This window comes from Enterobacter sp. BWH52 (genome assembly GCF_001037565.1).
GTDB lineage: Bacteria > Pseudomonadota > Gammaproteobacteria > Enterobacterales > Enterobacteriaceae > Enterobacter > Enterobacter hormaechei_C.
In genome coordinates this window covers 3,584,063-3,639,737 of sequence record NZ_KQ089854.1, presented here as the reverse complement: position 1 = coordinate 3,639,737, position 55,675 = coordinate 3,584,063, and the positions used below count along the sequence as shown (strand labels likewise).

Sequence of the window (55,675 nt, the reverse complement as noted above, 5' to 3'; positions counted from 1 at the left end):
AGACGGTAGACGTACAGTACGGGCAGTAGAGTGATGACTGCGGCAAAAACAAACATCCCGTGCCAGGCGGCCAGCGGCGGGAGATAAGCCTGCATGAAGCTCAGCGCCTGCGCCAGCAGCAGGGCACCCGCAAAAAAGCTCAACTGACGATTCAGATTCCATAGCGCGCTGGCATCAGGCATATTTTCCGGTCGCATCGTCAAAAACGCGCTGCTCTGAGCCGTACTGCTGCAAAGGCTTCCCCCCGCGCCCATCAGCGCAAACGCAACGGCAGGTAGCAGCATTGCCGGGCCGACGTTAACTAAAAGCAGAATGCCCGTCGCCTGCAAAAGGCAACCGATGACCACCAGCGGCCGGGGGCCGATACGGTTGAAATAGCGTCCTGTCGCGGTGATAGCCAAAAACGAAGCCACAGACCATGGCAGCATAAGCATGCCCGTTGCGGCGGGTGTCATATTGGCCTCGCTCTGGAGGTAATACATGCCCGTTACGTTCACGCCGATAAAAATGCCGGGTACGCACACATAGATAAGCATGGATAAGCGCAACAGCGGATCCGTCAGCAAAGACAGGTTTACTGTCCTGGTGGGGGTTATCGGCGACGGTTCTGTTTTAAGCCACGCGCAGGCCAAAGCAAAGGTGACAATGACGACGGGCAGGGTGGCAAAAAATATCCAGCGCCAGCTGAATGTCTGAACCAGCATACCGCCCACAGCCGGTGAGCACGCGGGGGCAAGCAGTGCGACCAGCATCACCGCCGAGGAGAGTCTGGCCCGCTCATGAGGCTTAAACTGTTGCCAGGTCAGCGCCTGACCAACCGGGATCAGTAAACCCCCTCCGGCGCCCTGCACGACTCGCCAGGCAATCAGACTTTCCAGCGAAGATGAGAGACCCGCCGCAACGGAGGCCGCGCTAAAGAGAAGCAGTGAGAGCAGGATAACGCGCTTCGGCCCGACGCGGCGCGTCAGGATACTGCTGAAAGGGATGACTAGCGTCAGCCCGGCAATGTATCCGTTACTTACCCAGGCAAGCGCGGAAGGTGTGGTATTGAAAGCGCGAGCCATCGCCGGAAAGGCGACGCTGGCAATAAACATGTTTATCAAATCAAGGAATAAGCCGAGCAGAAAGACGACGGCGATTTTGCTGCGATACGTCATGGAAGTTCCTCCGGTGAGGTGGCGTATCGTATCGGCCCGCACGTTACGGATAAACGCGACAAAGCACGATATACTGTCAACATTATTTTGACAGTTAACCAGGCAAGCGATGCTTAATTTACAGCGTACGGCAATGTTTATCGCCGTAGCGGAAACCGGCAGTTTCACCGCCGCGGCGGAGGCGATGGGGCTGACAAAAGCGGTGGTCAGCTTTCATATTCGTCAGCTTGAAGAGGAGCTGGGCGTCACCCTGTTGCTGCGAACCACCCGACGCCTGACGCTGACCGAGGCGGGGAAGCTCTTTCATCAACGAAGCGTGATGCTGTTACGGGATGCAGAGCGATTGCAGGATGACGTTCGCGCCAACCACGCCGGGCTGACGGGAGAACTGCGGATCACCACCACGCCCGAATATGGCTCGCAGGTGGTGGTGCCTTTGCTGGCTGAATTTAGCCAGTTGCACCCGGACCTTCGCGTGCGGCATGTCTCGTCCTCTTTGCATGCCGATCTTATCGCCGAGCGCTTCGATGTCGCTATCCGGCTCGGCACGCTTGCAGATTCGCGCTACCACGCCGCGTTGATGACCTCCTTCACCATCCTGCCCGTGGCAACGCCAGGCTGGCTGGCAAACCATCCGGTTGACTCGCTGGAACAACTGGCGGAAGCGGACTGGATCATTCACGAGCGTTTAACGTCGCCGCTGCGCTGGCAGGTAAGAGGTGTTGATGGGCATCCGGTTTCCTTTGAGATCAAGAAAGCGCCGCGCCTGTATGCAGACAGCGCCCAGGCGCTGATGGCTTTTGCCCTCGCGGGATGTGGAGTGGCGCTGCTGCCGGAGTGGCTGGTGCGTAACGCACTGGATGCGGGGGAACTGGTCTCGCTGTTACCGGCGTACACGTTTGCTCAGCAGGGCATCTATGCCGTTTATCCCGATGCCCGGCATGTGCCCGCGAAAGTGCGAACATTTATTGATTTTATGCGCGTCAGGGTGACTTAACCCTGCATCATCTTTTTAATGAGCGCTGAAAATTGCTCTCGTTCCGCGCCGTTAAGGCGCCCCAGAAATGCCTCATCCACCTCATTTCCAATCGGTTTACTGCTCTCAAGCAGGGCCTCTCCTTCGGCAGTCAGAAAGACAAACCGACGGCGTTTGTCTGCCGGATCGTGCTCGCGCCTGACCAGGCCGCGTGCTTCCATGCGGCTCAGCATTTCTGCCAGCGTCGCTTTGGTGCTCACCGCGACTTCAGTCAGGGCAACCTGCTCAATACCAGGATTTTCAGCAATTGACCGCATCACCGCATATTGTGGCTTGGTCAGTTCAGGCAATGCGTGCTGCCACTGGGCGGTATGCTGTTGAAAAAGCTGACGTAGCAGGTGGAAAGCTTCTTGTCTTAACTCCATGGACACTCCGACGGAAAAATACTCCCTCTATGATAGCCGCTCTTGGGCTGAATTTTAACGCGAGAGTTTTTTAGCGATTAGTGTGATCGTATGCGAACGATCTTGTCAGCAGCAGGATCAAGGCGTAGTTTAATTAATATGTTCGTATACGAACAAATTAATTGAGGTGCTGAATGAGATTGATTGTGGGAATGACGGGCGCGACGGGTGCGCCATTAGGCGTGGCGTTGTTACAGGCGCTGCGGGAAATGCCGGAGGTGGAAACGCACCTGGTGATGTCGAAGTGGGCAAAAACCACGATTGAGCTGGAAACGCCCTTCACTGCGCATGACGTTGCTGCACTGGCGGATGTCGTCCATAGCCCGGCCGATCAGGCTGCCACCATCTCCTCCGGCTCATTTCGCACCGACGGCATGATCGTCATCCCGTGCAGCATGAAAACGCTGGCGGGTATCCGCGCGGGCTACGCCGAAGGGCTGGTAGGGCGTGCGGCAGACGTAGTGTTGAAAGAGGGGCGCAAGCTGGTGCTGATTCCCCGTGAGACGCCGCTCAGCACCATCCATCTCGAGAACATGCTTGCTCTTTCCCGTATGGGCGTGGCGATGGTGCCGCCTATGCCTGCGTACTACAACCACCCGCAAACCGCCGATGACATTACCCAGCATATCGTGACCCGTGTTCTCGACCAGTTTGGTCTGGAGCATAAAAAAGCCCGACGCTGGGAAGGTTTGCAGGCAGCGAAACATTTTTCACAGGAGAATAAAGATGGCATTTGATGATTTGAGAAGCTTCCTGCAGGCGCTCGATGAGCAAGGGCAACTGCTGAAAATTGAGGAAGAGGTTAACGCCGAGCCGGATCTGGCGGCGGCCGCCAACGCGACCGGACGCATCGGTGACGGTGCGCCTGCGCTGTGGTTCGATAATATTCGCGGCTTCACCGATGCCCGTGTGGTGATGAACACTATCGGCTCGTGGCAAAACCACGCTATTTCGATGGGGCTGCCAGCGAATACCCCGGTGAAAAAACAGATCGACGAGTTTATTCGTCGCTGGGACAAATTCCCCGTCTCGCCAGAGCGTCGTGCAAATCCGGCCTGGGCGCAGAACACGGTGGACGGGGAAGACATCAACCTGTTCGACATTCTGCCGCTGTTCCGCCTGAACGACGGTGACGGAGGCTTTTATCTCGATAAAGCGTGCGTTGTCTCCCGCGATCCGCTCGACCCCGATCACTTCGGCAAACAGAACGTCGGGATCTACCGTATGGAAGTGAAGGGCAAGCGTAAGCTCGGCCTGCAACCGGTGCCGATGCATGATATCGCGCTGCATCTGCATAAGGCAGAAGAGCGCGGCGAAGACCTGCCTATTGCCATTACGCTGGGTAACGATCCGATCATCACCCTGATGGGCGCCACGCCGCTGAAATACGATCAATCCGAGTATGAGATGGCCGGTGCGCTACGCGAAAGCCCGTATCCGATTGCGACGGCTCCACTGACCGGTTTCGATGTGCCGTGGGGGTCGGAAGTGATCCTCGAAGGGGTGATTGAAGGCCGGAAACGTGAAATTGAAGGGCCATTCGGTGAGTTTACCGGACACTACTCCGGCGGACGCAATATGACGGTTGTACGCATTGATAAAGTCTCTTACCGCACCAAACCCATTTTCGAATCCCTTTACCTCGGCATGCCGTGGACCGAGATTGATTATCTGATGGGGCCCGCCACCTGCGTACCGCTCTATCAGCAGCTAAAGTCGGAATTCCCGGAAGTGCAGGCGGTAAACGCCATGTACACCCACGGTCTGCTGGCGATTATCTCCACTAAAAAGCGTTACGGCGGTTTTGCCCGTGCGGTCGGCCTCCGCGCCATGACCACGCCACACGGTCTGGGTTACGTGAAAATGGTGATTATGGTGGATGAAGACGTCGATCCGTTTAACCTGCCGCAGGTGATGTGGGCGCTGTCATCAAAGGTCAATCCGGCAGGCGATCTGGTGCAGCTACCGAATATGTCTGTGCTCGAGCTTGACCCCGGCTCCAGCCCGGCGGGGATCACTGACAAGCTGATCATTGATGCCACCACCCCGGTTGCCCCGGACAACCGTGGTCACTACAGCCAGCCGGTACAGGATCTCCCTGAAACCAAAGCCTGGGCCGAAAAACTGACCGCGATGCTGGCGGCACGTCAATAAGGAGGAAAAAATGATTTGTCCACGTTGTGCCGATGAACATATTGAAGTGATGGCAACATCACCGGTGAAAGGTGTCTGGACGGTATATCAGTGTCAGCACTGTCTGTATACCTGGCGCGATACCGAACCGCTGCGCCGTACCAGCCGCGAGCATTACCCGGAAGCGTTCCGCATGACGCAGAAGGATATCGATGAAGCACCGCAGGTGCCGACGATCCCGCCGCTGCTGTAAAAAAAGCCCGGTGGCGCTACGCTTACCGGTCCTACGGGTTTTGTAGGCCGGGTAAGGCGAAGCCGCCACCGGGCAAAAGACCGCAGAGAACTAAACCAGACTCTTCAACCGATAAATCCACTCCAGCGCCTGACGCGGCGTCAGCGAATCCGGGTCGAGGTTCTCCAGCGCTTCTACCGCCGGAGAGGTCTCTTCCGGCACCGCCAGCAGTGACATCTGCGTACCATCTATCTGCGTCGCCGCCGCATTCGGTGACAAACTTTCCAGCTCACGCAATTTCTGACGCGCGCGCTTAATCACCTCTTTTGGCACGCCCGCCAGCGCGGCGACGGCCAGGCCATAGCTCTTGCTTGCCGCGCCGTCCTGCACCGTGTGCATAAAGGCGATGGTGTCGCCGTGCTCAAGCGCATCAAGGTGGACGTTAGCCACGCCTTCCATTTTCTCTGGCAGCTGTGTCAGTTCGAAATAGTGCGTTGCGAACAGCGTCAGCGCTTTGATTTTATTTGCCAGACTTTCCGCGCACGCCCAGGCCAGAGACAGGCCGTCATAGGTGGAGGTACCGCGTCCTACTTCGTCCATCAACACCAGACTGTTCTCTGTCGCGTTATGCAGAATGTTGGCGGTTTCGGTCATCTCGACCATAAAGGTAGAGCGACCGCTCGCCAGATCGTCCGCCGCACCCACACGGGTGAAGATACGGTCGATAGGGCCAATCTCAACCTTCTGCGCCGGAACGTAGCTGCCGATGTAGGCGAGCAGCGCGATAAGGGCTGTCTGGCGCATATAGGTGCTTTTACCGCCCATGTTGGGGCCGGTAATGATCAGCATTCTTCGCTGCGGTGACAGGTTCAACGGGTTGGCAATAAACGGCTCGTTCAGCACCTGCTCAACCACCGGGTGGCGGCCTTCGGTAATGCGAATGCCGGGTTTGTCAGTAAAGGTCGGACAGGTGTAATTCAGCGTGTCGGCGCGCTCAGCCAGGTTTACCAGGACATCCAGCTCGGCCAGCGCAGCGGCGCTCAGTTGCAGGTCAGCCAGGTGCGGCATCAGGATGTCGAACAGCTCGTCATACAGCTGTTTCTCCAGCGCCAGCGCTTTACCTTTCGACGTGAGCACTTTGTCTTCGTACTCTTTCAGCTCGGGTATAATGTAGCGCTCGGCATTTTTCAGCGTCTGGCGGCGAACGTAGTGAATCGGGGCCAGGTGGCTCTGCCCACGGCTGATCTGGATATAGTAACCGTGTACCGCGTTGTAGCCGACTTTCAGGGTGTCGAGCCCCAGACGTTCACGCTCGCGGATTTCCAGCTTATCCAGATAATCCGTCGCGCCATCGGCCAGCGCACGCCATTCGTCCAGCTCTTCGTTGTAACCCGGAGCAATAACCCCGCCATCCCGCACCAGAACAGGCGGCGCATCAATGATGGCGCGTTCCAGCAGTTCGCGAAGCTCGGTAAATTCGCCCATGGTTTCGCGCAGCTTTTGCACTGGCGCGCTGTCGATCTCTCCCAGCTGAGCGCGCAGTTCCGGCAACTGCTGGAACGCGTGCCGCATACGGGCGAGATCGCGTGGACGCGCGGTGCGCAAGGCCAGGCGCGCCAGGATACGCTCAAGATCACCCACCTGACGCAGCACCGGCTGCAATTCGGTGTAACGATCCTGCAATGCGGCAATGGTTTGCTGGCGGCCAGTCAGCGTTTCGGTATTGCGGATCGGCATATGCAGCCAGCGTTTGAGCATACGGCTGCCCATGGGGGTAACCGTGCTGTCAAGAACCGACGCCAGCGTATTTTCCATGCCGCCAGCGAGGTTCTGCGTGATCTCCAGGTTGCGGCGCGTGGCGGCATCCATGATGATGCTGTCCTGCTGACGCTCCATGGTGATGGAACGAATATGGGGCAGGGCGGTACGTTGCGTATCCTTAACGTACTGCAACAGGCAGCCTGCGGCACACAGCCCGCGCGGGGCGTTTTCCACGCCAAAGCCAATCAAATCGCGCGTGCCAAATTGCAGGTTTAACTGCTGGCGCGCGGTATCAATTTCGAACTCCCACAGTGGACGACGACGCAGGCCGCGGCGACCTTCAATCAGCGCCATCTCGGCGAAATCCTCTGCATAAAGCAGTTCTGCCGGATTAGTTCGCTGTAGTTCAGCCGCCATGGTTTCACGGTCAGCCGGTTCACTCAGGCGAAAACGACCGGAGCTGATATCCAGCGTGGCGTAGCCAAACCCTTTACCATCCTGCCAGATCGCCGCCAGCAGGTTATCCTGGCGCTCCTGAAGCAGGGCCTCATCGCTGATGGTTCCCGGCGTGACGATGCGTACGACCTTGCGCTCAACGGGGCCTTTCGATGTGGCCGGGTCACCAATTTGTTCGCAGATAGCGACAGACTCGCCCTGGTTCACCAGCTTCGCCAGATAGTTTTCAACCGCGTGATGCGGGATACCCGCCATCGGGATGGGCTCGCCTGCCGACGCGCCACGTTTCGTCAGGGAAATGTCGAGCAGCTGAGACGCACGTTTCGCATCGTCATAAAAAAGCTCATAAAAATCGCCCATACGGTAAAAGAGCAGGATTTCCGGATGCTGCGCTTTCAGCTTCAGGTACTGCTGCATCATTGGCGTGTGGGCGTCAAAATTCTCAAGTGTGCTCATAAAATCCTGGTGTCCATGTTCTTAAATTTCAATGAGTTGTATTTTTTTGTTGTCTGGTTACATATCCGCTCATTGGAACTCATGAATCCTGCGTTTCATTCATCGATGTATGGCGACCATGATAACGAAGTCTGTATGGCAGGAAAACAGCAGGAAAGGGCTCTTTCTGTAAAATGCGTACCTCATTCCATCCTTGTAGCTAATCCGGCACTCAAGGTGCTGTCGCGCTGTACAGCGTTAATCCACGCATACATCGCATTTAGCGTCCGTTACTCGTTATTACGTTCATCCCGCGGGTGAATATACTTTAAAAAGAGGCCCGACTATTAAATATTGCGATTGACTGTAAATCTGGTCCTTATCCGCGGCATTAATGTTCTGTCGGAACAGGTAAATGCGGAAGGAAAAAGTGATAACCCCCTGCTTTGACAAGGGTTGATCGCAGAGTATAATTACACTTCACCCCGGCAGTTAACTATTCTGTTTATCGTAAGCGAGCGGCATATGTTCTGGATAATTAACGATAAAATTAAATTTTGTCCAGAGAGGAATTTGCTGATTTCGTTGACCCGTCCTGACTTAAATGTAATTCTGACAACCCCTGCCAGCCGTTGTCTGAACCTTCTTTTAGAATCATTTCCAGAAGTCGTTACGCAGAAATACTTCTTTGATAAAGTCTGGGGCGAGGACGGCATGCTGGTTCCGGCAAATACGCTTTATCAGAATATCTCTATAATTCGACGCGGGCTCCGGACCACAGGAGAGACGGACGATACGCTGGTGGCGACGGTGCCGAGAAAAGGATTCCAGATAGAGAAAAATGTCAGGGTAACCCGCGTTGACACGGACTGTGTTGATGACGGAAAAAAAGCGACAGCGACGGGAGTGGAAACCTCTCCGGTTGAAACAAAGGATAAACCTGTCGAAAATATTCCCGTAATGCCGGGTGGGAGGAAAAAACAGCGTCAATTACGCCAGTATATTTTCTCGACAGCTTTAATGATAATCGCGTTTTGTGCCGGTTTCTTTGCGTTTCAATACCTTTTACATGATAACCCGGAAAAAGATTTTTTCAGGGATTATCCAATTACTCTTACACAGAACGGCTGTCATTTTTCCTCGCAAAACGATGATATTCGTGGCGTCGGCAACTTCAGGCGATTTATAAAAATCATTTTAGACACGGGGCTTGATTGTAAAAAATATCCGTGGGTCTATTTTTCCTCATCCAGCCATGCTCCGGCGCTTTCCGTTCTTGCTTGCAGAGAACCCTTTGAAATAAAAGCAAATGCCGGATGTATTTCGCTCTATTTTAGAGGACATCTCTGATGACCAAAAAGGCAACCGTTCTGTTGTTTCTGGTATTCTTCCTCGCTGGCGCACTGGCCGCATGGCTATACCGTCTACACCAGCAAAACAGTGAAAATACGGAGGCCTGTTCAGCGTCAATCGTCGTCTATCATGAGGATATTCGCGCTAACCTGACGATGGACTTCATGTACACGATGAAGAAGCAGACTGGCGTCATTGCGCTAAGCGGAGCCTATTATAAAAATGATAAACTTGCTGGCGTTATCCGCAGAGATGTCTCCTATGTATGGACAGAAAATAAAGACTCATTCCATTTTACATCGGTAAATATACATGACATTAATGGTCAGCAAACCGCACCAAATGAGATTATGAATGAAATTCTCCCTGACTTCTTTCTGTATCCGAAGAAAAACCTGAATTATTCCATTACGCAGCAGGGGCCCCGTGGGTTTATATTTTCTGTCGGAAAACGCCCTATTTTTTACTGCTCTCGCTGAACGACATGGCCGGGATGTCCATCATCCGGCTCTTTAATGAGTTCGATAATTATTTTACCCGGCCCGACCTCCACCCGAACCTGCGAATGGGTTAAAAAGCCTGCTTTTTCGAGCCAGTCCCCTTTCAGATTCAGGGCTGCGTGTACGCTGTAACGCGTTGGGATCTTGGTTTTACGATCTTCATGACGCTTTCTGAAATAACCCACTTTTAAGTGACGATACGGTTTGGTGATAGCCATTCCTTGCATAGATCCTCCGGTAACTGTTGGCAACGTGTGTTCAGACTGCCTGTATAAAATAACAGTAAAAACGCGTCAGGAAAGAGCGAAGACTGGAAGGCACCTTCAGAAAACAGATTGCAACGACTGAAATCCCTTTTTTAAAATGGTATTCTGAATGCGTGTTATTGAGGGGGGATGAAAATGGCGGGGAAACGCATTGCGCGCGAAAAAGAGACGATCGCGAAAATGATCGCCCTGTATGAAAAAAACTGTCCGCAGGCGGTAAAGGATGAGGGCCATTATCAGGCGCTGAATGCCTACGCGGATAAGCGCCTGGATAAATGCGTCTTTGGTGAGGAAAAACCCGCCTGCAAACAGTGCCCGGTGCACTGCTATCAGCCCGCCAGACGTGAGGAGATGAAGCAGGTGATGCGCTGGGCGGGGCCACGAATGCTATGGCGTCATCCGATTCTGACTCTTCGCCACCTTATTGACGATCGCCGTCCGGTTCCGGAACTGCCTGAAAAGTATCGACCTAAAAAATAGGCGCTTCAGCGCCGCAGCGGGCGGCAAATCACGCTCAGCGCGACCGCGCTGCACAGTGGAAACACCGCCAGCAGCAGCCACGGGTAAATGGCCTCCGTCGAGGGCACCAGCGCCTTGTCCAGCAGGCTGCCTAAACCTAAATTCCCCACCAGCACCGCGATGCCGCCGGCGGTTGAGAGTGCGCCATAGTGCGCTCCAAGCGTTGACTCCTCGGCAAAGCGCGGGATCAAATCTTTAGCCGACGGCACCAGCAGCATTTGTCCGAGCGTCAGCAGCGTGACAAGGCTTGCAGAGGGCAGCAGGCGCAGCCAGCCCTCCGGCGGCTCCGTCGCGGCAAAGAGCGCCACGCTTGCAAACGAGGCGGAAAGCAGCAAAAAGCCCACCGGTAAGATCCGGACCGCGCCGACGTTTCGGGCGAAACGGGCAAGGGGCAGCTGCAGAACAATAATCAGCACCGAGGCCAGCATAAACAGCGGCCCCAGATCTTTTTCGTTCCCGCCGGCGCGTTGGATCTCCACCGGCAGCGCCAGATAGAGCTGGTTATAGCTTAACAGCCATGAACTGTAGGCAATGATAAAGGCGACGAAACGCGGCTGACGGAACGTCGTCCACCAGGGCAGAATTTTCAGCGGCTTCGTGCTGTGATGTGCCGCAGGCAGGCAGAAAAATAGCACCACCAGCGCAACGATAAATATCCCTGCGCCTGCGAGCGCAACCTGACGAAAGCCCAGCCCCGTCAGCAGGGCCCCCATCACCGGGCCAAGAACGGCGCCAAGTTCACCGCACACCGCAAACAGCGCAAACCACTCCGCGCGGCTGCGTTTACCCTTTGCCTCACTTTGCGTTCCCGCTTTTGCCAGCAGGGCCTCTATCGACGGTGAGAACAGCGCGCCGCCAACGCCCGTCAGACAGGCCCCCAGAATGACGGGCCACAGGGATTGCCCAAAGGCCAGCAGTAAATAACCCACCACGCGGACGATGCAGCCGCTGAGGATCACGCTCTTCGCGCCAAACCGGTCTGAAAGCGCGCCGCCAACAATAAACATCCCCTGCTGGGAAAAGGTGCGCAGCCCAAGCACCAGCCCAATCAGCCCGCCGGAGAGCAGCATATCGTCACGTAAGAAGATCGCCAGGAAGGGGACGACCGCGTAAAAGCCGATATTAAACACAAACTGGCTGCCCAGCAGAACGGGCGGCCAGAGGGTGTTGGCAGTGCGAAGAGGCATCGTTTTAACTCACCCCTACACGATAAAATGGATGTGTTTTTTGCCGTGGTACGGCGAGATCTCGATTCTGGTTTTCACCCTGAAGACGTCCCAGAGCAGCTCCTCGGATAAGATTTCCTGCGGCGTTCCGGTCGCCACAATCTGCCCTTGCTGCATCACAATCAGCGAATCGCAGAACATGGATGCGTGGTTAAGATCGTGAATGGCGACGATGCTGGTTACCGGCAGCTCACTGATAAGCTGCATGAGCTGCATCTGATGATGAATGTCCAGGTGGTTGGTCGGTTCATCCAGCAGAATTTCGGTTGGCGCTTGCGCCAGCGCGCGGGCGATATGTACCCGCTGACGCTCGCCGCCGGATAAGCTCAGCCAGCCCTGTTCGCTGCGATCCAGCATATCCACGCGTTGCAGGGCGGCAGTGACGGTTTCGTCATCCTGCGCGCTCCAGTTTGAGAAGGGAGAATGGTGCGGAATTCGCCCCAGTTTGACGACGTCACGCACGCGCATATTGGCGTCGGTCATTCCGTGCTGTTCAACAAACGCCACGCGCCGCGCCAGCTGCTTTTTGGCAATGCGGGCAATGTCCTGTCCGTCCAGCGTCACGCACCCGGCATCCGGGCGGCGCAGACCTGCCAGTATGCGCAACAGCGAGGATTTACCGCAGCCGTTAGGGCCAAGCAGGCCCACCGTTTCGCCCCGGGAAACCGTCAGCGAAACATTATTCACAATGATCTTTTTACCTACCTTCCAGGTGATTTTCTCGGCGCAGATGCTCATTACTTATTCCTTGAGCGGTAGATAATCACGGCGAAGAACGGTACGCCCACCAGTGCGGTAACGACGCCAACCGGCAGGCTTTGCGGAGCAATCAGCATCCGCGAGGCGATGTCGGCCAGCACCATCAGGATCGCCCCCGCCAGCGCGCTGGCTATCAGCAGCGTGCGGTGCAGCGGCCCGAACAGGAAACGCATAACGTGCGGCACGACCAGCCCGACAAAACCAATAGAGCCCGCCATGCTGACGATGGTCGCGGTGATCAGGGCGGTGGTGGTAAACAAGGCCAGGCGCACCCAGGGCACGGCAATGCCCAACGAGGCGGCGGCATCATCACCGAACGTAAAGGCGTCCAGCGCACGGGAATAATAAAGACAGACGGCCAGCCCCGCCAGTACCACTACCAGCGCCAGCTGGAATTCCGGCCAGCGTACGCCGCTAAAGCTGCCCAGCAGCCAGAACATCACGTCGCGCGCCTGTTGCGCGCTGGCAGAGGTGCTGATGGTATAGGCGGTAATGGCGTTAAACAGCTGAGAGGCCGCTACGCCCGCCAGGATCGTGCGTTCATTGCCGCCGCGCGCGCCGTTGGTCAGGAAGGCGACGAAGGCAAAGGCGGCGAAGGCTCCGGCAAACGCGCCCGCAGAAAGCGATACTGCGCCGGTGCCGAGACCCAATACGACGACTGACACCGCCCCGGTTGACGCTCCCGCCGACACGCCGAGCACGTAAGGTTCCGCCAGCGCATTCTTCAAAAGGCTCTGCAATACGGCCCCGCAGATGGCCAACCCGGCTCCGCAACAGGCCGCCACCAGCGCGCGGCTGAGGCGAAAGTCCCAGATGACGCTCTCGTAGATGCGGTTGAGCGGAACGTCAGTCAGCCCCAGCTTATTGCTGATGGCGTAGAACACGTTATTGAGCGGGATAGACAACTCACCGATGCTGACGCCAAGGGCGATCACCAGAAACAACAGCACGAAGGCGAGCAGGCATGACGTGGTCAGGAGCACCCCCTGCCGCATCTGAAGTACGGCGGTGGTCATCAGTTCAGTCCCAGTTTTCTGAGCTGTTCGCCGACCTGCTCAGCACCGTAAAGCGTGCGAATCGTCGGGTTCATGGCCTGGCCGTCCATCACCACAATATGACCCTTCTTCACCGCCTCCATCTGGCTGACGGCTGGATCGCTTTTCAGGAATTTGATTTTTTCTTCGGCGTTGTCCAGCGCCCAGCGGTTACGATCCAGGCTGGAGACCACAATCACGTCCGGATTAGCGGCAATAATACTTTCCCAGCCCACGGTCGGCCATTCGGTCTCAGAGGTAATGGCGTTATGGCCGCCCAGCACGTTAGCAATAAAGCCAGAGGCGCTGTTTTTGCCGCCGACATAGGCATCAGCCGAAGGTGAGGAGCTTGAGAACCAGAAAACAAAGGAGAGGTCTTTGTTGTTTTTGCCAAACTCCTGGCGCAGGTCGGCTTCACGTTTTTTGAAGTCGGCGATAACGGCCTGACCGCGCGCTTCCACGTTGAAAATCTTGGCGAAATCCTCAATCTCTTGATAAAGGTAGGTCATGTCCCACAGCGTCTGGCGGCTGCCGTACATGTCCCCTGCGGCTTTTTTGGTGGCGCACATGCCCGGAGATAAATAGCTGTTTACCCCAACGGTGGCCAGGTCTTCGCGTTTTGCGACCTTACTTTCCGGTCCGAGCAGCAGCGGCAGCTGTGCAGGAACAAAATCAGGGTTTTGCGCAAGAATGGATTCAAGTGTCGGAATTTCGACGGTCAGGGTTTTGATTTTTGCATTCTGCTCAGCCAGCTGCGGCAATACTTTGGTCGGCCAGAACGCGCTGGCTTTCACCTTATCTTCCAGACCCAGCAGAAGCAGGATCTCGACGGTATTCTGCCCCAGGGCCACAACGCGTTCCGGCGCTTTGGTGAAGGTTTCTTTATACCCGCAGTTTTCTATCGTGAGCGGGTACGTGGTAGCCAGAGCTGTACTCATTGATGCAACCGCCAGGCCTAACGCGCAGAGAACCTTTTTCATTAAACGCTACCTTCATTAAAATTATTTTGATGCAAATGAAACGCATTATTAAGGCGGAATTTTATACAGAGGAAAATATATTGTGTCAATGTGAGACAATTACGCAGAGTGATGAAAGGCGGCGCCATATACGGCGCCGGAATGACGGGTTAATTCAGGCTCTCTTTATCGATTCCCAGACGCTTCATGCGCGAGAGCAGGGTGGTACGCTTCAGCCCCAGCCGTTGCGCCGCGCCTTTCGGCCCGGCCACCACGCCGTTGGTCTCCCTGAGCACGCGCAAAATGAGCTGATATTCATCCTCTCCATCCTTCGCAACCTCGGTTGCGGCCACGGTCGTTTCCGCAAGAGAAACCTCCGGCAGGGACAGCTGAAGCACGTTCCCGCGCGTCAACAGGACCGCGCGTTCAATGACGTTTTCCAGCTCGCGCACGTTCCCCGGCCACTCCATCGCCGAGAGTGTGCGTAGCGTTTCGGCAGGAATACTGTCGATATTTCGCCCCATCCGGCGGGCAATCTTCGCGGTAAAGGCTTTCACCAGCAGCGGAATATCTTCCGGGCGCTCGCGCAGCGGCGGCAGGCAGATCGGGAACACGTTCAGGCGATAGTAGAGATCGCTTCTGAACTCACGGTCTGCGACCATTTTTTTCAGATCGCGGTTGGTGGCGGCAATCAGACGCACGTCGGTCTGGATCAGCTTGTTGCTGCCGAGGCGCTCAAACTCCTGCTCCTGCAGCACGCGCAGCAGCTTGGGCTGGAGCTCCAGCGGCATATCGCCCACTTCGTCGAGGAACAAAGAGCTTTTATCCGCCAGCTCAAAACGGCCCAGCCGCTGGCTGCTGGCGCCGGTAAAGGCACCGCGCTCGTGGCCGAACAGGTCGCTTTCCAGTAAGCCAGCAGGCATCGCCGCGCAGTTCATCTTCACCATCCGGCGGCTGTTGCGGTTGCTCAGGTTGTGGATCGCCCGGGCAATCAGCTCTTTCCCGGTACCGGTTTCACCGAGGATCAGCACCGTGCTGTCGCTTTGCGCCACCATCTCCACCTGCTTGAGCACGCTGTACATGGCATCGCTGCGCCCGATGATTTCGCCAAACTCGCTGTCCACGTTGTTGAGCTGCTCGGTCAGCGCCAGGTTTTCGTCCACCAGCCGCTCCTTCAGGCGGTGGATCTCCTGATAGGCGAGGGCGTTATCCAGCGCGATGGAGATGCGCTCGGCGATCTGGCGCAGCAGCTTCAGGTTGGCGGTGGTAAATACGGCTTCATCACACTGCGCCAGTTTGAGCACGCCGAGCATGGTGTTGCCGGACATCAGCGGCAGCAGGCACAGGGTCTGGATCTTGTTGCCCCAGGTGTTGAAGAGCATCCGCTCGTAGGGGGCTACCGGATCCTGTTCATTGAGATTGAGCAGCAGGATCTCTTTGCTTTTAAATACCCGCTCGGACAGCGTTCCCGCTTCGTCCACTTCGCTCTGCTCGTGCGCCGGGTTAGCTTCATCAAGGTAGTGGGTGGAGTAGATGTTCAGCTTGCCTTTCCGGTTGCCGCGTAGCGCAATGCTGATGGCATCGATTTTAAAATAGTGATGGATCTCTTTTGATACTTCGCTGACCAGCTCATCCATGTCCAGGCGGGAGAGCACGGCGTTGGTGATGGCAACCAGAATGCGGAAGTTATCGCGCTCGCGGCTCAGCAGGTCGTAGTCCACGTTATTGGTGACGCGGCTTTGGATCTGCTCCGCGACAACGGCCACAATCTGGGTAAAGGTGTGCAGGCGTTCGTACTCCGCCTCGCTCCAGGGCTGGTCGGTATCGCGGATAAACTCGCAGCCGCCAAAAATTTGCCCTTCCACCGCCAGCGGCAGCATGCTGTAGTGGCCGAAAGGGTGGTAAAGGTTGCTCTCTGCCAGCTTCGGCCAGGCCTGGCGAAACTGGTCAAAATTGCAGTGCAGCGCTTCCGGGCGGGAGAGAATACGCCGCACCGGGCCGTGGGCAAGAAACGTTTCATCTTCATATTCGAAGATTTTGCCGTTATCACGCGTTGAGAAATAGCTCGCGCGGTGGGTTGCGCTATGCCAGAGCACAATGGCGGCGCTGTCCGCCAGCGCAGATTGCCTGACCAGCCGCGTCAGGGCATCGCTCAGTGCGCCGAGGTCGGGCTGTTGTAAAAGTGTGCGCGTGATGTCAAACAGGCCCTGCTGTCCAAGATCGCTCATCGGTGTATACGGCATTGTTGCTTTCCAATAGAAACTGGCAAAAAGAGACGTTCGGCGCTGACCGCTATTGATGCGGTCTAGCAAATACGGGGTAACGGTTCAGCGTGCGGCAGATCCAGCGTGCGCTTCACGCCGTAAAGCCCGGTCAGGCGCACCCCTTTGCGCTCAACCACGTCGCCGATGATGGCCGCGTCTTTCCCTAATGGATGCGCGCGCAGCTGTGCAAGTACGGCTTCCGCCGCCGTGCGTTCCACGCCGATCACCAGCTTGCCTTCGTTGGCAAAGTTAAGCGGGTCTAGCCCTAATAGCTCGCATAGCCCGCGCACGGCGCCTTTGACAGGCAGGCCGCGCTCGGTCAGCTCAATTCCGCAGCCGCTGCTTGCGGCAAATTCGTGCACCACGGCATTCACGCCGCCTCGCGTGGCGTCGCGCAGGGCTTTTACGCCCGGCATGTCGCGCAGCGTCTGGATCAGCGGCGTGAGTACCGCGCAGTCACTGCGCAGTTCCCCGTCCAGCCCCAGGCCTTCGCGCAGGTTCAGGATGGTTGCCCCGTGGCAGCCCAGCGTGCCGCTGACAATCAGCACGTCGCCTGCGCAAAGCTGTTGAGCGCCCCAGTGAATATCGGCGGGGATCGCCCCCATCCCGGCGGTGTTGATAAAAAGCTTATCCGCCGCGCCGCGCTGCACCACCTTGGTATCCCCGGTGACGATGGCGATCCCCGCCTCGCGGGCGGTGTGCGCCATGCTGTTGACCACCGCCGTGAGCGTTTCCATCGGTAACCCTTCTTCGAGGATAAACCCGCAGGAGAGGTAGCGGGGGATCGCGCCGCTGACGGCGACGTCGTTTGCCGTGCCGCAGACGGCGAGCTTGCCGATATCGCCGCCCGGGAAGAACAGCGGGTCAATCACGTAGCTGTCGGTAGAGAACGCCAGCCTGTCACCGTGTGCGGTGAGGGTTGAGAGCGCAATGCGCGCCTGATCTTCCTGCTCGGCGAGCCAGGGATTGTTAAAGGCGTCCATAAACAGCCGGTTAATCAGCTGCTGCATCGCCTGTCCACCGCTTCCGTGCGCCATTTCCACCGTGTTCATGCTTCACACTCCTGGTTGCGATAGTGATACCACGCGGCGCATGCCCCTTCTGAAGAGACCATCAGCGCGCCAAACGCGGTTTGCGGGTTACAGGCGTTGCCAAATAACGGGCAGTGATAAGGTTTGCATTTTCCGGTGAGTACGTCGCCACAGCGGGCGCGGGGATCGTCGCACACCTGCTGCGGCTGCGGTCGGAAATGCGCTTCGGCGTCGAAGGCGCGATACGCGGGCGTCAGGTGTACGCCGGATTCGGCAATCAGCCCCAGTCCGCGCCACTCGCTGTCGCCTTCGACGCTAAACACGTCGGCTATTGCCTGCTGTGCCCGTCTGTTACCTGCATCGGGCACCACGCGGCGATACTGATTTTCCACCGCACTCAGGGCCGCTATTTTCTGCTCAACCAGCATGGTCACGCCTTGCAGTAGATCAAGTGGCTCGAAACCAGCCACCACTAACGGACGATTGTACTGTTCAGCGATAAAACCGTAGGCTTCTGTGCCGATCACCATGCTGACGTGGCCCGGTGCCAGAAACGCGTCGATACCGTTATCTGGCGCTTCCAGCAGGCTGCGCAGCGTGGGAATAAGCGTGATGTGCTGGCAGAAAAAGTAAAAGTTTGTGACGTTGCGGGCTTTCGCCTGCTGGAGGGTAATGGCGGTGGCGGGCATGGTGGTTTCAAAACCCAGCCCGAAAAAGACGACCTTACGCTCAGGATTAGCCATCGCCAGCGTCAGGGCATCCATCGGTGAGTAGACGATCCGCACGTCCGCGCCGCGCGCCTTCGCCTGGAGCAGCGAGCCATTTTTTCCCGGTACACGCATGGCATCGCCAAAGGTGCAAAAAATCACACCGGGGCGGCTGGCGATGTCGAGACAGCTGTCGATGCGCCCCATCGGCAGCACGCACACCGGGCAGCCGGGGCCGTGGATAAATTCGATGTTCTCCGGCAGCAGCTGGTCGAGGCCAAATTTAAAGATGGCGTGGGTGTGTCCGCCGCACACCTCCATGATCCGCAGCGGTTTTTCTTTCGTGTAGTCCAGCAGCGACGCGCGGGACTTCAGGCGATCGATAAGCTGCAACACCTGCTCAGGCGCGCGATATTCATCAACGTAACGCATGTGTTATCGTTCCTCCCCATACAGCAGGGCGCCCACGTCCGGCTCGACGTCAAACATATTCTGTAGCGCGTCCAGCGTGTCGCGGGCTTCTTCCTCATTAATCACGCTCATGGCAAAACCTACGTGGACCAGCACCCACTGGCCGAGACGCGATGCGCCGGTCTCATCGTGGCTGCCTACCAGCGTCAGGTCGACATCGCGCAGGATGCCGCATACCTCCACTTTAGCCTGATTGCCGTCGATGGAATGAATTTTTCCGGGGACGCCTATGCACATCGTTCGTTCTCCAGCCAGTTCAGCCAGGCGTCCATCCCGTCGCCGCGCGTGGCGGAAACCAGCAGGATCTCAATGTCCGGGTTCACTTCGCGGGCGTAAGCCAGGCACTTATCCACGTCGAAATTCAGGTACGGCAGCAGGTCGACTTTGTTCAGCAGCATGAGGGAGGCGGCGGCAAACATATGCGGATACTTCAGCGGCTTGTCTTCCCCTTCGGTCACGGAGAGTACCGCCACTTTATGCCGCTCGCCGAGGTCGAAGCTTGCCGGGCAGACCAGGTTGCCGACGTTTTCAATGAACAGGATGCCGTTGTTCGCCAGCGGCAGGCGCGGGGCGGCGTCGGCAATCATCTGCGCGTCCAGATGGCACCCTTTCCCGGTGTTGACCTGAATCGCAGGCGTACCGGTTTCGCGGATGCGCGCGGCGTCGTTTACCGTTTGCTGGTCACCTTCGATAACGGCGCAGGAGACACGTTTATTCAGCCGTTTGAGGGTTTCGGTCAGCAGCGTGGTTTTACCGGAGCCGGGGCTGGAGACCAGGTTCAGCACCAGCTGTTCGCGCGCGGCAAAGCGGGCGCGATTGCGGACGGCGAGCTGGTTGTTTTTATCCAGCACGTTAATCTCCACCTCCAGCATCTGGCGCTGGCTGATGCCCGGCGCGTGGGTGCCCGCTTCGCCGCGGCCGTAATGCAGGTCACCCGCGTCGGAACGCTGCGGCGCGAAGGTGATGCCGGTCAGTGCCGCCGCGGGACGCGGGGCAGGGGAAAAGGGCGCGGAGCGAAACGCGGAGTGGGGGCGGTGTTCATCCCCTTCGATATACAGGTTGCCTTCAGCGCAACCGCAGGTACTACACATACTTTACTCCTTCTCGATTTCGAGGCGTTGGATCTGCATACCGTCATCCGCCACGATGCGCAGCCCGCTGCTCTGGCACTGTGGACAGCGCTGTACCTTCGATGACAGCAGCGTGACGTACTCCTGACACTGTTCGCACCAGCACTCCGCCTGCTGCTCCTCGATATGCAGTGCGCAACCTTCCGCCAGCGTGCCGCGGCACACCAGCTCAAAACAGAAGGTGAGGGCGCTGGTCTCGACGCAGGAAAACGCCCCGACCTTCAGCCAGACGCCGGTCACGCGCTTCGCATGGTTCTGCACAGCCTGCTGTTCGATAAGTTCCAGTGCCCGCTGGCAGAGGGTGATTTCGTGCATGACGCCTCCTTAATGAATTGCCCCTTCAATGCAATAACAGTGCCAGCTTGATTTGCGTTACGGCGTGACGATGTCAACGCTGTCGAAATGACACGTCGACACCGCGGCGGTGACAGTACGTATCTTGTTAAAAGATATTTAAATCAACATATTAAAAACTGGCACGAAAACTGCTTAACAGCCGCTAACTCCATTAACCGGATACCTTTTATGACTATTTGGGAAATTAGCGAAAAAGCGGATTACATCGCGCAACGTCATCAGCAGCTTCAGGATCAGTGGCACCTCTACTGCAACTCTCTGATTCAGGGGATCACCCTGTCAAAAGCCCGTCTGCACCATGCCATGAGCTGCGCGGCGCAGGGGGACATGCGCTTTGTGTTGTTTGGTCACTTCACGATTTTTGTCACCCTGGCGGAGAGCTTCAACAGCCACACCATTGAGTATTACGTTGAGACAAAAGAGGGTGAAAAACAGTGTATTGCGAAAGCTCAACTGATGGCCGACGGCATGGTGGACGGTCACGTCAGCAACCGCGATCGCCAGCAGGTGCTGGAGCACTATCTGGAGAAAATAGCGCCGGTTTATAACGGCCTCTACGCCGCCGTTGAGCACGATCAGCCGATCAACCTGAAACAGCTGATCGACGGAAAATCCTCCGCGAACGTGGCCTGAAAAGCGAGTGTCGAGAAGTGTCGATAAGACAGTTTTTTTTCGTCAAAAATGACCATCACCAGAGGATGACCCGGTGAACCGTTTTGTAATTGCTGACTCGACGGTCTGTATTGGCTGTCGGACCTGTGAGGCGGCGTGCTCGGAAACGCACCGCCTGCACGGGCTACAGTCCATGCCGCGCCTGCGCGTCATGCGTAATGAGAAAGAGTCTGCCCCGCAGCTCTGTCACCACTGTGAAGACGCCCCGTGCGCGGGCGTTTGTCCTGTCAATGCCATCACCCGCGTTGACGGCGCGGTACAGCTGAACGAAAGCCTGTGCGTGAGCTGCAAGCTGTGCGGCATCGCCTGTCCGTTCGGCGCCATTGAGTTTTCCGGCAGCCGTCCGCTGCATATTCCGGCGAATGCCAATACCCCGAAAGCGCCGCCTGCGCCGCCGGCTCCGGCACGCGTGAGCACGCTGCTGGACTGGGTGCCGGGCATTCGCGCCGTTGCGGTGAAGTGCGACCTGTGCAGCTTCGATGAGCAGGGTCCGGCCTGCGTGCGGACCTGCCCGACCCGGGCGCTGGTCCTGGTCAACATCCGCGACATCGCTCGCACCAGCAAACGCAAGCGCGAGCTGACCATCAATACCGACGTCGGCGATCTTTCGCTGCTGCGGGCGCTTAACGAGGGGGCGAAATGAACGCGATAGTTATGATGACCAGCGGCGTGGCCTGGTTTGCCGCCGCCGCTGTCCTGGCGCTGCTCCTCGCCTTCCATAAAACGCTGAGCGGCGTGATTGCTGGTATCGGCGGGGCGGTCGGCAGCCTGATGACGCTGGCGGCGGGCGGGGTTGTCCTGATCGACGGGCAATCCGTCGACACCCTCATCCCGCTGATTCACCACGCCGTTGAGCTTACGCCGCTGAACGCCATCTGGCTGATAACCTTTGGCCTGTGCGGGCTGTTTATCAGCCTGTTTAATATCGACTGGCACCGCCATCAGCACACCAAAGCCAACGGCCTGCTGGTTAACCTGTTGATGGCCGCCGCGGTCTGTACCGTTGTCGCCAGCAACTTCGGCGCACTGGTGGTGATGGCTGAAATCATGGCCCTGTGCGGCGTGTTCCTGACCGGATGCAGCGCCTCCGGCAAGCTGTGGTTTGCGCTCGGACGTCTCGGCACGCTGCTGCTGGCGCTGGCCTGCTGGCTGGTGTGGCAGCGTTTTGGCACGCTGGATTTCGCCGCGCTTAACGGCCAGCCGCTGGGCAACGACGTCTGGCTGTTGGGCGTAGTCGGTTTTGGCCTGCTGGCCGGGATAATCCCGCTGCACGGCTGGGTGCCGCAGGCGCATGCCAATGCCTCAGCCCCGGCCGCTGCGCTGTTCTCCACCGTGGTGATGAAGGTCGGTCTGTTCGGCATCCTGACGATAACCCTGACGGGCAATCAGCCGCCGCTGTGGTGGGGCGTGGCGTTGCTGATTGCGGGGATGATCACCGCGTTCGTCGGTGGCCTCTACGCGCTGATGGAGCACAACATCCAGCGTCTGCTGGCGTACCACACCCTGGAGAACATCGGGATTATCCTGCTCGGCATGGGCGCAGGCGTCACCGGGCTGGCGCTCAACCAGCCGGCGCTGATTGCCGCCGGGTTTATTGGCGGTCTGTATCACCTTATCAACCACAGCCTGTTTAAAAGCACCCTGTTCCTCGGCGCGGGCAGCGTCTGGTTCCGCACCGGGCACCGCGATATTGAGAAGCTCGGCGGGATTGGCAAAAAAATGCCCGTCATTTCGCTGGCGATGCTGGTCGGGCTGATGGCGATGGCTGCGCTGCCGCCGCTGAACGGCTTTGCCGGCGAGTGGGTGATTTATCAATCCTTCTTCGCCCTCGGCCAGAGCGAGGCGTTTATCGGGCGTTTACTCGGCCCGCTGCTGGCGGTGGGCCTGGCGATCACCGGGGCGCTGGCGGTGATGTGTATGGCTAAAGTTTACGGTGTCACCTTCCTGGGCGCGCCGCGCACCCGAGAAGCGGAAAACGCCTGCTGCGCCCCGGTACTGATGACCACCAGCGTGGTCGCGCTGGCGCTGTGCTGCATCGCGGGCGGGGTTGCCGCGCCGTGGCTGCTGCCGCTGCTGGGCCACGCTATTCCGCTGCCGCTGGTCACGGCGCATACCGTCGTTTCCCAGCCGATGATGGCGCTGCTGCTGATTGCCGCGCCGCTCCTGCCGTTCGTGCTGATGCTGTTCTTCAGACGCGACCGTCTCGCCTCCCGCTCGCGCGGCGCGGCGTGGGCCTGCGGCTACGAACACGAGCAGTCGATGGTCATCACCGCCCACGGTTTCGCCATGCCGGTGAAAGAGAACTTTGCCGCCGTGCTGAAGCTGCGCCACTGGCTGAACCCGGTGGGCTGGGTGCCGGGCTGGCAGGGGGCCGCCGTGCCCGTACTGTTCCGCCGCCTGGCGCTGATCGAGCTGGCGGTGCTGGTGGTGATTGTCATTTCACGAGGAGCCTGACATGAGTCTGTTACTGGCAATTCTTCAGGCGCTGGTGCTGTTCGCCGCCGCGCCGCTGCTGTCGGGCATCACGCGCGTGGCGCGCGCCCGGCTGCACAACCGTCGCGGACCTGGCGTGCTCCAGGAGTACCGCGATCTCTTCAAACTGCTCTCCCGTCAGAGCGTCGCGCCGGATGCCGCGGGCTGGGTGTTCCGCCTGACGCCGTTTGTGATGGTGGGCGTGATGCTGACCATCGCCACCGCGCTGCCGGTGGTGACGGTGGCGTCGCCGCTGCCGGTGCTGGGCGATCTGATTACGCTGATCTACCTCTTCGCCATCGCGCGTTTCTTCTTTGCGATTGCGGGCCTGGACACCGGCAGCCCGTTTACGGGTATCGGCGCCAGCCGCGAGGCGATGCTCGGCGTGCTGGTTGAGCCAATTCTGCTGCTGGGGCTGTGGGTCGCCGCGCAGGTTGCAGGCTCGACCCACATCAGTTTTATCACCGACACCGTTTACCACTGGCCGGTTTCACGTTCGCTCCCGCTGGTGCTGGCGCTCTGCGCCTGCGCGTTCGCCACGTTTATCGAGATGGGCAAGCTGCCGTTCGATCTCGCGGAAGCGGAGCAGGAATTACAGGAGGGGCCGCTCACCGAGTACAGCGGCTACGGCTTTGCGGTGCTGAAGTGGGGCATCAGTCTCAAGCAGCTGGTGGTGTTGCAGATGTTCGTCGGCGTTTTCTTCCCGTGGGGGCAGATGACGCACTTCTCTGCGGGCGGCCTGCTGCTGGCCGTGGTGGTGGCTGTGCTCAAGCTGCTTATCGGCGTGCTGGTCATTGCCCTGTTTGAAAACAGCATGGCGCGCCTGCGTTTTGTCGAAACGTCACGCATTACCTGGGCTGGTTTTGGTTTTGCATTTTTAGCGTTCGTCTCCTTGCTGGTGGCGTGATTAAAGAGAGTGTTTATGTCTGAAGAAAAGAAAGGTCAGCAGTATCTCGCCGCGTTGCATCAGGCTTTCCCGGGCGTGGTGCTGGAGGAGTCCTGGCAAACCAAAGACCAGATCACCGTCACCATTAAGGTGAACTATCTGCCGGAAGTGGTGGAGTTTCTCTACTACCAGCAGGGCGGCTGGCTGTCGGTGTTGTTCGGTAACGACGAGCGCCAGCTGTGCGGCAGTTACGCGGTGTACTACGTGATGTCGATGGAGCAGGGCGAGAAGTGCTGGATCACCGTGCGCGTCGAGGTCGACCCGAATAAACCGGAATACCCGTCCGTCACGCCGCGCGTGCCCGCCGCCGTCTGGGGCGAGCGCGAAGTGCGCGACATGTACGGCCTGGTGCCGGTTGGCCTGCCTGACGAGCGTCGCCTGGTGCTGCCGGACGACTGGCCGGATGAACTCTATCCGCTGCGCAAGGACAGCATGGACTACCGCCAGCGCCCAGCCCCAACCACCGACAGCGAAACCTACGAGTTCATCAACGAGCTGGGCAGCAAGAAGAATAACGTGGTGCCGATTGGCCCGCTGCACGTTACCTCTGACGAACCGGGCCACTTCCGCCTGTTCGTCGACGGCGAGAACATTATCGACGCCGACTACCGCCTGTTCTACGTCCACCGCGGCATGGAGAAGCTGGCGGAGACCCGCATGGGCTACAACGAAGTCACGTTTCTTTCTGACCGCGTGTGCGGCATCTGCGGCTTTGCCCACAGCACCGCCTACACCACCTCGGTGGAAAACGGCATGGGGATCGTGGTGCCGGAACGCGCGCAGATGATCCGCGCCATTCTGCTGGAGGTGGAGCGCCTGCACTCGCACCTGCTGAACCTCGGCCTGGCCTGCCATTTCGTCGGATTTGACTCCGGGTTTATGCAGTTCTTCCGCGTGCGCGAGGCATCAATGAAGATGGCGGAGATCCTCACCGGGGCGCGTAAAACCTACGGCCTGAATCTGATCGGCGGGATCCGCCGCGACCTGCTGAAAGACGACATGATCCAGACCCGCCAGCTGGCGCAGCAGATGCGCCGGGACGTGCAGGAGCTGGTGGATATGCTGCTCAGCACGCCCAACATTGAGCAGCGCACCGTCGGGATTGGTCGTCTTGACCCGGAAATCGCCCGCGACTTCAGTAACGTTGGTCCGATGGTGCGCGCCAGCGGCCACGCCCGCGATACCCGCGCCGATCACCCGTTCGTCGGCTACGGCCTGCTGCCGATGACCGTGCACAGCGAGCAGGGCTGCGACGTCATCTCCCGTCTGAAGGTGCGCATCAACGAGGTATTCACCGCGCTGAACATGATCGACTACGGCCTCGATAACCTGCCGGGCGGCCCGCTGATGGTGGAAGGCTTCACCTACATTCCAAACCGCTTTGCCCTCGGCTTTGCCGAAGCGCCGCGCGGGGACGACATCCACTGGAGCATGACCGGCGACAACCAGAAGCTCTACCGCTGGCGCTGCCGTGCGGCGACCTACGCCAACTGGCCAACCCTGCGCTACATGCTTCGCGGCAACACGGTCTCCGACGCGCCGCTGATCATCGGCAGCCTCGACCCGTGTTACTCCTGCACCGACCGCATGACCGTCGTGGACGTGCGCAAGAAGAAAAGCCAGGTGGTGCCGTTCAAAGAGCTTGAGCGCTACAGCATCGAACGTAAGAACTCGCCGCTGAAATAAGGATTCGCCATGTTTACCTTTATCAAAAAAGTGATCAAAACCGGCGCGCAGACCAGCAGTTATCCGCTGGAGCCGATCCCGGTTGATAAAAACTTTCGCGGCAAGCCGGAGCACAACCCGCAGCAGTGCATCGGCTGCGCGGCCTGCGTCAACGCCTGCCCGTCGAATGCCTTAACGGTGGAAACGGACCTGAAAACCGGCGAGCTGGCCTGGCAGTTTAACCTCGGGCGCTGCATCTTCTGCGGCCGCTGCGAGGAGGTCTGCCCGACGGTCGCCATTCGCCTGTCTCAGGAGTACGAGCTGGCGGTGTGGAAAAAAGAGGACTTCTTCGAGCAATCGCGCTTTGCGCTGTGCAACTGCCGCGTCTGCAAGCGTCCGTTCGCCGTGCAAAAAGAGATCGACTACGCCATCGCGCTGCTGAAGCACAACGGCGACGTCCGCGCGGAGCATCACCGTGAAAGCTTCGAAACCTGCCCGGAGTGCAAGCGTCAGAAATGCCTGCTGCCGTCTGACCGCATCGATTTAACCCGCCATATGAGAGAGGCCAGCTGATGGAAAACTTACTCGGCCCGCGCGACGCTAACGGCATTCCGGTGCCGCTGACGGTGGAGGAGTCCATCGCCAGCATGAAGGCGTCGCTGCTGAAAAAAATCAAACGCTCGGCCTACGTCTATCGCGTGGACTGCGGTGGCTGCAACGGCTGCGAGATTGAGATCTTCGCTACGCTGTCGCCGCTGTTTGACGCCGAGCGCTTCGGCATCAAGGTGGTGCCGTCCCCGCGCCACGCGGATATCCTGCTGTTCACCGGCGCGGTCACCCGCGCGATGCGCTCGCCTGCGCTGCGCGCCTGGCAGTCTGCGCCGGATCCGAAAATCTGCATCTCCTACGGCGCCTGCGGCAACAGCGGCGGCATCTTCCACGATCTTTACTGCGTCTGGGGCGGCACCGACAAAATCGTGCCGGTGGACGTCTACATTCCGGGCTGCCCGCCGACGCCCGCCGCCACGCTGTACGGTTTTGCCATGGCGCTCGGCCTGCTGGAGCAGAAGATCCACGCCCGCGAGCCAGGCGAGCTGGACAACCAGCCAGCCACTATCCTGCACCCGGACATGGTGCAGCCGCTGCGGGTGAAGATCGACCGCACGGCACGCAGGCTGGCGGGCTACCGCTACGGACGCCAGATTGCCGACGATTATCTGCGTCTGCTCAGCCAGGGCGACCATCAGGTGGCGCGCTGGCTGGAGGCGGAAAACGATCCGCGTCTCAATGAGATCGTGGCGAACCTGAACAACATCGTGGATGAGGCGCGTATCCGATGAGTGAAACGGTGGTGTTCAGCCAGCTGAGCCGTAAGTTTATTGATGAGAACGACGCCACGCCAGATGCGGCGCAGCAGGTGGTTTACTACAGCCTGGCGATTGGGCACCACCTCGGGGTGATCGACTGCCTGGAGGCGGCGTTAACCTGCCCGTGGCCGGAATACCTGGCGTGGATCGCCACGCTGGAGGAGGGCAGTACGGCGCGGCGCAAGATGGAGGGCGTGCCGAAGTATGGCGAGATCGTCATCGACGCCAACCACATTGCGATGCTCGCTAACGCCTTTGACGCGGCGCTGAGCGTACAAACCCCGGCGCAGCAGGCGTGGAGCAAAACGCTGCTCGGCATGCTGCACGATATTCATCAGGAGAGCGCCATCTACCTGATGGTGAGGAGATTACGTGACTGACGTTTTACTGTGTGTCGGCAACAGCATGATGGGCGACGACGGCGCGGGTCCGCTGCTGGCGGAACTGTGCGCCGCAAACCCGCCGGGCAACTGGGTGGTGATTGACGGCGGCAGCGCGCCGGAAAACGACGTGGTCGCCATCCGTGAACTGCATCCGGACAGGCTGTTAATCGTCGATGCCACCGATATGGGGCTTAACCCCGGCGAGATCCGCCTGATTGACCCGGACGACATCGCCGAGATGTTTATGATGACCACCCACAATATGCCGCTGAACTACCTGGTGGATCAGATCAAAGACGACGTGGGCGAGGTGCTGTTTTTGGGCATTCAGCCGGATATTGTCGGGTTTTATTACCCGATGACGCCGCCGGTGAAAGAGGCGGTGGAGGGGGTGTATTCACGGCTTGCCGGGTGGGTTGGGGATGGAGGTTTTTCTCCGCTCTGAGCAGTGCCGGGTGGCGGCTTCGCCTTACCCGGCCTACCAAACCCATCTCCCTCTCCCTGTGGGAGAGGGCTGGGGTGAGGGCAACAGGCTACTCGAGATCCCCCCCGTTACTCGCAATCACCTTCTTATACCATCCAAACGATTTCTTGCGTTTCCGTTCCAGCGTGCCGTTCCCGGCGTCGTCGCGGTCGACGTAGACAAATCCATAGCGCTTGCTCATCTCCCCGGTTGAGGCCGAGACCAGGTCGATGCAGCCCCAGGTGGTGTAGCCCAGCAGCGGAACGCCGTCCTCAATCGCGTCGCCCATCGCGCGGATGTGCTCGCGCAGGTAGCTGATGCGGTAGTCGTCGTTAATCTCGCCGTTTTCATCAATGACATCTTTCGCTCCCAGACCGTTTTCCACCAGGAACAGCGGCTTCTGGTAGCGGTCGTACATCATGTTCATAGTGATGCGCAGGCCGAGCGGGTCGATACCCCAGCCCCACTCGCTCACCTGAATGTGCGGGTTGCGCAGGGACTTCACGATGTTCGCCGCGCTGGTGTTGCCCGCGTTCATGTCCGCCGACGCGCAGCGCGAGGCGTAGTAGCTGAACGAGACAAAGTCGACGGTATTTTTCAGCAGTTCGTCATCGCCCGGGTCTTTCACAATCACGACGCCTTTTTCGCGGAATACGCGGGCAGAGTAGGCCGGATAGCTGCCGCGCGCCTGCACGTCGATAAAGAACAGGTTCTCGCGGTCTTTCTCCAGCGCCATCCACACGTCTTCCGGCTTGCAGGAGTAGGGATAGAAGTTACCGCCCGCCAGCATGCAGCCGACCTGATTTTCCGGGTTCACCTCGTGAGCGATTTTAGTCGCCAGCGCGCTCGCCACCAGCTCGTGGTGCGCGGCCTGGTATTTCACCTGGTCTTCGTTTTCACCTTCCTCAAACACCAGCCCCGCGCCGGAAAACGGGCTGTGCAGCATGATGTTGATTTCGTTGAAGGTCAGCCAGTATTTCACCAGCCCGTTAAACTCTTCGAAGCAGGTGCGGGCGTAGCGGGCGAAGAAATCGACCATCTTACGGTTGCGCCAGGAGCCGTACTCCGTCACCAGGTGCATCGGCACGTCGAAGTGGCAGAGGGTCACCAGCGGCTCGATGTTGTACTTTTTGCACTCCTCGAACACCGCGCGGTAGAAGGCAATGCCTTCCTGATTCGGCAGCGGTTCGTCGCCGTTCGGGTAGAGGCGGCTCCAGGCAATCGAGGTGCGGAACACCGTAAAGCCCATCTCCGCCATCAGGGCGATGTCTTCTTTGTAGCGATGGTAAAAATCAATCGCCTCGTGGCTCGGGTAGAATTCGTCGTCCCGCAACGAAAACCGTTTTTCCTTGCCGACTTTTACCGCCAGGCGGTTTGCGCCGTGGGGGATCATATCGACCGTCGTCAGTCCTTTGCCGCCTTCACGGTAAGCCCCTTCACTCTGGTTGGCGGCAAGCGCGCCGCCCCATAAAAATCCTTGTGGAAAAACAGACATTCTTACCTCGCTTTCAGTTTATGCTTCTGCTGCTTTGTTCTGTACCGGTGCGGTTTGCAGGGCGCGTGCTTTTTCGGCTTCGTCTTCTACCGGGATATCCTCAAACCCTAACAGCAGGGTCAGCACAAACGACAGCACCACTGCCAGACCCATCACGCCAAACACCCAGACGATGGTCATCGGGTTGGCCGGGTCGAAGAACTGCACGCTGGTAAACAGCCCCGGCGCCGCCATCGAATGGCTGGCAAGACCGGCCATTCCTGCCACCGCGCCGCAGATAAAGCCGCTGATCAGACTCGCAATCAGCGGACGCTTCAGGCGTACCGCCACGCCGTACAGGGCCGGTTCAGAGATCCCCGCCATGATGGCGGAGGCCGCCGCGGCCAGCGCCGTCTGGCGCAGCTCCGGGTTTTTGGTTTTCCACGCTACCGCCAGCGATGAACCGCCGAGCGACAGGTTGGCGCCGATTTCCGACGGCATCACCATCCCTTCTTTGCCCGTTTCGGCAATGGTCTGGATGATGGTCGGCGTAAACACGCGGTGCATCCCGGTCATCACCAGCAGCGGCCACAGCGCGCCCATAATGGCAACGGAGAGCCAGCCCAGATAGCCGTGAATGGTGTAGACCAGCGCGGAGATGGCGCTGCCGATCCAGATCCCGAGCGGGCCAATCAGTACGATGGCGAGCGGGGCGGCAATCAGCACGATCAGCATCGGCTTGAGGAAGTTTTTCGTCACCGCCGGGGTAATGCGATCCACCCAGCGTTCGATGTACGACAGGCACCAGGTCATCACCAGCGCCGGGATAACGGTATAGGTGTATTTCACCGCCGTCACCGGAATGAACGCGAACTCAACGTGCTCGCCCTGCGCGGCCTTGGCCATCAGCTCGATAAAGCTCGGGTGAACCAGCACGCCCGCGATGGCGATTGCCAGGGACATGTTGGTTTTGAACTTCACCGCTGCGGAAGCCGCCACCATCAGCGGCAGGAAGAAGAACGCGCCGTCGCCGATAACGGTCAGGATCGTCAGCGTCGGGTCACCTTTGCCCAGCACGCCGGTCATCTCAAGGATCATCGCCAGCAGCTTGACCATCGACCCGCCGATGATCGCCGGGATCAGCGGAGACATAGTGCCGATCAGCGCGTCGAGGATCCCGGCGCCAATCCGGCGCAGCGTGAGCTTCTGTGGACCTTCCGCTACGGCAGGTTGCAGGTTAGCGGGCAGCAGGCTCACCACTTCACGGTATGCCTGGGACACGGTGTTGCCGATGATCACCTGGCACTGGTTGTCGTTGCGCACCACGCCGAGCACGCCGCTGATGCTTTTCAGGCGCGCGGTGTCGGTAAGGCTTTCGTCTTTCAGAACGAAGCGCAGGCGCGTCATGCAGTGGGTGACGGCGACGATGTTCTCTTTACCGCCCAGCGCGCTAACAACGTCGTTTGCCAGCGCAGCGTAATTTTTTGCCATCGGATGTGATCCTGTTATCGTTGTGAGAAGTGTAGGAAACCGGTTTCACATAATCATCATGAGTTTCTTTTAATGAAACAAGACCACTTTTTATGCATTTTTTCGTTTCGTGATGACGATCACTCGTGGCCGTAAAAAGCGTGATAACGCCGCTGCGACAATTTTTCTGCGGTGAAGTACACTGCGGCTCATCGGTTTTGAATGGAATAACACTATGACCACCATGCTGGAAGTGGCGAAGCGGGCAGGCGTGTCGAAAGCGACGGTCTCCCGGGTGCTGTCGGGGAACGGTTACGTCAGCCAGGAGACGAAAGACCGCGTGTTTCAGGCCATCGAAGAGAGTGGGTATCGCCCCAATCTGCTGGCGCGAAACCTGGCGACCAAACGCACCCAGACCCTGGGGCTGGTGGTGACAAACACCCTGTACCATGGGGTCTACTTTAGCGAGCTGCTGTTTAACGCCGCGCGGATGACGGAAGAGAAGGGGCGTCAGCTGATCCTGGCGGACGGCAAGCACAGCGCCGAAGAGGAGCGCGAGGCGATCCAGTACCTGCTCGACATGCGCTGCGACGCGGTAATCATCTACCCGCGTTTTCTGAGCGTGGAAGCGCTGGACGAAATTATTGAGAAATGCGAGCAGCCGATTATGGTGCTCAACCGCCGTTTGCGGAAAAACAGCAGCCACAGCGTCTGGTCCGATCATAAAGCGTCGTGTCAGGACGCGGTATCGCAGCTCATCGCGAAAGGCCACCGGGAGATTGCGTTTATCACCGGTTCGCTGGATTCCCCCACCGGGGTGGAGCGTCTTTCCGGCTACAAGGACGCGCTGGCGCAGCACGGGATTGCAGTTCGTGACGCGCTGATCGCCGAAGGGAAGTGGAGCCCGGCCAGCGGCGCGGCGGCGGTCTCTCAGCTGCTCACCCGCGGCGAAGCGTTTACCGCGCTGGTGGCGAGTAACGACGATATGGCGATTGGCGCCATCAGGCAGTTGCACGAGAGCGGCGTCGCCACGCCGGGCGCGGTGTCCGTCATCGGCTTTGACGACGTGGCAATCGCGCCCTATATCGTGCCGTCCCTCTCCAGCGTGCGTATTCCGGTAACGGAGATGATCCAGGAGACCATCAGCCGCCTGATTTTCATGCTCGACGGCGGTGAGTTTAAGCCTCAGCAAACCTTCTCCGGCGAGCTTATCCTGCGCGACTCCGTCATTGACGGCCCGCATCGCTGACGTCGACATCTGTCATCGTCACTAATGACGATGACAGAACTACTTCTTTTTATTTCGCTTTAAAATCAACGCATTAAATATTGGCACGGTTTATGAATAGCTTCGCGCATAACAGTTATGCCGGAGAAGCAGATGAACCGTTTTATTATGGCCGATGCCAGCAAATGCATTGGTTGCCGTACCTGTGAAGTGGCGTGCGTGGTGTCCCATCAGGCAGAGCAGGATTGCGCCTCTCTCACCCCTGATACCTTCCTGCCGCGCATCCACGTCATTAAAGGCGTGAATATTTCTACCGCCGCTATCTGTCGCCAGTGTGAAGACGCGCCGTGCGCCAACGTCTGTCCGAACGGGGCGATTAAGCGCGAGAAAGGCTTCGTGCATGTGATGCAGGAGCGCTGCATCGGGTGCAAAACCTGTGTGGTGGCGTGTCCGTATGGCGCGATGGAGGTGGTGGTTCGCCCGGTGGTTCGCAACAGCGGTATCGGGCTGAGCGTGCGCGCGGAGAAAGCCGAAGCCAATAAATGTGACCTCTGCTACCACCGCGACGCCGGTCCGGCGTGTATGGAAGCCTGCCCGACGCACGCGCTGGTCTGCGTGGATCGCGACAAGCTTGAGCAGATGAGCGCCGAAAAGCGCCGTCGCGCGGCGTTCGACACCTCGTCATCACTGCTGTTCTGAACCGTATGAGCAGCAACGGCGTTCAGCTGCGGGTGCGCGGCAAGGTGCAGGGCGTGGGGTTTCGTCCCTTCGTCTGGCAGCTGGCGCACCGGCTGAAGCTTGTGGGCGATGTCTGCAACGACGGAGAGGGTGTCCTGGTGCGTCTCGCGGGTAATGGGGGGGACTTTACCGCGAGGCTGCATCAGGACTGCCCACCGCTGGCGCGCATCGATCGCGTTGAAACGCAGCCGTACAGCTGGAATACGCTGCCGGACGAGTTTGTCATCCGCCACAGCGAGAGTGGGGCGATGGACACGCAAATCGTCCCGGATGCCGCCACCTGTCCCGCGTGCCTGGCGGAGATGCGCGATCCCCGCGAACGTCGCTACCGCTACCCGTTTATCAACTGCACCCACTGCGGGCCGCGGTTTACCATTATCCGCGCCATGCCCTATGATCGCCCGGCCACGTCAATGGCGCCATTCCCGCTCTGTGTGCCCTGTGAAACGGAGTACCGCAACCCGGCTGATCGGCGTTTTCACGCCCAGCCAGTGGCCTGCCCGGACTGCGGGCCGCAGCTGGAGTGGCGAGCCGGGGAGGCTGCTGCTGCCCGCGAATCGGCGTTAAGCGCGGCGGTGGCGATGCTGGAAGGCGGCGGGATTGTGGCGGTCAAAGGGCTGGGCGGTTTTCACCTGGTCTGCGACGCGCTTAACCCGCAGGCGGTTCGGAAATTACGGGCACGCAAGCAGCGCCCGACCAGGCCGCTGGCGGTGATGATCCCGCATGCGAACGATCTGCCGAAGGCCATCCAGACGCTGTTACGTTCACCCGCTGCGCCGATTATGCTGACGCCAAAAGCCTGCCTTCCAGCGTTTCCTGAGGAGATTGCGCCGGGGCTGAATACGGTCGGCGTGATGTTGCCTGCGAACCCGCTCCAGCATTTGCTGATGTTGGACTGTCAGCGTCCGCTGGTGATGACCTCCGGCAACCTAAGTGGCCATCCACCCGTCATAAACAACCAGCAGGCGCTGGAAGAACTCAGTGACATCGCTGACGGCTTCCTGCTGCACAACCGCGACATCCTGCAACGGATGGATGATTCAGTGATGGACCAGGAGGGCACGATGTTGCGTCGCGCACGCGGTTTTGTGCCGGATGCCATCACATTGCCCGCCGGATTCCGCGACATCCCGCCCATGTTATGCACCGGCGCGGAGATGAAAAATACCTTCTGCCTGGTACGTGGCAACCAGGCGGTGCTGAGCCAGCATTTTGGCGATCTGAGCGACGAGGGCGTAGAGGCGCAGTGGCGCAGTGCGCTCTCGACGATGCAGGAGATCTACGCTTTCCAGCCAGAGCGTGTGGTGTGCGATGCCCATCCGGGATATCACGCCCGACAGTGGGCCCGGACGCAGGCGCTGCCCGTTGAGACCGTGCTGCATCATCATGCGCATGCGGTAGCGTGTCTGGCGGAGAACGGCTGGCCGCTCGACGGCGGGGATGTTATTGCCCTGACGCTGGACGGGATCGGCATGGGCGAGAACGGCGCGCTGTGGGGCGGCGAGTGCCTGCGGGTGAACTATCGCGACTGCGAACGGCTGGGCGGTCTGCCAGCCGTTGCGCTGCCGGGGGGCGATCTGGCGGCAAAACAGCCGTGGCGCAATTTGCTCGCCCACTGTCTGGCGTTCGTACCTGACTGGCAGCAGTACCCGGAAACTGAGGTGGTACAGCGTCAAAACTGGCCGCTGCTGGCAACGGCGGTGTCGCGCGGTATCAATGCGCCGCGGGCCTCCTCCTGTGGTCGTCTGTTCGACGCCGTGGCCTGTGCGCTGGGCATTGAAACGCAACGCTATGAGGGCGAAGCCGCGTGCCGGCTGGAGGCGCTGGCCGAACGCTGTGCAGGGGTTGATCATCCGGTGACGCTCCAGACGGATAACCTTGCGCTGTTCTGGCAGCAGTGGCTGGCCTGGCGGGCGGAGCCCGGCGAGCGCGCCTGGGCCTTTCACGATGCGCTGGCAAAAGGGCTGAGCGAACTGGCGGCAACGCATGCCCGCCGACGGTCGCTCTCTACGGTGTGCTTCAGCGGCGGCGTCCTTCACAACCGCCTGCTGCGCGCGCGCCTTCGTCATTACCTTTCTGATTTCACGCTTCTTTTTCCTTCGCGCCTGCCCGCAGGTGACGGAGCGATCTCCTTCGGGCAGGCGGTGGTTGCTGCCGCCCGATCATGTTTACAAAGGACTTAAAATGTTACGACTGTTACGCAATGAACCTCGTGCAGCGTGCCTGCTGCTGGCTCTCGGGATGGCTAACCTGCTGGCCTGGGGGCTGGCGTGGCACACCTTTAGCGACAGTACGGCGCTGATGGCGGCCAGCCTGCTGGCCTGGTGTTACGGACTGCGTCATGCGGTGGATGCCGACCATATCGCCGCGATTGATACCGTGACGCGTAAGATGATGCAGCAGGGCAAGCGCCCGTCCGGCGTGGGCGCATGGTTTTCCCTCGGACACTCCACCATCGTGGTGCTGGCCTCCATTGCTATCGCCGCTACCGCCACGGCGTTTCAGAAAAACATGGCATGGTTCCACGAAACCGGCAGCCTGATTGGCACCGCCGTCTCCGCCACCTTCCTGCTGGCGATGGCGCTGGTGAATATGGTGATCCTGCGCGGCGTCTGGCGCAGTTTTCAGGCACTGAAACACGGCAGGCCGGTGCAGGGCGACATCACGCTGCCTGCACAGGGTGGCGTCATGAACTGGCTGTTCGGCAAAACCTTCCGCCTCGTCAATAAAAGCTGGCAGATGTACCTGGTCGGTTTCCTGTTTGGCCTCGGCTTTGACACGGCCACCGAAATCGGCGTGCTGGGGATCTCCGCCGCCAGCGCCTCCAGCGGGATGTCGGTGTGGTCGATCATGATCTTTCCGGCGCTCTTCGCCAGCGGCATGGCGCTGGTGGATACGCTCGATAACCTGCTGATGGTGGGTGCCTACGGCTGGGCGTTTAACAAACCGCAGCGCAAGCTGTACTACAACATGACCATCACCGGCACTTCGGTGGTGGTGGCGCTGTTTATCGGCGGCCTGGAAGCCCTGGGTCTGCTGATGGACAAGTTCTCCCTCAGCGGCGGCGTGTGGGATCTGATTGGCGCGGTGAACGATAACCTGGGTGATGCCGGATTTGTGGTGGTCGGGCTGTTTGTCGCCTGCTGGCTGATCTCGATGGCGAACTACCGCTGGCGCGGTTATGACGCGCTGGTGGTGCGCTCCTGACGCTGAAAGGGTAGCCATAAAAAAAGCCCCGGGACATCGGGGCGGTGGACAATAAAATCCAAAGGTTAAGTAAGCGTGGCAGTACTATAGGCCGGGTAAGCGGAGCGCCGCCCGGCATGACGAGGGTTAAGCAGGTAACGATTTCAGCAGCGCGAAGGCCTCCTTCATTCTGTCTTCGCTGACCACAAAGGCGCGCATCTGACCGGCAGTATCGGTGCCGCGCGCCACCATGCCCTGAGGCGAAAGGGCAATCTGCCAGTCCAAATCCTGACGCTGCGTTTCACCTGCGAGATGCAGCGGTAGTTCCGGCGTTTTTACCTTCACCAGCATGGCGGGTAATTTCACCGGGGCGTTGCCGCCGAGCAGGTTTTTCGCCAGGAACATGGCGCTTAACTGAATCGGTTGCAGGAATGGCAGCACCTGGCCGTTAATTTCCGCGCAGTCGCCCAGGGCATAAATATCCGGCTGGGTGGTTTGCAGGTAGCTGTCCACCTTCACGCCGCGATTGATCTCTGCGCCCGCGCGGTGCGCCAGCGCGGTTTCCGGGCGCAACCCCGTCGCCGCAATAACCACATCCACTTCCACGCTGCGGTTGTGGTCGAGCGTCGCACAAATGCCGGTTTCGGTTTTGCTCAGGCTCTGCAACTGCGATTTCAGCAGCAGATGCACGCCCATGTCGGTCAGACGATGCTGTAAGCGACTGCTTACTTCTGCCGGCATCAGCGCTGACAGAATGCTGGCCGCGTGGTCAACCAGGGTGACGGATTTTCCCGCCCGGCAGAAGTCCATCGCCAGCTCGGTGCCAATCAGCCCGCCGCCGACAATCATCACCCGCGTGGCGTCGCGTAACAGGGTCTCGCTGGCCTGATACTCCAGCTGGCTGTTGAGCGTGACCATTAGTTCGCGGCCCTCAACCGGCGGCACAAACGCCGATGCCCCCGTCGCCAGCACCAGCTTGTCGTAGTGCCAGGTTTTATCTTTCGCGTTCACCACGTGGGCGTCGGCGTCGATATCGGTCACCCAGGTGTACGGAAACAGACGCAGGTTAAACTGTTCTGCAAACTCCCCCGCCGTCTGGCGGGTGAGATCGTCGGCGCGCTGATTCTGGCTAATGACGTGGCTTAAATCAGGCTTGTTGTACTCATCCATGCTGTCGGCGGCGATTACCGTCAACGGCACGTTAGCATCCTGTTTGCGGATATTTTTCACCAGCTGGCGGGCGGCAAAGCCCGAGCCGATAATGACGATGCCGTGGCTCATTTTGCCTCCGTTGCCAGTTCATCAAAGACGTCTTTCCCGAGGGAACATTCCGGGCAGAGGAAGTTGTCCGGCACCTCGCTCCATGGCGTACCCGGCGCGACATCCTGCAACGGCTCGCCCAGCTCAGGATCGTAAATCCACTGGCAGACGCTGCACTGCATGCAAGGGCCGAGGTCGGCAGCGGCAGGAGCGGCTTCTGCTACGGCTTCCGGCGCAACAGCCGCGGCGGGTGCGGTTTCCGGCAGTGGCGCAAGCGCCCACTGGCGGGCAATGTCGCGACCGTGCTGGCGACAGATTTCCAGCGCGTCGAGATCCGGACGCCATTTCGCCTTCAGGCTCAGGGACATCTCAAAACCGGCATCCTGTAAACGGGTGGAGAGACGGTCTACCGCGCCGCCGCTCCAGCCGTGTGAACCAAAGGCGCTGGCGCGTTTGTTACGGAAGCGCAGGCCGGTCATCTCTTCCACCAGTCCGGCAATTTTCGGCATCATCACGTTATTCATGGTGGAGGTACCCACCAGCACGCCTTTGGAGCGGAAGACGTTGGTCAATACCTCATTCTTATCGCTGCGCGCCACGTTGAAGATTTTCACCGCCACGTTCGGGTCAACTTCGTTGATGCCCTGGGCAATGGCGTCCGCCATCATGCGGGTGTTGTTGGACATGGTGTCGTAGAAGATCGTAATGCGGTCTTCCTGATAGTCCGCCGCCCACTTCAGGTACAGTTCGACAATCTGGGTTGGATTTTCACGCCATACCACGCCGTGGGAGGTGGCAATCATATCCACCGGCAGGTTGAAGCCGAGGATCTCGGTGATTTTTGGCGTGACCAGACGGCTGAACGGGGTCAGGATGTTGGCGTAGTAGCGTTGGCACTGTTCGAACAGCTCGGTCTGATCCACTTCGTCGTTGAACAGACGTTCGTCGCAGTAGTGCTGGCCGAAGGCGTCGTTACTGAACAGCACCGCGTCACCGGTCATGTAGGTCATCATGCTGTCCGGCCAGTGCAGCATTGGGGTTTCCACGAAGATCAGCTGTTTGCCGTTGCCGATATCCAGCGTGTCGCCGGTTTTCACAGTGTGGAAGTTCCACTCCGGATGGTGGTGGTGGCCGTTGATGGAGTCAATGGCGTTAGTGGTGCAGTAGATCGGGGTATCCGGAATGTGGGACATCAGCTCGGTCAGCGCCCCGGCATGATCCTCTTCCGCGTGGTTGATGATAATGTAGTCGATCTCATTCAGATCGATTTCGCTGCGCAGGTTCTGCACGAACTCGCGGCTGAATTTGTGATCGACGGTATCGATCAGGACGTTTTTACCTTCACGAATGAGATAGCTGTTGTAGCTGCTGCCGCGCAGCGTTTTGTATTCCGTCCCGTGAAAATCACGTACTTCCCAGTCACGTTGACCCACCCAATGAATGTTATTTTTAACCAGAATAGACATAGCAACCTCAACTTAATACGGCGTTTTCAAATAAGATGACTGTCATATATCAAGTTGCGTGCCAACTTTTTAAATTATTGAAAATAATGGATTTATATTTTGATGCTCCCAAATGGGTAGTCATTTTGACTATCTTAAAAATTGTCAATATGACACTATGCATTGTCAAAATGACAGTGAGGCAGAGATGAGCTTTTCCGTAGATGTGCTGGCGAAGATCGCCATAGAACTGCAAACCGGTATTGGTCATCAGGACCGCTTTCAGCGGCTGATCTCCACGTTGCGTCACGTGCTGGATTGCGATGCCTCGGCGTTGCTGCGTTACGAAGGGCGGCAGTTTATTCCGCTGGCTATCGACGGTCTGGCGAAGGACGTACTCGGGCGGCGCTTTACCCTGGAGGGCCACCCGCGTCTGGAAACCATCGCCCGTGCGGGTGACGTGGTGCGTTTCCCGGCGGACAGCGATCTGCCCGACCCTTACGACGGCCTGATCCCCGGGCAGGAGAGCCTGAAGGTGCACGCCTGTATCGGCCTGCCGCTGTTTGCCGGGCAGAACCTGATTGGTGCGTTAACCCTCGACGGCATGTCGCCGGATCAGTTCGATACCTTCAGCGACGAAGAGCTACGGCTGATTGCTGCGCTGGCGGCCGGGGCGCTGAACAACGCCCTGCTGATAGAACAGCTGGAGAGCCAGAATATTCTTCCGGGTAGCCCGACGGCGTTTGAGCAGGTGGCACACACCGAAATGATCGGCCTTTCGCCAGGCATGGCGCAGCTCAAAAAAGAGATTGAGATTGTCGCCGCGTCTGATTTGAACGTGCTGATCTTCGGAGAGACCGGTACCGGTAAAGAGCTGGTGGCGAAAGCGATCCACGAAGCCTCGCCCCGTGCGGTGAATCCGCTGGTCTATCTCAACTGCGCGGCGCTGCCGGAAAGCGTGGCGGAAAGCGAGCTGTTCGGACACGTCAAAGGGGCCTTTACCGGGGCGATCAGCAACCGCAGCGGCAAGTTCGAAATGGCCGATAACGGCACGCTGTTCCTCGATGAAATTGGCGAACTCTCCCTTTCGCTCCAGGCCAAACTGCTGCGGGTGTTGCAGTATGGCGATATTCAACGTGTGGGAGACGATCGCAGCTTACGCGTGGATGTGCGCGTGCTGGCGGCGACGAACCGCGATCTGCGCGAAGAGGTGCTGGCGGGGAATTTCCGCGCCGATCTGTTCCACCGTCTGAGCGTGTTCCCGCTCACGGTGCCGCCGCTGCGCGAGCGGGGCGAGGATGTGGTGCTGCTGGCGGGCTTTTTCTGCGAACAGTGTCGGCTCAAAATGGGGCTTTCCCGCGTGGTGCTAAGCCCCGGTGCGAGGACGCACCTGCTGAGCTACGGCTGGCCAGGTAACGTGCGTGAACTGGAACATGCGATTCACCGCGCGGTGGTGCTGGCGCGGGCTACGCGTTCGGGGGATGAAGTGGTAATTCATGCGCGCCATTTCGCGCTGCATGAGGAAACGACGCCGTCCGTGAAGCCGGTGATACCTGAGAGCGTGAACGAAAACCTGCGCGAGGCGACGAATGCGTTCCAGCGTCAGATGATCACCCGCGCGCTGGAGCAGAATAACCGCAGCTGGGCGGCGTGCGCGCGGGCGCTGGAGATGGACGTCGCCAACCTCCACAGGCTGGCGAAACGTCTGGGGCTGAAGGGTTAAATAATCCCCGCCTGGTAGAAGTCTTGCAGGTTGATCGCGCCGCACAGCCTGCCGTGCTCGTCCACCACCGGCGCGGCGGTGATTTTGCGCTTCATCAGCACCTCTTTGGCTTCAATGGCGCGGCTGTCGGCATTCAGCGTCAGTCCGCCCTGGGTCATTGCTTCGGATACCCGCGCCTCCAGCTTGCCGCCGCCCACCAGCCAGCGGCGCAGGTCGCCGTCGGTGAAGACGCCCTTCACCTGGCGGTCATTGTCGCATACCGCAACCAGCCCCAGCCCGGTGCGGCTCAGCTCCAGCATGGCGTCCATCACGCTGGTGTCGAGTTTGACCTGAGGAATGGCATCGTCGGTGCGCATCAGGTGGTGAACCTTGTTGAGCAGACGTGCCCCAAGCGCGCCCGCAGGATGGGAGCGGGCGAAATCTTCCTCATTAAAACCGCGCGCCTGCATCACCGCCATTGCCAGCGCGTCGCCCATCATCAGGGTGTTGACGGTGCTGGAGGTCGGTGCCAGGTGCATCGGACAGGCTTCGCGCTCAACGGAAATATCCAGCGTTGCTTTCGCGGCCAGCGCCAGCGGCGATCGGGATTTGCCGGTCATCGCTAACAGGGCCACCGATTTTTCTTGCAGGCGAGGGATGATGAGATCCAGCTCTTTGGCTGAACCGGAGTAGGAGATAAACAGCATCACGTCGCGGCTTTCGATCATCCCCAGATCGCCGTGCAGCGCTTCGGCAGGATGCACAAAGAACGCCGGGGTGCCGGTGCTGGCAAGCGTAGCGGCAATCTTCTTGCCGATATGACCGGATTTACCGATACCCGCCACGATCACTTTACCCTCGCAGTGGATAATGGTGTTGGCTGCACGAACAAAATCCTCACCCAGACGCTCCGGCAGGCGGCTGGCTTCCTGTAGCTCCAGCAGCAGGGTCTGACGGCCTGCGTTTAACAGAAAATCACTCATTTTTCTCTCCGGTTACGATCACGTCGATGCCCTTCGCTTCCAGCGCTTTTTTAAATGCCGGATCGATACCTGCGTCGGTAATCAGCTTATCGACGCTTTCAAGGCTACAGACAATGTTGGGGCTTTTACGGCCAAACTTCGACGAGTCTGCCATCAAAATCACTTCCCGCGCGGCGTTGCACATGGCTTTACTGACGCTGAACACCTCGTTAAACGTCGTGACGCCCGCGTTCAGGTCGATGCCGTCGGTACCTATAAACAGTTTATCGAAGCTGAAGTGGTCGAAGGCGTTCTCCGCCAGCTGCCCGTGAAACGACGCCGATTTTTTACGGAAGGTGCCACCGGGCATCAGGATGGTCTGCTCGCTGTCGAACTCTGACAGGGCATTGACGATGTGCAGGCTGTTGGTCATCACGGTGATGTTATTAAAGCGGCTGAGCAGCGGGATCATCTGTAGGACAGTACTGCCTGCGTCGAGGATAATGGAATCGCCGTCATGGATAAATTTGACGGCGGCTTCGGCAATCAGCGCTTTCTGGTGAGTATTGATCAGCGTTTTGTGGTCGATAGGCGGGTCGGCTTCGTCTTTATTGAGCACCACGCCGCCGTAGGTACGAATGACGGCGCCGGAGTTTTCGAGCAACACCAGGTCCTTGCGTATTGTCGTGCCGGTGGTGTCAAAGTAGTGGGCCAGATCCTCTACCGAGCACTTTCCCTGCTTTTGCAGATGCTCAAGTATGGCCGCCTGCCGCTGACGTGGTTTCATAGGCGCTTCGTTCCTTACGTTGCGAAATGATAATTCCGCAAGTTTATAACTTTCACAACGAAATTATCCATGTTTCAGATTAAGCGCTAATGATAGTGCATTCTGACAGAGTGAATCATGGGGGAAGATCACATCAGGTTGTAATTCATGCAGCGAAATGCCGTTGATCGCCTGAATTTTGGTCGGACGGGCAAACACCGTTACGCCGCGCATGATGAGGGAATCGCTCACCCGGTTGTGTTCATCCAGCGCAACGGCAACCACCACCCGCGGCTTAAAGCGCCCCCCGGAACGCCCGACGCCGACGCGTCCCTTCTGACACAACGCATCAAAGGCGCGGTTAAACTGGTAGATCTGCCAGCCGCCAAACGCCATCTGGCAGATCCAGGCGAGGGCGGCGACGGTGATGAGTGCGGTTACCATATCGGCTCCTTGTTATATTCCCTCTCCCGGTGGGAGAGGGGGAGGGTGAGGGCATCACCCTGCTCGATCAGAACATCACCTGCCCACCGGTGACGTTAATCGACTGTCCGGTGCAGTACGAGGCTTTCGGGCTGGCGTAAAACAGCAGCATGTTCAGCACGTCCTGATAGTCGCACCCGCGCTTGAGCGGCACTTTGTCGATGTAGTACTGTTCCACTTCTTCAGCTTTGATGCCAAGTTTGGCGGCGTACTGCGGCAGCAGGGACTGGAACATCGGGGATTTCAGCAGGTTACCCAGCATCAGCGCGTGAACGGTAATGCCGTATTCGGCCAGATCCAGCGCCAGAGACTGCGTCAGCCCGACGCCGCCAAACTTCGCCGCGCTGTAGCCGGAGTTGTGCTTGCTGCCCACTTTCCCCGATTTTGAGTTGATCTGAATGATGCGACCCTGAATACCGTCGCGGATCATCAGCCGGGAAAACTCACGGGCGCAGAGGAAATAGCCCACCAGATTCACCTGCAACGAGCGGTCAAAATCCCCCAGCTCGAAATCGCTGATAAACGCCGCTTTCGCAATCCCCGCGCTGTAGACCAGCAGGTCGATACGCCCAAATATCTCGTCCACGCCGCGGGCCAGCGCCATCACGCTCTGCTCGCTGGTGGCGTCGGCACCAAATCCGTACGCCATCCCTTCGCCAAACTCGGTGTTGATGGCGTCCGCTACGCGGGCGGCTTTCTCACTCTGAATATCCACGACCGCCACGCGGTAGCCCTCTGCGGCAAGCCCATGGCAGAGGAACTCGCCTAAGGTTTGTCCCCCACCAATGACAACGGCAACCTGACTCATGTGTCTCTCCTTTATTACGAAATAAATTTTAACGTGCAGCCTGGGGTGACAGCCTGCGGAACCGGGCCCACTACGTGAACCGTACCGGGATACTCCGCCTGCGGCTGGCCGTCGAAACGTAGGGTGATATGCCCCAGCTCGCGCAGGTTTTGCTCGGCGACGTCGCCGACGGCGGTCACGGCATAGCGCGCCTCGCCCAGCTGTAGCTGGCTCCCTGCCTTTAGCTCGCCGTTCAGCTCGCCGTGGCAGTGGATAAAGCAAAACTCTTCGATATCCGCAGGCGCCCCTTCGCGGAAGGTGATCAGCATCTGGTCGCTCAGCGCATCCGCCGCGCTCTGGCCGATGCGGGTAATGGTTGTCTGGTAAATCACAGTCATGGCAGGCACCTCTTATTGATAAATAAAGCCGGAAACAAACCAGGCAATCAGCACCGTCGGCGCGCCCGTCAGGAAGCGGCTGACCAGCACGGACGGCACGCCCACGCGCACGGTCTCCTGGCGTGCTTCCGCCAGCGACAGCCCCACGGGGATAAAGTCGCACGCTGCCTGGGCGTTAATGGCAAACAGGGCGGGCAGGGCGAGGTGCGGAGGAATATTCCCCAGACCAATCTGCACGCCAATCAGCACGCCGATAACCTGAGCAATCACCGCGCCCGGGCCGAGGAACGGCGACAGCAGCGGGAAGGAGCAGATCAGCGCCAGCGTCACCAGGCCGAGCGGGTGGCTGGCAAGCGGGGCGAGGCCGTGGGCAATCCAGTCGCCCAGGCCTGAGGCCATGATGATGCCGATCAGCGCCGAGACGAATGCCATAAACGGCAGAATGGTCTTCAGCACCGTGTCGATGGTGTCGCGCCCGGACTGGAACAGCACCGCCACGGCGGACCCCATCCCCATCCCGACCTTCGCCAGCAGGCCATCGCTCTGCTCGGTGATTTTTTTGCTGGTGTCGTACTCGCGCGGGGCCGCTTTTTGCGGCGCAGATGTGCCATTCACCAGCGTGATGTTGTCTTCCTTCACGCCTGACACATAAATATCTTCAACGATGTACTGCGCCAGCGGGCCGGATTTCCCGGTGGAGTGAATATTTACCGTCGGAATGCGGCGCTTCGGATAGATGCCGCAGCGCAGCGTGCCGCCGCAGTCGATCACCGCCACGCCGATTTCCGCTTCCGGCGGTTCGCCTTCCTTGAAGCCGTCGACCGCTTCCCAGCCGGTCAGATCGCGCAACTTGTCGACGATCGCCGGGCGCGTGCCCGCGGTGATGTACACAATCTTTTTGCCTTCGGTGGCGTCGAACTCCAGCGGGCCGCCCCAGCCGCCCGTGCCTTTCTCAATGCGGATCCGGTTCATGCTGTGGCTCCTGAAAGATGGACTTTCTGTTCAAGCTGGATGCCCATTTTTTTCTCAAAAATGGCGGTGGTGAGATCTGTCACCCAGCCGCGGAAGAAGTTGGTGACCAGACCGACCAGCAGGTAGCTCACCGCCAGCGGGCCGAGCGGCAGACCAAGCGTGGTAAGGCCGCTGGCGATCCCGAGATAGACAAACAGTTCGCCGGGGTTGATGTGCGGGAACAGGCCGTTCATGGAATGGCAGCTGTAGGAGGCGGCGGCGTAATAGCTCGGCTTGTACTTCTCTGGCATAAAGCGGCCGAGGCTTAAGGTCATCGGGTTGCAGAACACAAAGGTGCCGATGAAGGGCAGTATCAGGTAGCGGGACAGCGGGTTTCCGGCGCAGCGCTGGGCGAAGCGCTCAATGCGCTGCTGGCCGATAAAGTTAATCAGCGCGTTCATGATCACCAGCAGGCTGATCAGCAGGGGCAGGATCCCGGTCACCATGCCAGTAAACACTTCTCCGCCTTTCTGAAACAGCCCGATGAACCACTCGGCGCCATGGGTGATGGTTTCTATCATTCTTCTCTCCTGTAGGGCGTTTGTTTTTGTCTATCTGCGGCTAATAATAATCACTTTGAAAGGTTTTAAAGTGTTAATTAGATCTCACAATGAAAGAAAAATGTATTATTTTGAAAGTTTATTGGTGAGGTGAATAATTTTTGGTGGAAAAAGGCACGGATTTGCGTTGGGGAGGTGCGTACCGCTTCCTTGAGGAGTTGGGGATGCTTTACCATACTGGGTTCTTACCGAACTCGTTAAATGGATGCCACATGTTCAAGCGTCGTTATGCAGCGCTGTTGCCTGCGCTTATTCTCCTGTCCGCCTGTAGTAGCAAACCCAAGACCGAAGCCGTTCAGCCAACGGCGGGCGCGCCTTCCGGAGGATTCCTGCTGGAGCCGCAGCACAATATGATGCAGATGGGCGGCGACTTCGCGAATAACCCTGCGGCCGAACAGTTCATCGATAAAATGGTGAGCAAGCACGGTTTTGATCGCCAGCAGCTGCATGCCATTTTGTCTCAGGCGAAGCGTCTGGACTACGTGCTGCGCCTGATGGACAGGCAGGCGCCGACGGCCCAGGTGCCGACCGGGCCAAACGGGGCGTGGCTGCGTTATCGCAAACAGTTTATTACCCCGGACAACGTGCAAAATGGCGTGGTGTTCTGGAATCAGTATGAAGACGCCCTGAACCGCGCGTGGCAGGTCTATGGCGTGCCGCCGGAGATCATCGTCGGTATTATTGGGGTTGAGACCCGCTGGGGACGCATTATGGGTAAAACCCGCATCCTCGATGCGCTGGCGACGCTCTCCTTCAACTACCCGCGTCGCGCGGAGTATTTCTCTTCCGAGCTGGAAACCTTCCTGCTGATGGCGCGAGACGAACAGGACGATCCGTTAGATCTGAAAGGGTCGTTCGCCGGTGCGATGGGCTACGGCCAGTTTATGCCGTCCTCCTATAAGCAGTACGCGGTAGATTTTAACGGGGATGGTCACATCAACCTGTGGGATCCCGAAGACGCTATTGGCAGCGTGGCCAACTACTTCAAAGCGCATGGCTGGACGCCGGGCGGCCAGGTGGCGGTACAGGCGAACGGCGAAGCGTTTGGTCTGGAAAACGGATTTAAAACCAAATACAGCGTGGCGCAGCTGGCAGCGGCAGGCTTAACGCCGTCTCAGCCGCTGGGCAATGTTGACCAGGTGAGCCTGCTGCGCCTGGATGTCGGAACCGGTTATCAGTACTGGTTCGGGCTGCCGAACTTCTACACCATTACCCGCTACAACCACAGCACGCACTATGCGATGGCGGTGTGGCAGCTGGGGCTGGCGGTGTCTCAGGCGCGTGTGCCAGCAGCGTCACCGTTTAGCCAGTAAGTCCCCTTATGCCTCCCTCTCCCTGTGGGAGAGGGCTGGGGTGAGGGCACCCGCCCGCACCTGTTTCCCGCAGAAACATTTCGCCACACTCCCAGTTTACTCCCGCCGTTTACATCTCAATCGCCTTTCATTATTGTTATGTTATAACATTATTTAATTGAGATATCCATGTCCCTGTTTTCTCTCTCATCCTCGCTTCGGCTGCTGCTGGCGCTGGTGCTCATTCTGTTTCTCGGCCTGGCCGTGCGCTGGGCGGTGGCGTTGCCATGATCGTGATGAACGACCTGGTGGCGGGTTACGATCGCCAGCCCGTTACGCGCGCGCTGTCCGGCGTGATTGAACGCGGGAGCATGACCGCCATCGTCGGGGCCAACGGCTGCGGCAAATCCACGCTGCTGAAAACGCTCGCCGGCTTTCTTCCGCCCGTAAGCGGTACGTTTCGCTGGCAGGGGAGACGTCCGGTGGTGGGCTGGCTGGCGCAGCGTCACGCGCTGGAGGCGCAATTTCCTCTGACCGTGCAGGACGTGGTGAGCATGGGCTGCTGGCCAGCAATCTCTCTGTTTGCCGGTTTTCGTCGGGATGCCCGCATGCGCATTGCCGGCGCGCTGGAGCGCGTGGGGCTGGAGTCCATGGCGTTCTCCACTATTGATGAACTTTCCGGCGGGCAATTCCAGCGCATGCTGTTTGCCCGCGTTTTAGTGCAGCAGGCACCGCTGGTGATGCTGGACGAACCCTTCACTGGCGTCGATGAAGCGACCTGCAACGTGCTGATGGATCTGATGCTGGAGATGTATATGCAGGGGCAGACTCTGCTGGCGGTACTGCACGACAGCGAACGCGTCTCGCGCCACTTCCCACAAACATTGCGGCTGGACGCTGATACGCCGCACTGGAAAACCGAGCGGGTGAGGGTGGCATGATCTGGCATCTCTTCTTCCAGCCGTTTATTGAGTACGGCTTTATGCGGCGCGCGCTGGTGGTTTGCCTGGCGCTCTCCGTCAGCACCACTGCGCTGGGTGTATTCCTTCAGCTGCGTCGGATGAGCCTGATGGGGGACGCCCTTTCTCACGCCATTTTGCCGGGTGTCGCGGTGGGCTATCTGCTCAGCGGAATGTCGCTGCTGGCAATGACTGTCGGCGGGTTTATTGCCGGTATCGCCGTTGCGCTGGTGGCCGGGCTGGTCAGCCGCCGTACACCTCTTAAAGAGGATGCCAGCTTCGCGGGGTTTTACCTGGGTTCCCTGGCGCTGGGCGTCACGCTGGTGTCGCTGCGCGGTTCAAATGTCGATCTGCTTCATCTTCTGTTTGGCTCCATTCTCGCCGTGGATAGCGCGTCAGCCCTGTTCGTGACGGGGGTCTGCATGTTCACGCTCCTCACGCTGGCGATTTTTTATCGTGGGCTGGTCAGTGAAGCGTTCGATACTGCGTGGTTGCAGGTGAACGCGCGCTGGCTGCCCGGGATGTTACACGGTCTGTTTCTGGCGCTGCTGGTGCTCAACCTGGTGGCCGGTTTTCAGGTACTCGGCACGTTGATGGCCGTCGGGCTGATGATGTTACCCGCCGTGGCGGCACGCTGCTGGGTGCGCACACTGCCAGGGTTACTTTTGATGGCGGGTATCAGCGGTATTTTTTGCGCGTGGCTGGGCTTAAGTCTTTCCTGGGCAGTGAGTCTGCCCGCCGGGCCCTCCATTGTGCTGACCGCCAGCGCATTGTTCTTTATTTCAGTTTTATTTGGCACGCGCAGCAGGCTGGCGGATAGCCTGCGGGCGCTTTTTTAACGCAAGGGGAAACGATGAAACGTACAGGGTTAGCCGTGGCGCTCGCGCTCGGCATGATGACGCACGGCGTAATGGCGAAAACGCTTAATGTGGTGACCAGCTTTTCCATCCTGGGAGACATCACGCAGCAGGTTGGCGGCGATCGTGTGAAGGTGACGACGCTGGTGGGGCCAGACGGTGATCCCCATACTTTCGAACCCTCGCCCAAAGACAGCGCGGCGCTGAGTAAAGCTGACGTGGTGGTGGTCAATGGGCTGGGGCTGGAGGGTTGGCTCGACCGTCTGGTGAAAGCCTCCGGATTCAAAGGCCAGCTGGTAGTTGCTTCAGACGGCGTGAAAACGCACACGCTGGAAGAGGACGGTAAAACCGTGACCGATCCGCACGCGTGGAACAGCGCGGTGAACGGCGCGCTGTATGCGCAAAATATTCTCTCAGGGCTGGTGAAGGCCGATCCTGAAGATACGGCGGCGCTTGAAGCTACCGGTAAACCCTATATTGCGCAGCTCTCTCAGCTGGACGGTTGGGCTAAAAAGCGTTTCAGCGACATCCCACAGGCGAAGCGCAAAGTGCTGACCAGCCACGACGCCTTCGGCTATTTCAGCCGCGCCTACGGCGTGACGTTTATGGCGCCGCAGGGGCTGTCGTCTGAGAGTGAAGCCAGCGCGGCGCAGGTAGCGGAGATCATCAACCAGATTAAAGCTGACGGCGTGAAAACCTGGTTCATGGAAAACCAGCTTGACCCGCGCCTGGTGAAGCAGATTGCGACCGCCACGGGCGCCCAGCCGGGCGGTGAACTTTACCCGGAAGCGCTGTCCGCGAAGGGCGGCGTGGCGGACACCTACGTCAAGGCGTTTCGCCACAATGTGGACACCCTCGCTAACAGCATGAAATAAGCGTCTCTCTGGCCGGTGCGCCCACATCGGCTTTTTTCTGAAGCCCCCTCGTAAAACCCGACGCGCATCCCCATATTTGATGAGAAAGTGCTATCTTGTGCTGCATGTTTTTCTAAGGCCTGGAGCGAGAATGACTGACCATGAATTGATGCAGTTAAGCGAAGTGGTGGGGCTGGCGCTGAAACAGCGCGGCGCGACTCTCACGACCGCAGAATCCTGCACCGGCGGCTGGGTGGCGAAAGCAATTACCGATATTGCTGGCAGTTCCGCCTGGTTTGAACGCGGCTTTGTGACCTACAGTAACGAGGCTAAAGCGCAGATGATTGGCGTGCGTGAAGCCACGCTTGAGCAGCATGGCGCGGTCAGCGAACCGGTGGTGATCGAGATGGCGATTGGCGCGCTGAAAGAGGCGCGCGCAGATTACGCTATCTCCATCAGCGGTATCGCGGGGCCGGACGGCGGCAGCGACGTGAAGCCTGTCGGCACCGTCTGGTTTGGCTTTGCCACCTCAAAAGGTGAAGGGATCACCCGCCGGGAATGCTTCAGCGGCGATCGCGAAAGCGTGCGTCGTCAGGCAACGGAATACGCGTTAAAAACGCTCTGGCAACAATTTCTACAAAACACTTGATACTGTATGACTATACAGTATAATTGCCTCAACAGAACAGAAGTCCATGGTGAAGCGCAGTTGCTTCTCCCGGCATGACAGGAGTAATAATGGCTATCGACGAAAACAAACAGAAAGCGTTGGCGGCAGCACTGGGCCAGATCGAAAAGCAATTCGGTAAAGGCTCCATCATGCGCCTGGGTGAAGACCGTTCCATGGATGTGGAAACTATCTCCACTGGTTCGCTTTCTCTTGATATCGCACTGGGCGCTGGCGGTTTGCCGATGGGCCGTATCGTAGAAATCTACGGTCCGGAATCCTCGGGTAAAACCACCCTGACGTTGCAGGTTGTTGCGGCGGCACAGCGCGAAGGTAAAACCTGTGCGTTTATCGATGCCGAGCACGCGCTGGACCCGGTCTATGCCCGTAAACTGGGCGTTGATATCGACAACCTGCTGTGCTCCCAGCCGGACACCGGCGAGCAGGCACTGGAAATTTGTGACGCGCTGGCGCGCTCAGGTGCGGTTGATGTGATCATCGTCGACTCCGTTGCGGCGCTGACGCCAAAAGCGGAAATTGAAGGTGAAATCGGTGACTCTCACATGGGCCTCGCGGCACGTATGATGAGCCAGGCGATGCGTAAGCTGGCGGGTAACCTGAAGCAGTCCAATACGCTGCTGATCTTCATCAACCAGATCCGTATGAAAATTGGTGTAATGTTCGGTAACCCGGAAACTACCACCGGCGGTAACGCTCTGAAATTCTACGCTTCTGTCCGTCTGGATATCCGCCGTATCGGCGCGGTGAAAGAGGGGGATAACGTAGTCGGTAGCGAAACCCGCGTGAAGGTTGTGAAGAACAAAATCGCAGCACCGTTCAAACAGGCTGAGTTCCAGATCCTCTACGGCGAAGGTATCAACTTCCTCGGCGAGCTGGTTGACCTGGGCGTGAAAGAGAAGCTGATTGAAAAAGCGGGCGCATGGTACAGCTACAACGGTGACAAGATTGGTCAGGGTAAAGCGAATGCTATCTCCTGGCTGAAAGAGAACCCGGCGGCGGCGAAAGAGATTGAGAAGAAGGTGCGTGAACTCCTGCTGAACAACCAGGACTCTAAACCTGATTTCGTGGTCGACGGCGCGGATGCTGAAGAAACCAACGAAGACTTTTAATCCTCTCGGATAAAAATGAAGGGCTGCTGATGCGGCCCTTTTTGCATTTCTGAATCGACAGGTTTTTTATGAGTGAACCGACATCACGCCGACCAGCCTACTCACGCTTGCTGGATCGGGCCGTGCGTATTCTTGCCGTGCGTGACCATAGCGAACAGGAGCTGCGGCGGAAACTGTCAGCGCCCGTCATGAGCAAAAACGGTCCGGAAGACATTGATGCCACCGCGGAAGATTATGACCGCGTGGTTGCCTGGTGCTACGAGCATCACTATCTGGATGACGGCCGTTTTGCCGCTCGCTTTCTTGCCAGCCGTGGTCGTAAAGGCTATGGGCCAGCGCGTATCCGCCAGGAGCTGAACCAGAAAGGCGTTGCCCGTGAATCGATTGAAAAAGCCATGCGCGAAAGTGAAATTGACTGGTGCGAACTGGCGCGTGAGCAGGCGGTACGAAAGTACGGTGAGCCGCTGCCGCGTGAATTTTCAGAAAAAGTTAAAATCCAGCGCTTTTTGCTCTACCGCGGCTTCCTGATGGAAGATATTCAGGATATCTGGCGTAATTTTACCGATTGAACGCATGCGGGATTTTACTTCCCACTAAAGAAAACTTATCTTATTCCCACTTTTTCCAGTAGCTGGTCCGTCCAACTGTTTACAGATACAGATCTGCTGCGACATTTCGTTAGCTTGATTTCAGGATAATTATGAGCAAGAGCACCGCTGAGATCCGTCAGGCGTTTCTCGATTTTTTCCATAGTAAGGGACACCAGGTTGTTGCCAGCAGCTCCCTGGTACCGAACAATGACCCGACTCTGCTGTTTACCAACGCCGGGATGAACCAGTTCAAGGATGTGTTCCTTGGTCTCGACAAGCGTAATTATTCCCGCGCCACAACCTCACAGCGTTGCGTGCGTGCGGGCGGTAAACACAACGATCTGGAAAACGTCGGTTACACCGCGCGCCACCACACCTTCTTCGAAATGCTGGGTAACTTCAGCTTCGGCGACTACTTCAAACACGACGCCATTCAATACGCGTGGGAACTGCTGACCGGTGAAAACTGGTTCAATCTGCCGAAAGAGCGTCTGTGGGTGACCGTGTATGAGACCGATGACGAAGCGTTCGACATCTGGGAAAAAGAAGTGGGTATCCCTCGCGAACGTATCATCCGTATCGGTGACAACAAAGGCGCGCCTTACGCGTCTGATAACTTCTGGCAGATGGGCGACACCGGCCCTTGCGGTCCGTGCACCGAGATCTTCTACGATCATGGCGACCACATCTGGGGCGGCCCTCCGGGAAGCGCGGAAGAAGATGGCGATCGCTATATTGAGATCTGGAACATCGTCTTCATGCAGTTCAACCGTCAGGCCGACGGCACCATGGAGCCGCTGCCAAAACCGTCCGTAGATACCGGTATGGGCCTTGAGCGTATCGCGGCCGTTCTGCAACACGTTAACTCCAACTATGAGATTGACCTGTTCAGCACCCTGATCAAAGCCGTTGCTGAGGTAACGGGCGCAACCGATCTGAGCAACAAATCACTGCGCGTTATCGCAGACCATATTCGTTCCTGTGCGTTCCTGATTGCTGACGGCGTTATCCCGTCAAATGAAAACCGTGGCTATGTGCTGCGTCGTATCATTCGTCGTGCGATCCGCCATGGCAACATGCTGGGCGCGAAGGACACCTTCTTCTATAAACTCGTTGGGCCACTGATTGGCGTGATGGGCTCTGCCGGCGACGAGCTGAAACGCCAGCAGGCGCAGGTTGAACAGGTTCTGAAAACCGAAGAAGAGCAGTTTGCCCGTACGCTGGAGCGCGGTCTGGCGCTGCTGGACGACGAGCTGGCGAAACTCAAGGGCGACACGCTGGATGGCGAAACCGCTTTCCGCCTGTACGACACCTACGGCTTCCCGGTTGACCTGACGGCGGACGTTTGCCGCGAGCGCAACATCAAAGTTGACGAAGCAGGCTTTGAAGCCGCAATGGAAGAGCAGCGTCGTCGTGCGCGTGAATCCAGCGGTTTTGGCGCAGACTACAACGCGATGATCCGCGTTGATAGCGCGTCTGAATTTAAAGGCTACGAAGAGCTGGCCCTGACCAGCAACGTAACCGCGCTGTTTGTTGACGGTAAAGCCGTAGACAGCATTAGCGCGGGTCAGGACGCGGTTGTTATCCTGGATAAAACGCCGTTCTATGCGGAATCGGGCGGTCAGGTTGGCGATAAAGGCGAACTGAAAGGCAATGGCTTCAGCTTCAGCGTAAGCGATACCCAGAAATACGGTCAGGCGATTGGTCACCAGGGCAAACTGGTTTCCGGTTCTCTGAAAGTGGGCGAGGGCGTTCAGGCCAACGTTGACGAAGCTCGCCGCGCGCGCATTCGTCTGAACCACTCGGCAACCCACCTGATGCACGCAGCCCTGCGCGAAGTGCTGGGTACGCACGTTGCACAGAAAGGTTCTCTGGTTAATGACAAAGTGCTGCGTTTCGACTTCTCACATTTTGAAGCGATGAAGCCATCTGAAATTCGTGCGGTGGAAGACCTGGTGAATGCCCAGATCCGCCGTAACCTGCCAATCGAAACCCACATCATGGATCTCGAGGCAGCGAAGAAGAAAGGTGCGATGGCGCTGTTTGGCGAGAAATATGACGACCGCGTTCGCGTGCTGAGCATGGGCGACTTCTCTACCGAACTGTGTGGCGGTACTCACGCATCCCGCACCGGTGACATCGGCTTGTTCCGCATCGTTTCCGAGTCGGGGACGGCGGCAGGCGTGCGTCGTATTGAGGCGGTGACCGGGGAAGGCGCAATTGCCAGCCTGCATGCGCAGAGCGACCAGCTACACGAGATCGCGCAGCTGCTGAAAGGCGATAGCCAGAACCTGGGCGAAAAAGTGCGTGTCGCGCTGGATCGTACCCGTCAGCTGGAAAAAGAACTCCAGCAGCTGAAAGAACAGGCTGCGGCGCAGGAGAGCGCAAACCTCTCCAGCAAAGCGGTAGACATTAAGGGCGTCAAACTGCTGGTCAGCGATCTGGCGGGCGTTGAGCCTAAGATGCTGCGTACCATGGTCGACGATCTGAAGAACCAGCTTGGTTCGACGGTTATCGTGCTGGCAACGGTCGCAGAGGGTAAGGTTTCTCTGATTGCGGGCGTCTCTAAGGATGTGACGGATCGTGTCAAAGCAGGGGAACTGATTGGCATGGTCGCCCAGCAGGTGGGTGGCAAAGGTGGCGGTCGTCCGGACATGGCGCAAGCCGGTGGAACGGATGCGGCGGCACTTCCCGCGGCATTAGCCAGCGTTGAAAGCTGGGTAAGCGCGAAACTGTAATAACTACAAAGCACAAGCAGACGCCATAGCGGTAACGTTATGGCGTCTTGCTCACTGCGCTATCGATAACGATAAAGTCAGGTTGAGTTTGTGTATATCGGCTAAACTTACGTTTAACAGAATGTGATGCCGTGACTGCTTACACTTTACGTGTTTGTCATCGCTTACTTTTTGGCGTTATATGATGGATAATGCCGGGATACAAGAGACCCGACTCTTTTAATCTTTCAAGGAGCAAAGAATGCTGATTCTGACTCGTCGAGTTGGTGAGACCCTCATGATTGGGGATGAGGTCACCGTGACAGTTTTAGGGGTAAAGGGTAACCAGGTACGTATTGGTGTTAACGCTCCTAAAGAAGTATCTGTCCACCGTGAAGAGATCTACCAGCGTATCCAGGCTGAAAAATCCCAGCAGTCCAGTTACTGATATTGTCGCGTCTCGCTGTCGGGCGAGACGCAACCCTCCTGTTATTTTTCCTGCATAAAGTTACCGTTCTATTTCAAACGCTTCGTTTTTGACCACTCTCATAACCTTATCTCATCCAAATGACGCGCTTCTCTCAACAGAATTCTGTGAAGATGTCTGCAAAATCCGCTTATAAAACACTCTCTTTGCGGCTTTTACATGCGAATTGCGTGCGAATTGTGCAAACGAAAAAAGCATGTGGAAAATTGTTTGACTTATAAGTCCCAGAAAGTAATATATGCGCCACGCAGCGACGAGAAGCTCTTAACGAGTTGCTCGAAGCACTCGAAAGAGGCGTTGTGTGGTGAGGTGGCCGAGAGGCTGAAGGCGCTCCCCTGCTAAGGGAGTATGCGGTCAAAAGCTGCATCCGGGGTTCGAATCCCCGCCTCACCGCCATTTTGCATCCGTAGCTCAGCTGGATAGAGTACTCGGCTACGAACCGAGCGGTCGGAGGTTCGAATCCTCCCGGATGCACCATCTATTACTTCATATTG

At 58.4% G+C, this 55,675-nt stretch carries 55 protein-coding genes and 2 tRNA genes (1 of these 57 only partly in view); 32 read left to right on the top strand and 25 right to left on the bottom strand.

The genetic code is table 11. The features are described 5' to 3' along the window. A protein-coding gene (locus tag SK47_RS17140) for an MFS transporter (RefSeq protein ID WP_048244833.1) crosses the window boundary here: on the bottom strand, nt 1-1,157 show its 5' portion. It extends 46 nt beyond the left edge of the window; only the first 1,157 of its 1,203 coding nucleotides appear in the window; its start codon is at nt 1,155-1,157; its stop codon lies off the left edge, out of view. 109 nt (nt 1,158-1,266) lie between these two features. Between SK47_RS17140 and SK47_RS17135 the strand changes: the two genes are divergently transcribed. Further along, nucleotides 1,267-2,154 (top strand): LysR family transcriptional regulator, encoded by an 888-nt coding sequence (locus SK47_RS17135; RefSeq protein ID WP_023323674.1) that lies wholly within the window; start codon nt 1,267-1,269, stop codon nt 2,152-2,154. Here SK47_RS17135 and SK47_RS17130 read toward each other — a convergent pair. After that, on the bottom strand, nt 2,151-2,558 hold the full coding sequence (locus SK47_RS17130; RefSeq protein ID WP_022651767.1) for a MarR family winged helix-turn-helix transcriptional regulator: 408 nt from the start codon (nt 2,556-2,558) through the stop codon (nt 2,151-2,153). The genes SK47_RS17135 and SK47_RS17130 overlap by 4 nt on opposite strands. A 173-nt stretch (nt 2,559-2,731) precedes the next feature. Here SK47_RS17130 and SK47_RS17125 point away from each other — a divergent pair, with 173 nt between their 5' ends. The 3 genes from SK47_RS17125 to SK47_RS17115 are packed head-to-tail and all read left to right on the top strand — an operon-like array spanning nt 2,732 to nt 4,983. Next, the gene (locus SK47_RS17125; protein WP_023323673.1) at nt 2,732-3,334 is read left to right on the top strand and encodes a non-oxidative hydroxyarylic acid decarboxylases subunit B; all 603 of its coding nucleotides are present in this window, start codon (nt 2,732-2,734) and stop codon (nt 3,332-3,334) included. Continuing rightward, nucleotides 3,324-4,751, top strand: coding sequence for a non-oxidative hydroxyarylic acid decarboxylases subunit C (locus tag SK47_RS17120; protein WP_023314736.1), 1,428 nt, complete (start codon nt 3,324-3,326; stop codon nt 4,749-4,751). The genes SK47_RS17125 and SK47_RS17120 overlap by 11 nt, the downstream gene beginning before the upstream one ends. 10 nt (nt 4,752-4,761) lie before the next feature. Beyond that, a complete protein-coding gene (locus SK47_RS17115) occupies nt 4,762-4,983 on the top strand; it encodes a non-oxidative hydroxyarylic acid decarboxylases subunit D (protein ID WP_003862116.1) in 222 nt (73 codons plus the stop codon). Between the two features lie 90 nt (nt 4,984-5,073). Here the strand turns inward: SK47_RS17115 and mutS are convergent, their stop codons facing one another. Beyond that, nucleotides 5,074-7,635 carry a DNA mismatch repair protein MutS gene (gene mutS / locus SK47_RS17110; protein WP_023323671.1) on the bottom strand — a complete coding sequence of 854 codons (2,562 nt, stop codon included), beginning with the start codon at nt 7,633-7,635 and terminating at the stop codon, nt 5,074-5,076. A 504-nt stretch (nt 7,636-8,139) separates the two neighbouring features. Between mutS and SK47_RS17105 the strand changes: the two genes are divergently transcribed. After that, nucleotides 8,140-8,964 carry a winged helix-turn-helix domain-containing protein gene (locus SK47_RS17105; protein WP_023323670.1) on the top strand — a complete coding sequence of 275 codons (825 nt, stop codon included), beginning with the start codon at nt 8,140-8,142 and terminating at the stop codon, nt 8,962-8,964. Further along, entirely contained in the window at nt 8,964-9,446 is a 483-nt protein-coding gene (locus SK47_RS17100; protein ID WP_048244831.1) for a hypothetical protein, read from the top strand. The genes SK47_RS17105 and SK47_RS17100 overlap by 1 nt, the downstream gene beginning before the upstream one ends. Here SK47_RS17100 and SK47_RS17095 read toward each other — a convergent pair. Continuing rightward, complete coding sequence (locus SK47_RS17095; RefSeq protein WP_023314732.1) at nt 9,431-9,694, bottom strand: SymE family type I addiction module toxin; 264 nt, start codon at nt 9,692-9,694, stop codon at nt 9,431-9,433. The two genes, SK47_RS17100 and SK47_RS17095, sit on opposite strands and share 16 nt — an antisense overlap. Nucleotides 9,695-9,868: 174 nt before the next feature. Here SK47_RS17095 and SK47_RS17090 point away from each other — a divergent pair, with 174 nt between their 5' ends. Then, on the top strand, nt 9,869-10,213 hold the full coding sequence (locus SK47_RS17090) for a nitrous oxide-stimulated promoter family protein (protein WP_023314731.1): 345 nt from the start codon (nt 9,869-9,871) through the stop codon (nt 10,211-10,213). Nucleotides 10,214-10,218: 5 nt separating this feature from the next. On the opposite strand, the gene SK47_RS17085 is transcribed toward SK47_RS17090, so the two are convergent. The 10 genes from SK47_RS17085 to hypA all read right to left on the bottom strand — a co-directional run bounded on the left by SK47_RS17085 (nt 10,219) and on the right by hypA (nt 20,148). Continuing rightward, entirely contained in the window at nt 10,219-11,439 is a 1,221-nt protein-coding gene (locus SK47_RS17085) for an MDR family MFS transporter (protein ID WP_023314730.1), read from the bottom strand. Nucleotides 11,440-11,454: 15 nt separating this feature from the next. After that, the gene (locus SK47_RS17080; RefSeq protein WP_048244828.1) at nt 11,455-12,216 is read right to left on the bottom strand and encodes a siderophore ABC transporter ATP-binding protein EitC; all 762 of its coding nucleotides are present in this window, start codon (nt 12,214-12,216) and stop codon (nt 11,455-11,457) included. After that, a complete protein-coding gene (locus SK47_RS17075; protein WP_022651750.1) occupies nt 12,216-13,253 on the bottom strand; it encodes a FecCD family ABC transporter permease in 1,038 nt (345 codons plus the stop codon). Before SK47_RS17075 ends, SK47_RS17080 begins: the two co-directional genes overlap by 1 nt. After that, nucleotides 13,253-14,251 carry a siderophore ABC transporter substrate-binding protein EitA gene (locus SK47_RS17070; protein ID WP_022651749.1) on the bottom strand — a complete coding sequence of 333 codons (999 nt, stop codon included), beginning with the start codon at nt 14,249-14,251 and terminating at the stop codon, nt 13,253-13,255. Before SK47_RS17070 ends, SK47_RS17075 begins: the two co-directional genes overlap by 1 nt. A 149-nt stretch (nt 14,252-14,400) precedes the next feature. After that, the gene (gene flhA, locus SK47_RS17065) at nt 14,401-16,473 is read right to left on the bottom strand and encodes a formate hydrogenlyase transcriptional activator FlhA (protein WP_023323668.1); all 2,073 of its coding nucleotides are present in this window, start codon (nt 16,471-16,473) and stop codon (nt 14,401-14,403) included. A gap of 62 nt (nt 16,474-16,535) precedes the next feature. Then, the gene (gene hypE / locus SK47_RS17060; RefSeq protein ID WP_003862131.1) at nt 16,536-17,546 is read right to left on the bottom strand and encodes a hydrogenase expression/formation protein HypE; all 1,011 of its coding nucleotides are present in this window, start codon (nt 17,544-17,546) and stop codon (nt 16,536-16,538) included. After that, entirely contained in the window at nt 17,543-18,664 is a 1,122-nt protein-coding gene (gene hypD, locus SK47_RS17055; protein WP_032610032.1) for a hydrogenase formation protein HypD, read from the bottom strand. Before hypD ends, hypE begins: the two co-directional genes overlap by 4 nt. Before the next feature lie 3 nt (nt 18,665-18,667). Then, nucleotides 18,668-18,940 carry a HypC/HybG/HupF family hydrogenase formation chaperone gene (locus SK47_RS17050; protein ID WP_022649170.1) on the bottom strand — a complete coding sequence of 91 codons (273 nt, stop codon included), beginning with the start codon at nt 18,938-18,940 and terminating at the stop codon, nt 18,668-18,670. Then, nucleotides 18,931-19,794: a hydrogenase nickel incorporation protein HypB gene (gene hypB, locus SK47_RS17045; RefSeq protein WP_023323665.1), complete on the bottom strand. Its 864-nt coding sequence runs from the start codon at nt 19,792-19,794 to the stop codon at nt 18,931-18,933. Before hypB ends, SK47_RS17050 begins: the two co-directional genes overlap by 10 nt. Before the next feature lie 3 nt (nt 19,795-19,797). Continuing rightward, nucleotides 19,798-20,148, bottom strand: a complete 351-nt coding sequence (gene hypA / locus SK47_RS17040) for a hydrogenase maturation nickel metallochaperone HypA (protein ID WP_022651745.1) — start codon at nt 20,146-20,148, stop codon at nt 19,798-19,800. Nucleotides 20,149-20,358: 210 nt separating this feature from the next. On the opposite strand from hypA, the gene hycA reads away from it, so the two are divergent. The 9 genes from hycA to hycI all read left to right on the top strand — a co-directional run bounded on the left by hycA (nt 20,359) and on the right by hycI (nt 28,140). Further along, nucleotides 20,359-20,823, top strand: coding sequence for a formate hydrogenlyase regulator HycA (hycA, locus tag SK47_RS17035; RefSeq protein WP_022651744.1), 465 nt, complete (start codon nt 20,359-20,361; stop codon nt 20,821-20,823). Nucleotides 20,824-20,896: 73 nt separating this feature from the next. Beyond that, nucleotides 20,897-21,505, top strand: a complete 609-nt coding sequence (locus tag SK47_RS17030) for a 4Fe-4S dicluster domain-containing protein (protein ID WP_017692772.1) — start codon at nt 20,897-20,899, stop codon at nt 21,503-21,505. Then, complete coding sequence (gene hycC / locus SK47_RS17025) at nt 21,502-23,316, top strand: formate hydrogenlyase subunit 3 (RefSeq protein ID WP_022651743.1); 1,815 nt, start codon at nt 21,502-21,504, stop codon at nt 23,314-23,316. Before SK47_RS17030 ends, hycC begins: the two co-directional genes overlap by 4 nt. A gap of 1 nt (nt 23,317) precedes the next feature. Then, nucleotides 23,318-24,241: a respiratory chain complex I subunit 1 family protein gene (locus SK47_RS17020; protein WP_022651742.1), complete on the top strand. Its 924-nt coding sequence runs from the start codon at nt 23,318-23,320 to the stop codon at nt 24,239-24,241. A gap of 15 nt (nt 24,242-24,256) precedes the next feature. Next, nucleotides 24,257-25,966, top strand: a complete 1,710-nt coding sequence (gene hycE / locus SK47_RS17015; protein ID WP_048244826.1) for a formate hydrogenlyase subunit HycE — start codon at nt 24,257-24,259, stop codon at nt 25,964-25,966. A 9-nt stretch (nt 25,967-25,975) separates the two neighbouring features. After that, nucleotides 25,976-26,518: a formate hydrogenlyase complex iron-sulfur subunit gene (locus SK47_RS17010; RefSeq protein ID WP_048244825.1), complete on the top strand. Its 543-nt coding sequence runs from the start codon at nt 25,976-25,978 to the stop codon at nt 26,516-26,518. Further along, nucleotides 26,518-27,285 (top strand): NADH-quinone oxidoreductase subunit B family protein, encoded by a 768-nt coding sequence (locus SK47_RS17005; protein ID WP_003862141.1) that lies wholly within the window; start codon nt 26,518-26,520, stop codon nt 27,283-27,285. Before SK47_RS17010 ends, SK47_RS17005 begins: the two co-directional genes overlap by 1 nt. Further along, nucleotides 27,282-27,692, top strand: coding sequence for a formate hydrogenlyase maturation HycH family protein (locus tag SK47_RS17000; RefSeq protein WP_003862143.1), 411 nt, complete (start codon nt 27,282-27,284; stop codon nt 27,690-27,692). The genes SK47_RS17005 and SK47_RS17000 overlap by 4 nt, the downstream gene beginning before the upstream one ends. Further along, nucleotides 27,685-28,140 carry a hydrogenase maturation peptidase HycI gene (gene hycI / locus SK47_RS16995; RefSeq protein ID WP_003862145.1) on the top strand — a complete coding sequence of 152 codons (456 nt, stop codon included), beginning with the start codon at nt 27,685-27,687 and terminating at the stop codon, nt 28,138-28,140. Before SK47_RS17000 ends, hycI begins: the two co-directional genes overlap by 8 nt. 88 nt (nt 28,141-28,228) lie before the next feature. Here the strand turns inward: hycI and SK47_RS16990 are convergent, their stop codons facing one another. Then, a complete protein-coding gene (locus SK47_RS16990; protein ID WP_045335695.1) occupies nt 28,229-29,653 on the bottom strand; it encodes a 6-phospho-beta-glucosidase in 1,425 nt (474 codons plus the stop codon). 18 nt (nt 29,654-29,671) lie between these two features. Next, nucleotides 29,672-31,123, bottom strand: coding sequence for a PTS cellobiose/arbutin/salicin transporter subunit IIBC (gene ascF, locus SK47_RS16985; protein WP_023314719.1), 1,452 nt, complete (start codon nt 31,121-31,123; stop codon nt 29,672-29,674). Nucleotides 31,124-31,337: 214 nt separating this feature from the next. Here ascF and SK47_RS16980 point away from each other — a divergent pair, with 214 nt between their 5' ends. From SK47_RS16980 to SK47_RS16965, 4 genes are all read left to right on the top strand, one after another. Then, nucleotides 31,338-32,351 (top strand): LacI family DNA-binding transcriptional regulator, encoded by a 1,014-nt coding sequence (locus SK47_RS16980; protein WP_048244823.1) that lies wholly within the window; start codon nt 31,338-31,340, stop codon nt 32,349-32,351. A gap of 132 nt (nt 32,352-32,483) precedes the next feature. After that, entirely contained in the window at nt 32,484-33,029 is a 546-nt protein-coding gene (gene hydN, locus SK47_RS16975) for an electron transport protein HydN (protein WP_017382793.1), read from the top strand. 5 nt (nt 33,030-33,034) lie between these two features. Next, complete coding sequence (hypF, locus tag SK47_RS16970; protein ID WP_048244821.1) at nt 33,035-35,251, top strand: carbamoyltransferase HypF; 2,217 nt, start codon at nt 33,035-33,037, stop codon at nt 35,249-35,251. A 1-nt stretch (nt 35,252) separates the two neighbouring features. Beyond that, the gene (locus tag SK47_RS16965) at nt 35,253-36,275 is read left to right on the top strand and encodes a HoxN/HupN/NixA family nickel/cobalt transporter (RefSeq protein WP_003862154.1); all 1,023 of its coding nucleotides are present in this window, start codon (nt 35,253-35,255) and stop codon (nt 36,273-36,275) included. A 126-nt stretch (nt 36,276-36,401) separates the two neighbouring features. Here the strand turns inward: SK47_RS16965 and norW are convergent, their stop codons facing one another. Both norW and norV read right to left on the bottom strand, forming a co-directional pair. Further along, nucleotides 36,402-37,535, bottom strand: a complete 1,134-nt coding sequence (gene norW, locus SK47_RS16960) for an NADH:flavorubredoxin reductase NorW (RefSeq protein WP_048244819.1) — start codon at nt 37,533-37,535, stop codon at nt 36,402-36,404. After that, nucleotides 37,532-38,980, bottom strand: a complete 1,449-nt coding sequence (gene norV, locus SK47_RS16955; RefSeq protein ID WP_022651734.1) for an anaerobic nitric oxide reductase flavorubredoxin — start codon at nt 38,978-38,980, stop codon at nt 37,532-37,534. Before norV ends, norW begins: the two co-directional genes overlap by 4 nt. Before the next feature lie 187 nt (nt 38,981-39,167). Between norV and norR the strand changes: the two genes are divergently transcribed. Beyond that, a complete protein-coding gene (gene norR / locus SK47_RS16950) occupies nt 39,168-40,682 on the top strand; it encodes a nitric oxide reductase transcriptional regulator NorR (protein ID WP_032610014.1) in 1,515 nt (504 codons plus the stop codon). On the opposite strand, the gene gutQ is transcribed toward norR, so the two are convergent. The 7 genes from gutQ to srlA form a co-directional block, all read right to left on the bottom strand. Continuing rightward, on the bottom strand, nt 40,679-41,644 hold the full coding sequence (gene gutQ, locus SK47_RS16945; RefSeq protein ID WP_015571677.1) for an arabinose-5-phosphate isomerase GutQ: 966 nt from the start codon (nt 41,642-41,644) through the stop codon (nt 40,679-40,681). The two genes, norR and gutQ, sit on opposite strands and share 4 nt — an antisense overlap. Beyond that, nucleotides 41,637-42,410 (bottom strand): glucitol operon DNA-binding transcriptional repressor SrlR, encoded by a 774-nt coding sequence (locus SK47_RS16940; RefSeq protein ID WP_047654160.1) that lies wholly within the window; start codon nt 42,408-42,410, stop codon nt 41,637-41,639. The genes gutQ and SK47_RS16940 overlap by 8 nt, the downstream gene beginning before the upstream one ends. A 63-nt stretch (nt 42,411-42,473) precedes the next feature. Next, nucleotides 42,474-42,833, bottom strand: coding sequence for a transcriptional regulator GutM (gutM, locus tag SK47_RS16935; RefSeq protein WP_023323656.1), 360 nt, complete (start codon nt 42,831-42,833; stop codon nt 42,474-42,476). Nucleotides 42,834-42,900: 67 nt separating this feature from the next. Continuing rightward, on the bottom strand, nt 42,901-43,680 hold the full coding sequence (srlD, locus tag SK47_RS16930) for a sorbitol-6-phosphate dehydrogenase (protein WP_003862162.1): 780 nt from the start codon (nt 43,678-43,680) through the stop codon (nt 42,901-42,903). A 14-nt stretch (nt 43,681-43,694) separates the two neighbouring features. Continuing rightward, nucleotides 43,695-44,057 (bottom strand): PTS glucitol/sorbitol transporter subunit IIA, encoded by a 363-nt coding sequence (srlB, locus tag SK47_RS16925; RefSeq protein ID WP_022651730.1) that lies wholly within the window; start codon nt 44,055-44,057, stop codon nt 43,695-43,697. A gap of 12 nt (nt 44,058-44,069) precedes the next feature. Continuing rightward, a complete protein-coding gene (locus SK47_RS16920; RefSeq protein ID WP_045331261.1) occupies nt 44,070-45,029 on the bottom strand; it encodes a PTS glucitol/sorbitol transporter subunit IIB in 960 nt (319 codons plus the stop codon). Further along, a complete protein-coding gene (srlA, locus tag SK47_RS16915) occupies nt 45,026-45,589 on the bottom strand; it encodes a PTS glucitol/sorbitol transporter subunit IIC (RefSeq protein ID WP_003862164.1) in 564 nt (187 codons plus the stop codon). Before srlA ends, SK47_RS16920 begins: the two co-directional genes overlap by 4 nt. 251 nt (nt 45,590-45,840) lie before the next feature. Between srlA and mltB the strand changes: the two genes are divergently transcribed. From mltB to SK47_RS16860, 11 genes are all read left to right on the top strand, one after another. Further along, nucleotides 45,841-46,941: a lytic murein transglycosylase B gene (gene mltB / locus SK47_RS16910; RefSeq protein ID WP_057979986.1), complete on the top strand. Its 1,101-nt coding sequence runs from the start codon at nt 45,841-45,843 to the stop codon at nt 46,939-46,941. 266 nt (nt 46,942-47,207) lie between these two features. After that, a complete protein-coding gene (locus SK47_RS16905) occupies nt 47,208-47,861 on the top strand; it encodes a metal ABC transporter ATP-binding protein (RefSeq protein ID WP_022651726.1) in 654 nt (217 codons plus the stop codon). Next, the gene (locus SK47_RS16900; RefSeq protein WP_015571669.1) at nt 47,858-48,718 is read left to right on the top strand and encodes a metal ABC transporter permease; all 861 of its coding nucleotides are present in this window, start codon (nt 47,858-47,860) and stop codon (nt 48,716-48,718) included. Before SK47_RS16905 ends, SK47_RS16900 begins: the two co-directional genes overlap by 4 nt. 14 nt (nt 48,719-48,732) lie before the next feature. Continuing rightward, the gene (locus SK47_RS16895) at nt 48,733-49,611 is read left to right on the top strand and encodes a metal ABC transporter substrate-binding protein (RefSeq protein WP_048244817.1); all 879 of its coding nucleotides are present in this window, start codon (nt 48,733-48,735) and stop codon (nt 49,609-49,611) included. 130 nt (nt 49,612-49,741) lie between these two features. Further along, complete coding sequence (gene pncC / locus SK47_RS16890) at nt 49,742-50,239, top strand: nicotinamide-nucleotide amidase (RefSeq protein ID WP_003862172.1); 498 nt, start codon at nt 49,742-49,744, stop codon at nt 50,237-50,239. A gap of 89 nt (nt 50,240-50,328) precedes the next feature. Then, nucleotides 50,329-51,387, top strand: coding sequence for a recombinase RecA (recA, locus tag SK47_RS16885; RefSeq protein WP_015571667.1), 1,059 nt, complete (start codon nt 50,329-50,331; stop codon nt 51,385-51,387). A 68-nt stretch (nt 51,388-51,455) separates the two neighbouring features. Continuing rightward, a complete protein-coding gene (recX, locus tag SK47_RS16880) occupies nt 51,456-51,956 on the top strand; it encodes a recombination regulator RecX (RefSeq protein ID WP_017382782.1) in 501 nt (166 codons plus the stop codon). Nucleotides 51,957-52,087: 131 nt separating this feature from the next. Continuing rightward, nucleotides 52,088-54,715, top strand: a complete 2,628-nt coding sequence (gene alaS / locus SK47_RS16875) for an alanine--tRNA ligase (RefSeq protein WP_022651724.1) — start codon at nt 52,088-52,090, stop codon at nt 54,713-54,715. Between the two features lie 241 nt (nt 54,716-54,956). Continuing rightward, nucleotides 54,957-55,142 (top strand): carbon storage regulator CsrA, encoded by a 186-nt coding sequence (gene csrA, locus SK47_RS16870; RefSeq protein WP_000906486.1) that lies wholly within the window; start codon nt 54,957-54,959, stop codon nt 55,140-55,142. A 342-nt stretch (nt 55,143-55,484) separates the two neighbouring features. Continuing rightward, nucleotides 55,485-55,577: transfer RNA gene (locus SK47_RS16865), tRNA-Ser, on the top strand. 4 nt (nt 55,578-55,581) lie between these two features. Beyond that, nucleotides 55,582-55,658, top strand: a tRNA-Arg gene (locus SK47_RS16860). Nucleotides 55,659-55,675: the final 17 nt, after the last annotated feature.

Excerpts from the sequence above, each read along its gene's own strand:
- ascF (WP_023314719.1), bottom strand. The coding sequence starts at position 31,123 with ATGGCAAAAAATTACGCTGCGCTGGCAAACGACGTTGTTAGCGCGCTG.
- srlB (WP_022651730.1), bottom strand. The coding sequence starts at position 44,057 with ATGACTGTGATTTACCAGACAACCATTACCCGCATCGGCCAGAGCGCG.
- mltB (WP_057979986.1), top strand. The coding sequence starts at position 45,841 with ATGTTCAAGCGTCGTTATGCAGCGCTGTTGCCTGCGCTTATTCTCCTG.
- SK47_RS17005 (WP_003862141.1), top strand. The coding sequence starts at position 26,518 with ATGGAAAACTTACTCGGCCCGCGCGACGCTAACGGCATTCCGGTGCCG.
- SK47_RS17070 (WP_022651749.1), bottom strand. The coding sequence starts at position 14,251 with ATGAAAAAGGTTCTCTGCGCGTTAGGCCTGGCGGTTGCATCAATGAGT.
- hypA (WP_022651745.1), bottom strand. The coding sequence starts at position 20,148 with ATGCACGAAATCACCCTCTGCCAGCGGGCACTGGAACTTATCGAACAG.
- flhA (WP_023323668.1), bottom strand. The coding sequence starts at position 16,473 with ATGCCGTATACACCGATGAGCGATCTTGGACAGCAGGGCCTGTTTGAC.
- hycA (WP_022651744.1), top strand. The coding sequence starts at position 20,359 with ATGACTATTTGGGAAATTAGCGAAAAAGCGGATTACATCGCGCAACGT.
- SK47_RS17010 (WP_048244825.1), top strand. The coding sequence starts at position 25,976 with ATGTTTACCTTTATCAAAAAAGTGATCAAAACCGGCGCGCAGACCAGC.
- gutM (WP_023323656.1), bottom strand. The coding sequence starts at position 42,833 with ATGGTAACCGCACTCATCACCGTCGCCGCCCTCGCCTGGATCTGCCAG.
- srlA (WP_003862164.1), bottom strand. The coding sequence starts at position 45,589 with ATGATAGAAACCATCACCCATGGCGCCGAGTGGTTCATCGGGCTGTTT.
- recX (WP_017382782.1), top strand. The coding sequence starts at position 51,456 with ATGAGTGAACCGACATCACGCCGACCAGCCTACTCACGCTTGCTGGAT.
- SK47_RS17120 (WP_023314736.1), top strand. The coding sequence starts at position 3,324 with ATGGCATTTGATGATTTGAGAAGCTTCCTGCAGGCGCTCGATGAGCAA.
- hypD (WP_032610032.1), bottom strand. The coding sequence starts at position 18,664 with ATGCGTTACGTTGATGAATATCGCGCGCCTGAGCAGGTGTTGCAGCTT.
- SK47_RS16905 (WP_022651726.1), top strand. The coding sequence starts at position 47,208 with ATGATCGTGATGAACGACCTGGTGGCGGGTTACGATCGCCAGCCCGTT.
- gutQ (WP_015571677.1), bottom strand. The coding sequence starts at position 41,644 with ATGAGTGATTTTCTGTTAAACGCAGGCCGTCAGACCCTGCTGCTGGAG.
- recA (WP_015571667.1), top strand. The coding sequence starts at position 50,329 with ATGGCTATCGACGAAAACAAACAGAAAGCGTTGGCGGCAGCACTGGGC.
- SK47_RS17050 (WP_022649170.1), bottom strand. The coding sequence starts at position 18,940 with ATGTGCATAGGCGTCCCCGGAAAAATTCATTCCATCGACGGCAATCAG.
- mutS (WP_023323671.1), bottom strand. The coding sequence starts at position 7,635 with ATGAGCACACTTGAGAATTTTGACGCCCACACGCCAATGATGCAGCAG.
- SK47_RS16900 (WP_015571669.1), top strand. The coding sequence starts at position 47,858 with ATGATCTGGCATCTCTTCTTCCAGCCGTTTATTGAGTACGGCTTTATG.
- SK47_RS17105 (WP_023323670.1), top strand. The coding sequence starts at position 8,140 with ATGTTCTGGATAATTAACGATAAAATTAAATTTTGTCCAGAGAGGAAT.
- SK47_RS16990 (WP_045335695.1), bottom strand. The coding sequence starts at position 29,653 with ATGTCTGTTTTTCCACAAGGATTTTTATGGGGCGGCGCGCTTGCCGCC.
- norR (WP_032610014.1), top strand. The coding sequence starts at position 39,168 with ATGAGCTTTTCCGTAGATGTGCTGGCGAAGATCGCCATAGAACTGCAA.
- alaS (WP_022651724.1), top strand. The coding sequence starts at position 52,088 with ATGAGCAAGAGCACCGCTGAGATCCGTCAGGCGTTTCTCGATTTTTTC.
- hydN (WP_017382793.1), top strand. The coding sequence starts at position 32,484 with ATGAACCGTTTTATTATGGCCGATGCCAGCAAATGCATTGGTTGCCGT.
- SK47_RS17125 (WP_023323673.1), top strand. The coding sequence starts at position 2,732 with ATGAGATTGATTGTGGGAATGACGGGCGCGACGGGTGCGCCATTAGGC.
- hycE (WP_048244826.1), top strand. The coding sequence starts at position 24,257 with ATGTCTGAAGAAAAGAAAGGTCAGCAGTATCTCGCCGCGTTGCATCAG.
- SK47_RS16980 (WP_048244823.1), top strand. The coding sequence starts at position 31,338 with ATGACCACCATGCTGGAAGTGGCGAAGCGGGCAGGCGTGTCGAAAGCG.
- norV (WP_022651734.1), bottom strand. The coding sequence starts at position 38,980 with ATGTCTATTCTGGTTAAAAATAACATTCATTGGGTGGGTCAACGTGAC.
- hycC (WP_022651743.1), top strand. The coding sequence starts at position 21,502 with ATGAACGCGATAGTTATGATGACCAGCGGCGTGGCCTGGTTTGCCGCC.
- SK47_RS17000 (WP_003862143.1), top strand. The coding sequence starts at position 27,282 with ATGAGTGAAACGGTGGTGTTCAGCCAGCTGAGCCGTAAGTTTATTGAT.
- SK47_RS17075 (WP_022651750.1), bottom strand. The coding sequence starts at position 13,253 with ATGACCACCGCCGTACTTCAGATGCGGCAGGGGGTGCTCCTGACCACG.
- norW (WP_048244819.1), bottom strand. The coding sequence starts at position 37,535 with ATGAGCCACGGCATCGTCATTATCGGCTCGGGCTTTGCCGCCCGCCAG.
- SK47_RS17100 (WP_048244831.1), top strand. The coding sequence starts at position 8,964 with ATGACCAAAAAGGCAACCGTTCTGTTGTTTCTGGTATTCTTCCTCGCT.
- csrA (WP_000906486.1), top strand. The coding sequence starts at position 54,957 with ATGCTGATTCTGACTCGTCGAGTTGGTGAGACCCTCATGATTGGGGAT.
- SK47_RS16940 (WP_047654160.1), bottom strand. The coding sequence starts at position 42,410 with ATGAAACCACGTCAGCGGCAGGCGGCCATACTTGAGCATCTGCAAAAG.
- SK47_RS16965 (WP_003862154.1), top strand. The coding sequence starts at position 35,253 with ATGTTACGACTGTTACGCAATGAACCTCGTGCAGCGTGCCTGCTGCTG.
- pncC (WP_003862172.1), top strand. The coding sequence starts at position 49,742 with ATGACTGACCATGAATTGATGCAGTTAAGCGAAGTGGTGGGGCTGGCG.
- hypB (WP_023323665.1), bottom strand. The coding sequence starts at position 19,794 with ATGTGTAGTACCTGCGGTTGCGCTGAAGGCAACCTGTATATCGAAGGG.
- SK47_RS17085 (WP_023314730.1), bottom strand. The coding sequence starts at position 11,439 with ATGCCTCTTCGCACTGCCAACACCCTCTGGCCGCCCGTTCTGCTGGGC.
- srlD (WP_003862162.1), bottom strand. The coding sequence starts at position 43,680 with ATGAGTCAGGTTGCCGTTGTCATTGGTGGGGGACAAACCTTAGGCGAG.
- SK47_RS17080 (WP_048244828.1), bottom strand. The coding sequence starts at position 12,216 with ATGAGCATCTGCGCCGAGAAAATCACCTGGAAGGTAGGTAAAAAGATC.
- SK47_RS17095 (WP_023314732.1), bottom strand. The coding sequence starts at position 9,694 with ATGCAAGGAATGGCTATCACCAAACCGTATCGTCACTTAAAAGTGGGT.
- SK47_RS17020 (WP_022651742.1), top strand. The coding sequence starts at position 23,318 with ATGAGTCTGTTACTGGCAATTCTTCAGGCGCTGGTGCTGTTCGCCGCC.
- SK47_RS17090 (WP_023314731.1), top strand. The coding sequence starts at position 9,869 with ATGGCGGGGAAACGCATTGCGCGCGAAAAAGAGACGATCGCGAAAATG.
- hypE (WP_003862131.1), bottom strand. The coding sequence starts at position 17,546 with ATGAACACGGTGGAAATGGCGCACGGAAGCGGTGGACAGGCGATGCAG.
- SK47_RS16920 (WP_045331261.1), bottom strand. The coding sequence starts at position 45,029 with ATGAACCGGATCCGCATTGAGAAAGGCACGGGCGGCTGGGGCGGCCCG.
- SK47_RS17130 (WP_022651767.1), bottom strand. The coding sequence starts at position 2,558 with ATGGAGTTAAGACAAGAAGCTTTCCACCTGCTACGTCAGCTTTTTCAA.
- SK47_RS17115 (WP_003862116.1), top strand. The coding sequence starts at position 4,762 with ATGATTTGTCCACGTTGTGCCGATGAACATATTGAAGTGATGGCAACA.
- SK47_RS17135 (WP_023323674.1), top strand. The coding sequence starts at position 1,267 with ATGCTTAATTTACAGCGTACGGCAATGTTTATCGCCGTAGCGGAAACC.
- SK47_RS16895 (WP_048244817.1), top strand. The coding sequence starts at position 48,733 with ATGAAACGTACAGGGTTAGCCGTGGCGCTCGCGCTCGGCATGATGACG.
- hypF (WP_048244821.1), top strand. The coding sequence starts at position 33,035 with ATGAGCAGCAACGGCGTTCAGCTGCGGGTGCGCGGCAAGGTGCAGGGC.